Origin of the sequence: Plebeiibacterium sediminum, assembly GCF_026013605.1 — a bacterium.
In the GTDB taxonomy this organism is placed as follows: domain Bacteria; phylum Bacteroidota; class Bacteroidia; order Bacteroidales; family Marinilabiliaceae; genus Saccharicrinis; species Saccharicrinis sediminus.
The window spans coordinates 1-57,671 of the sequence record NZ_JAPDPJ010000038.1 but is presented as its reverse complement, the minus strand read 5'-3'; the positions used below and the strand labels follow the sequence as shown (position 1 = coordinate 57,671).

The 57,671-nt window shown below is 32.0% G+C and carries 48 protein-coding genes (1 of these 48 running past the window's edge); 18 read left to right on the top strand and 30 right to left on the bottom strand.

What is annotated here, in order from left to right; genetic code table 11:
- Together OM075_RS15525 and OM075_RS15520 are read left to right on the top strand one after the other, a co-directional pair.
- Positions 1 to 753 carry the 3' portion of an MFS transporter gene (locus OM075_RS15525; protein ID WP_301191451.1) on the top strand. It extends 432 nt beyond the left edge of the window, so only the last 753 of its 1,185 coding nucleotides appear in the window; the start codon falls outside the window, past its left edge; its stop codon occupies positions 751 to 753.
- A 62-nt stretch (positions 754 to 815) separates the two neighbouring features.
- Positions 816 to 1,040, top strand: a complete 225-nt coding sequence (locus OM075_RS15520; RefSeq protein ID WP_301191450.1) for a hypothetical protein — start codon at positions 816 to 818, stop codon at positions 1,038 to 1,040.
- 281 nt (positions 1,041 to 1,321) lie between these two features.
- Here the strand turns inward: OM075_RS15520 and OM075_RS15515 are convergent, their stop codons facing one another.
- The 3 genes from OM075_RS15515 to OM075_RS15505 form a co-directional block, all read right to left on the bottom strand.
- Positions 1,322 to 3,304: a glycoside hydrolase family 2 protein gene (locus tag OM075_RS15515; protein ID WP_301191449.1), complete on the bottom strand. Its 1,983-nt coding sequence runs from the start codon at positions 3,302 to 3,304 to the stop codon at positions 1,322 to 1,324.
- Between the two features lie 157 nt (positions 3,305 to 3,461).
- Positions 3,462 to 4,670 carry a multidrug effflux MFS transporter gene (locus OM075_RS15510; protein WP_301191448.1) on the bottom strand — a complete coding sequence of 403 codons (1,209 nt, stop codon included), beginning with the start codon at positions 4,668 to 4,670 and terminating at the stop codon, positions 3,462 to 3,464.
- Between the two features lie 152 nt (positions 4,671 to 4,822).
- Complete coding sequence (locus tag OM075_RS15505) at positions 4,823 to 5,956, bottom strand: aldo/keto reductase (RefSeq protein WP_301191447.1); 1,134 nt, start codon at positions 5,954 to 5,956, stop codon at positions 4,823 to 4,825.
- Between the two features lie 579 nt (positions 5,957 to 6,535).
- Between OM075_RS15505 and OM075_RS15500 the strand changes: the two genes are divergently transcribed.
- From OM075_RS15500 to OM075_RS15485, 4 genes are all read left to right on the top strand, one after another.
- Positions 6,536 to 7,645, top strand: coding sequence for an MBL fold metallo-hydrolase (locus OM075_RS15500; RefSeq protein WP_301191446.1), 1,110 nt, complete (start codon positions 6,536 to 6,538; stop codon positions 7,643 to 7,645).
- Positions 7,646 to 7,704: 59 nt separating this feature from the next.
- The gene (locus tag OM075_RS15495; protein ID WP_301191445.1) at positions 7,705 to 10,038 is read left to right on the top strand and encodes a TonB-dependent receptor; all 2,334 of its coding nucleotides are present in this window, start codon (positions 7,705 to 7,707) and stop codon (positions 10,036 to 10,038) included.
- Between the two features lie 84 nt (positions 10,039 to 10,122).
- Positions 10,123 to 10,944 (top strand): DUF4249 domain-containing protein, encoded by an 822-nt coding sequence (locus tag OM075_RS15490; protein ID WP_301191444.1) that lies wholly within the window; start codon positions 10,123 to 10,125, stop codon positions 10,942 to 10,944.
- Between the two features lie 283 nt (positions 10,945 to 11,227).
- Positions 11,228 to 13,177 carry a methyl-accepting chemotaxis protein gene (locus tag OM075_RS15485; protein ID WP_301191443.1) on the top strand — a complete coding sequence of 650 codons (1,950 nt, stop codon included), beginning with the start codon at positions 11,228 to 11,230 and terminating at the stop codon, positions 13,175 to 13,177.
- 90 nt (positions 13,178 to 13,267) lie between these two features.
- Here OM075_RS15485 and OM075_RS15480 read toward each other — a convergent pair whose 3' ends face one another.
- The 4 genes from OM075_RS15480 to padC form a co-directional block, all read right to left on the bottom strand.
- Positions 13,268 to 14,164, bottom strand: a complete 897-nt coding sequence (locus OM075_RS15480; protein ID WP_301191442.1) for a helix-turn-helix domain-containing protein — start codon at positions 14,162 to 14,164, stop codon at positions 13,268 to 13,270.
- A 119-nt stretch (positions 14,165 to 14,283) separates the two neighbouring features.
- Positions 14,284 to 14,640, bottom strand: a complete 357-nt coding sequence (locus OM075_RS15475) for a cyclophilin-like fold protein (RefSeq protein WP_301191441.1) — start codon at positions 14,638 to 14,640, stop codon at positions 14,284 to 14,286.
- A gap of 118 nt (positions 14,641 to 14,758) precedes the next feature.
- Positions 14,759 to 15,931 carry an iron-containing alcohol dehydrogenase gene (locus tag OM075_RS15470; protein ID WP_301191440.1) on the bottom strand — a complete coding sequence of 391 codons (1,173 nt, stop codon included), beginning with the start codon at positions 15,929 to 15,931 and terminating at the stop codon, positions 14,759 to 14,761.
- Between the two features lie 406 nt (positions 15,932 to 16,337).
- A complete protein-coding gene (padC, locus tag OM075_RS15465; protein ID WP_301191439.1) occupies positions 16,338 to 16,853 on the bottom strand; it encodes a phenolic acid decarboxylase in 516 nt (171 codons plus the stop codon).
- Positions 16,854 to 16,961: 108 nt separating this feature from the next.
- Between padC and OM075_RS15460 the strand changes: the two genes are divergently transcribed.
- The 4 genes from OM075_RS15460 (at position 16,962) to OM075_RS15445 (ending at position 21,598) form a co-directional block, all read left to right on the top strand.
- On the top strand, positions 16,962 to 17,735 hold the full coding sequence (locus OM075_RS15460) for a helix-turn-helix transcriptional regulator (RefSeq protein WP_301191438.1): 774 nt from the start codon (positions 16,962 to 16,964) through the stop codon (positions 17,733 to 17,735).
- Between the two features lie 282 nt (positions 17,736 to 18,017).
- A complete protein-coding gene (locus OM075_RS15455) occupies positions 18,018 to 18,875 on the top strand; it encodes a DUF3737 family protein (RefSeq protein WP_301191437.1) in 858 nt (285 codons plus the stop codon).
- Positions 18,876 to 18,944: 69 nt separating this feature from the next.
- Positions 18,945 to 20,126 (top strand): MalY/PatB family protein, encoded by a 1,182-nt coding sequence (locus OM075_RS15450; protein ID WP_301191436.1) that lies wholly within the window; start codon positions 18,945 to 18,947, stop codon positions 20,124 to 20,126.
- A gap of 92 nt (positions 20,127 to 20,218) precedes the next feature.
- The gene (locus tag OM075_RS15445; RefSeq protein ID WP_301191435.1) at positions 20,219 to 21,598 is read left to right on the top strand and encodes an MATE family efflux transporter; all 1,380 of its coding nucleotides are present in this window, start codon (positions 20,219 to 20,221) and stop codon (positions 21,596 to 21,598) included.
- Positions 21,599 to 21,700: 102 nt separating this feature from the next.
- On the opposite strand, the gene OM075_RS15440 is transcribed toward OM075_RS15445, so the two are convergent.
- The 7 genes from OM075_RS15440 to OM075_RS15410 all read right to left on the bottom strand — a co-directional run bounded on the left by OM075_RS15440 (position 21,701) and on the right by OM075_RS15410 (position 30,317).
- The gene (locus tag OM075_RS15440; RefSeq protein WP_301191434.1) at positions 21,701 to 22,159 is read right to left on the bottom strand and encodes a hypothetical protein; all 459 of its coding nucleotides are present in this window, start codon (positions 22,157 to 22,159) and stop codon (positions 21,701 to 21,703) included.
- A gap of 21 nt (positions 22,160 to 22,180) precedes the next feature.
- Positions 22,181 to 23,113, bottom strand: coding sequence for a hypothetical protein (locus OM075_RS15435; protein WP_301191433.1), 933 nt, complete (start codon positions 23,111 to 23,113; stop codon positions 22,181 to 22,183).
- 254 nt (positions 23,114 to 23,367) lie between these two features.
- Positions 23,368 to 24,354, bottom strand: a complete 987-nt coding sequence (locus OM075_RS15430) for a dihydroorotate dehydrogenase-like protein (protein ID WP_301191432.1) — start codon at positions 24,352 to 24,354, stop codon at positions 23,368 to 23,370.
- A gap of 70 nt (positions 24,355 to 24,424) precedes the next feature.
- A complete protein-coding gene (locus tag OM075_RS15425) occupies positions 24,425 to 25,102 on the bottom strand; it encodes a YggS family pyridoxal phosphate-dependent enzyme (protein ID WP_301191431.1) in 678 nt (225 codons plus the stop codon).
- Between the two features lie 113 nt (positions 25,103 to 25,215).
- Positions 25,216 to 26,466, bottom strand: a complete 1,251-nt coding sequence (locus tag OM075_RS15420) for a DUF1015 domain-containing protein (RefSeq protein ID WP_301191430.1) — start codon at positions 26,464 to 26,466, stop codon at positions 25,216 to 25,218.
- 195 nt (positions 26,467 to 26,661) lie between these two features.
- Positions 26,662 to 27,333 carry a head GIN domain-containing protein gene (locus tag OM075_RS15415; protein ID WP_301191429.1) on the bottom strand — a complete coding sequence of 224 codons (672 nt, stop codon included), beginning with the start codon at positions 27,331 to 27,333 and terminating at the stop codon, positions 26,662 to 26,664.
- A 59-nt stretch (positions 27,334 to 27,392) separates the two neighbouring features.
- Positions 27,393 to 30,317: a DEAD/DEAH box helicase gene (locus OM075_RS15410; protein WP_301191428.1), complete on the bottom strand. Its 2,925-nt coding sequence runs from the start codon at positions 30,315 to 30,317 to the stop codon at positions 27,393 to 27,395.
- A gap of 184 nt (positions 30,318 to 30,501) precedes the next feature.
- Between OM075_RS15410 and ffh the strand changes: the two genes are divergently transcribed.
- The 3 genes from ffh to OM075_RS15395 all read left to right on the top strand — a co-directional run bounded on the left by ffh (position 30,502) and on the right by OM075_RS15395 (position 34,533).
- Positions 30,502 to 31,836: a signal recognition particle protein gene (gene ffh / locus OM075_RS15405; RefSeq protein WP_301191427.1), complete on the top strand. Its 1,335-nt coding sequence runs from the start codon at positions 30,502 to 30,504 to the stop codon at positions 31,834 to 31,836.
- A gap of 77 nt (positions 31,837 to 31,913) precedes the next feature.
- On the top strand, positions 31,914 to 32,792 hold the full coding sequence (gene folD, locus OM075_RS15400) for a bifunctional methylenetetrahydrofolate dehydrogenase/methenyltetrahydrofolate cyclohydrolase FolD (RefSeq protein WP_301191426.1): 879 nt from the start codon (positions 31,914 to 31,916) through the stop codon (positions 32,790 to 32,792).
- Positions 32,793 to 32,997: 205 nt separating this feature from the next.
- Positions 32,998 to 34,533, top strand: coding sequence for a glycoside hydrolase family 28 protein (locus OM075_RS15395; RefSeq protein WP_301191425.1), 1,536 nt, complete (start codon positions 32,998 to 33,000; stop codon positions 34,531 to 34,533).
- Positions 34,534 to 34,608: 75 nt separating this feature from the next.
- Here OM075_RS15395 and OM075_RS15390 read toward each other — a convergent pair whose 3' ends face one another.
- The 6 genes from OM075_RS15390 to OM075_RS15365 all read right to left on the bottom strand — a co-directional run bounded on the left by OM075_RS15390 (position 34,609) and on the right by OM075_RS15365 (position 39,656).
- Positions 34,609 to 34,875, bottom strand: coding sequence for a DUF493 family protein (locus OM075_RS15390; RefSeq protein ID WP_301191424.1), 267 nt, complete (start codon positions 34,873 to 34,875; stop codon positions 34,609 to 34,611).
- Positions 34,876 to 34,950: 75 nt separating this feature from the next.
- Positions 34,951 to 35,739: a hypothetical protein gene (locus OM075_RS15385; RefSeq protein ID WP_301191423.1), complete on the bottom strand. Its 789-nt coding sequence runs from the start codon at positions 35,737 to 35,739 to the stop codon at positions 34,951 to 34,953.
- Between the two features lie 241 nt (positions 35,740 to 35,980).
- Positions 35,981 to 36,463, bottom strand: a complete 483-nt coding sequence (locus OM075_RS15380; protein ID WP_301191422.1) for a globin domain-containing protein — start codon at positions 36,461 to 36,463, stop codon at positions 35,981 to 35,983.
- A 118-nt stretch (positions 36,464 to 36,581) separates the two neighbouring features.
- Positions 36,582 to 37,907: a serine hydrolase domain-containing protein gene (locus OM075_RS15375; RefSeq protein WP_301191421.1), complete on the bottom strand. Its 1,326-nt coding sequence runs from the start codon at positions 37,905 to 37,907 to the stop codon at positions 36,582 to 36,584.
- A 135-nt stretch (positions 37,908 to 38,042) separates the two neighbouring features.
- On the bottom strand, positions 38,043 to 39,248 hold the full coding sequence (locus OM075_RS15370; protein ID WP_301191420.1) for a lipoprotein N-acyltransferase Lnb domain-containing protein: 1,206 nt from the start codon (positions 39,246 to 39,248) through the stop codon (positions 38,043 to 38,045).
- Positions 39,249 to 39,287: 39 nt separating this feature from the next.
- Positions 39,288 to 39,656 carry a hypothetical protein gene (locus OM075_RS15365; RefSeq protein ID WP_301191419.1) on the bottom strand — a complete coding sequence of 123 codons (369 nt, stop codon included), beginning with the start codon at positions 39,654 to 39,656 and terminating at the stop codon, positions 39,288 to 39,290.
- Between the two features lie 214 nt (positions 39,657 to 39,870).
- Between OM075_RS15365 and OM075_RS15360 the strand changes: the two genes are divergently transcribed.
- Positions 39,871 to 41,031 carry a hypothetical protein gene (locus OM075_RS15360; protein ID WP_301191418.1) on the top strand — a complete coding sequence of 387 codons (1,161 nt, stop codon included), beginning with the start codon at positions 39,871 to 39,873 and terminating at the stop codon, positions 41,029 to 41,031.
- Positions 41,032 to 41,095: 64 nt separating this feature from the next.
- Here the strand turns inward: OM075_RS15360 and OM075_RS15355 are convergent, their stop codons facing one another.
- The 6 genes from OM075_RS15355 to OM075_RS15330 form a co-directional block, all read right to left on the bottom strand.
- Complete coding sequence (locus OM075_RS15355; protein ID WP_301191417.1) at positions 41,096 to 42,010, bottom strand: dihydroorotate dehydrogenase; 915 nt, start codon at positions 42,008 to 42,010, stop codon at positions 41,096 to 41,098.
- On the bottom strand, positions 42,004 to 42,777 hold the full coding sequence (locus OM075_RS15350) for a dihydroorotate dehydrogenase electron transfer subunit (protein ID WP_301191416.1): 774 nt from the start codon (positions 42,775 to 42,777) through the stop codon (positions 42,004 to 42,006). Before OM075_RS15350 ends, OM075_RS15355 begins: the two co-directional genes overlap by 7 nt.
- Positions 42,778 to 43,015: 238 nt before the next feature.
- Positions 43,016 to 43,498 carry a helix-turn-helix domain-containing protein gene (locus tag OM075_RS15345; RefSeq protein WP_301191415.1) on the bottom strand — a complete coding sequence of 161 codons (483 nt, stop codon included), beginning with the start codon at positions 43,496 to 43,498 and terminating at the stop codon, positions 43,016 to 43,018.
- A 1,078-nt stretch (positions 43,499 to 44,576) separates the two neighbouring features.
- Positions 44,577 to 45,083, bottom strand: a complete 507-nt coding sequence (locus OM075_RS15340; RefSeq protein WP_301191414.1) for a flavodoxin — start codon at positions 45,081 to 45,083, stop codon at positions 44,577 to 44,579.
- An 18-nt stretch (positions 45,084 to 45,101) separates the two neighbouring features.
- Positions 45,102 to 47,150, bottom strand: coding sequence for an alpha-ketoacid dehydrogenase subunit alpha/beta (locus OM075_RS15335; RefSeq protein ID WP_301191413.1), 2,049 nt, complete (start codon positions 47,148 to 47,150; stop codon positions 45,102 to 45,104).
- 31 nt (positions 47,151 to 47,181) lie between these two features.
- The gene (locus OM075_RS15330) at positions 47,182 to 48,504 is read right to left on the bottom strand and encodes a dihydrolipoamide acetyltransferase family protein (RefSeq protein ID WP_301191412.1); all 1,323 of its coding nucleotides are present in this window, start codon (positions 48,502 to 48,504) and stop codon (positions 47,182 to 47,184) included.
- Between the two features lie 270 nt (positions 48,505 to 48,774).
- Between OM075_RS15330 and OM075_RS15325 the strand changes: the two genes are divergently transcribed.
- Positions 48,775 to 50,814 (top strand): M13 family metallopeptidase, encoded by a 2,040-nt coding sequence (locus tag OM075_RS15325; RefSeq protein ID WP_301191411.1) that lies wholly within the window; start codon positions 48,775 to 48,777, stop codon positions 50,812 to 50,814.
- A 124-nt stretch (positions 50,815 to 50,938) separates the two neighbouring features.
- On the opposite strand, the gene OM075_RS15320 is transcribed toward OM075_RS15325, so the two are convergent.
- Both OM075_RS15320 and OM075_RS15315 read right to left on the bottom strand, forming a co-directional pair.
- Positions 50,939 to 52,171, bottom strand: coding sequence for an SGNH/GDSL hydrolase family protein (locus tag OM075_RS15320; protein ID WP_301191410.1), 1,233 nt, complete (start codon positions 52,169 to 52,171; stop codon positions 50,939 to 50,941).
- A 25-nt stretch (positions 52,172 to 52,196) separates the two neighbouring features.
- The gene (locus OM075_RS15315) at positions 52,197 to 53,420 is read right to left on the bottom strand and encodes an OmpP1/FadL family transporter (protein ID WP_301191409.1); all 1,224 of its coding nucleotides are present in this window, start codon (positions 53,418 to 53,420) and stop codon (positions 52,197 to 52,199) included.
- Between the two features lie 281 nt (positions 53,421 to 53,701).
- Here OM075_RS15315 and OM075_RS15310 point away from each other — a divergent pair, with 281 nt between their 5' ends.
- On the top strand, positions 53,702 to 55,174 hold the full coding sequence (locus OM075_RS15310; RefSeq protein WP_301191408.1) for a DUF5687 family protein: 1,473 nt from the start codon (positions 53,702 to 53,704) through the stop codon (positions 55,172 to 55,174).
- Between the two features lie 13 nt (positions 55,175 to 55,187).
- On the top strand, positions 55,188 to 55,883 hold the full coding sequence (locus OM075_RS15305) for an ABC transporter ATP-binding protein (RefSeq protein WP_301191407.1): 696 nt from the start codon (positions 55,188 to 55,190) through the stop codon (positions 55,881 to 55,883).
- A 607-nt stretch (positions 55,884 to 56,490) separates the two neighbouring features.
- Here OM075_RS15305 and OM075_RS15300 read toward each other — a convergent pair.
- Positions 56,491 to 56,730 (bottom strand): hypothetical protein, encoded by a 240-nt coding sequence (locus OM075_RS15300; protein WP_301191406.1) that lies wholly within the window; start codon positions 56,728 to 56,730, stop codon positions 56,491 to 56,493.
- A 35-nt stretch (positions 56,731 to 56,765) separates the two neighbouring features.
- On the bottom strand, positions 56,766 to 57,041 hold the full coding sequence (locus OM075_RS15295; RefSeq protein WP_301191405.1) for a transposase: 276 nt from the start codon (positions 57,039 to 57,041) through the stop codon (positions 56,766 to 56,768).
- A gap of 283 nt (positions 57,042 to 57,324) precedes the next feature.
- On the opposite strand from OM075_RS15295, the gene OM075_RS15290 reads away from it, so the two are divergent.
- Positions 57,325 to 57,671, top strand: a 347-nt coding sequence (locus OM075_RS15290) for an IS3 family transposase (RefSeq protein ID WP_301191404.1), incomplete at its 3' end; no start/stop codon positions are given.

Sequence of the window (57,671 nt, the reverse complement as noted above, 5' to 3'; positions counted from 1 at the left end):
GGTTTACAAGGTGCATTTGTAGCCTTAGGTGGACTAATATTTATTACATCAGCAGGTGTTTTGACCGATATTAACTGGCGATTAACATTTCTGGTATATGGTTTTTCTGCCTTTATACTGATATTATCGCCATTTACATTACACGAACCCAATATTAGCAGAGAAAAAAGTGCTGCAGGATCAAAGGAGTCTGCAAAAGTATCTCCATGGGTGTGGCTTGCATTAATAAGTGCTTTTATAACAACAGTTAGTTTTTACCTTATTCCGGTACAATTACCTTTCTTTTTACAAAAATTAGAAGGAATAAACGGTAACAAAGTAGGTTTAGCAGTGGGATGTTTACCTTTTGCTCAGGCCATTGCTTCATTCTTATACAAAAGAGTAAAAATGAAGCTGAATTACATTGCCATTTATAGTTTAGGATTTGTTCCTATGGCCATTGGTTTTTCAGTAATTGGCTTTAGTGAAACTTATTGGCAGGTAATAACTGGTGTTTTAATCAGCGGTTTAGGATTAGGATTACTTATACCCAATGGTAATTTATGGGTAATGAGTTTAGTGCCAGTACATGTTAGAGGAAAATACATTGGTTTTTTAACTACTGCAACATTTTTAGGAATGTTCTTTTCACCAATGATTATTCAACCTGTACAACAATGGGTAGGTCTTAATTACAGCTTTATTGTAGTTGGAGTCACCTTGGCAGTAGTAGCATTAATTTACTTTTTTATTAAAAGTAAAAAGAATATATAGTTCATAAGGGGATTAGTATCCCCTTCATATCAATCACTTTGCAATAACTAAAAAAATAATCTATGAACACTTTTTTAAAACAAGGAATTATTGGAGCGTTAATGGGGTTTATTATGAGTTTTATTATGAATTATTTTACAACTCCGGTACCCGATACATTAATGGATCATGCAATTGGACATGGTATTACAGGAACAATCAGTGGTTTTATGGGTGGTTTTATGGGCATAATGGGTTACTATGCTCAACAGAGAAAGAATAAAAAAGCCGAAGTAAAGGATGCTTAAGCTCCCTAAAAGGAACGTTTGCTGTGTATAGTAAATAGATACGAGATACAATATCGCACCAGCGAGAGTATAGATGAGAGGAATTAAACACCAGTGAAGAAGTGTCTATTCTGGCTTAATCAAAAACATAATAAAGAGTACAAGATACATTCCCGCAATAGCGAAAGAGTTATAAGTTGTATGTTTTATATGATCTATTTTAAATAGATTCCAAACGAAAAAGAGCGTTGAATAATAATAATCAACACTCTTTTTTTTGCAAATACTTATCAGTAATTAATTCAATATTCAATAACAGAGAAACCTCCCGGTCTCAATATTTTAAATTTGAATTGAGGATTTACATCTATCAAATTAGTTGAAAACAAATCTCCTGGTTTAAGCATTGGAAGCTTAATTTCAACAACTTTATTTTTATTATTGGTATACTTAATTATATATCCTTTAAGATTATATGATGGTATATCATTTTTAACCTGAATTTGAATTAAAGCATCTTTATTACTAATTCTTTCAACTTTTGTAATATTAATTGGCGATGCAATTTGTTTAAATACAGAATAGGATGGTTTTGGATTTAAATTCACATCCGTAATTCCATGACGTCGGATTTTATACTTACCAAAACCTTCTTCTCCCATATGAGTTCGGTAATCGCTTAAACAGAAGTAAATATATCCCATTACAAATGGTTTCTTTTGCCACTCTTTAATATGGAAAAGCATATCATCTATTCTTCGTGCATCACCACCTGTATTAGCAGGTTCACATAGGCCATTTTCAGTAATTAAAAGAGGTCTGTTTTCAAGGGTCATTTTTAGCGTATCCAATTTTCCCGAAAGTTCATTTCTGTCTTTACCATGCCAGGTGCCAATATATTCATTCCAGGTAGGCATATCGAACAAAAGCGTTTCATCATCTTTCTTCTTTTGCCAGATTCTATTTGATACTACTGTTGTAAATCTTGATGAGTCCAGATTCTTTACAAACTTTTTAAGTTCCAGATAAGTTTCTTTATCTGTGTCTCCATTTACCTCATTACTTACGCCCCACGAAAATATACTTGGGTGATTATAATGATCATTTATAAAGCCTTTTAATTGCTTTTTGGCAGATTGAATCAATTCGGGACTCAATTTGGCTGGTCTTTGCCACCAGGGTAACTCTTCCTGAACCAATATTCCGTATTGATCCATCAAGCTTAGCATATATTCATCCTGAGGCCAATGAAAACGTGTAATGCAAACATTTAAATCTTTCATGGTACGAACGATAGAATCCATATAGCTGCGAGGTTCTGTAATGCCATATTTTGTGCTGCTACCAGGCATATATTCAATACCAGGAAGTCGTACAATTTCTCCATTTAAATAAAGATGTTCGTCTTTGATTTTAATATCTCTGAATCCAAACGCAACAGTCTTTTCGTCTGTTGAACTTTCTTTATTAATTACAGTAGTCTGTAGCTCATATAAATTTGGAGCATCAAAATGCCAGGGCTTAATCTTACCAAGCTTAAAAGAGTATTGGAATTTACCATTTATAGCTTTTAATGTTTTTGTTTCAGAAAGTATTACAGCTCCTGTTGATTTATCTTTAATAGCAAAAGAAAATGTAGCATTTGAAATATTCTTTTCCCATAGCTTAATCGATATACTTGTATTTCCTGTACTGTCATTCAGGTTAATCGCAGGTTTTACATGTACATACTGTAACGAAGGTTTACCTGTAAGAATCAAATTAACAGATCGAGTAATACCACCATCGTTTACCCAATCAAAAGCTTTATTATAAGGAAAATTGGTTTTAGAAAAGTCATTATTTACTGCTACTACAATTTTATTTTGCTGATTAAAAGATATGTATTTTGTGATATCAAAGGAAAAAGAGGTATAACCAGCATTTTTGTTTTCACCTAACTTTTTACCATTGATATATACAATAGCATCGTGATAGACAGCATCGAATTTTAATCGGATCACCTTGTTTTTCCAATTTCTGTCTGTATTAAATTCTTTTTCGTACCATGCCCATCCTACATACTCTTCACTTTCTTTATCAAGATTCCATGTATGGGGAACAATTACATTATTAGCGATATCTGTGGGAATACCTTTTTCCCAATTGCTTTCGAAACCAATATTCGCAGAATCAAGTGCAAAAATCCATGCGCCATCTAAGGATTGTACTTCCCTTGTTTGACTATGAGATTTTAGAGTAAAACTTAGAATTAAAAATGAAAGAAATAAAATTTTATTAGTCATATTTTAGATTTTAAGAATAATAAAGCCTGAGATAGCTTTTTCATTTAATGATGACTAATATAAATATGGTCAGGAGCTATAAAAATGGATGATTTAGTCTAAATAATGGATAAATACATTATTCAATCTAAATCACCTCAAAACTTACCACAATGTATTAACGTGTTTGCAACTTCTGCTTAATTTTTGCAGGTTGAACAATTACCATTAAAGCCGATAAAATACCAAATAAACCAATAACCCAGCTCATAGGCCATGGGGTATCATCATTAAATATAGCAAGTAAAACAGAAGAAAGCACACCACTTCCATATTGCAGAGAGCCAATTAAAGCAGATGCTGCTCCCGCCATTTCCGGTACATCATCAAGTGCTGCCGCATTAGCTGAAGCAGATACAATTCCATTCATGGAGAAAAAGAAAAATATAGGCACTGCAATTCCCATGATACCACCTATATTCATTTTTACCATAATGATTAAAGCTATACCTGATAACATGGCAATGGTTGTTGAAGTACGCAACAAACGCTTAAGACTAAACTTACGAACTAATTTGCGATTTATAATGCTTAAAGCCATGATTCCGGCAGTATTTACTGCAAAAAACCATCCGTAATTCTGAGGTTTAACACCAAAATAAGTGATGTAAACATGGGGTGATCCTGTAACAAAAGCATAAATACCTACATAATAAAAAGTAACACATAATGTGTACATCATAAATCTGCGATGGGTCAATAATATTTTATAATTGGCAAATGCTTTACTAATAGAAGCATTAGGACGCTTTTCTTTTGGCAATGTTTCCGGTAATAAAATTATGTAAGCCGGCATGATTACACCAAATGCGGTTAATAACCAAAATATGGTATGCCACGATGATATTTTTAGTATTTGTCCGCCCAATAAGGGACCAATGATTGGCGCAAGAGCCATTATAATCATTAAGGTAGATAACATTTCTGCAGCTTTGGTTCTGTTATGCATATCTCTAACCATCGCTCTTGATAACATAGGTCCGGTACAAGCTCCAACTGCCTGAACCATACGCCAAAATAATATTTCAGTAATATTGTGCGACATAGCACAACCAATACAACCTATTATAAATAATACAATACCAATAGTTAATGGCAATAAGCGACCTAAGCGATCACTAATTGGTCCCCAAATAAGCTGAGCAATTGAAAATCCAATTAAAAAACCTGTAATGGTAAGTTCAACATCACCACGCAGATCTATCTCCATTTGAGGCATTGCGGGTAAATAGATATCTGTAGACAGGGATGTAATACCCATAAAGGCTCCCAGAATACCCAATAAAATAACACTACTATTTTTTAAAGTATAAGAATGTTTAATCATATATTTTATTTTAGTCTGCAAAACTAGCAGCAATAAAACAGATTAATAGGGCATCAATTACTAAATCACTTACCATAATTACGGATAATAAAATATAGCCCTCTGATGTAATGATATAACTTATCTCAGAGGGCTAATATAAATCATCTATCTTATTGTTTTTCAAAAGTATTGCTTACTTCTTTTAACCAGTTTACAATTTCAATATGTTGCGGACAACTTTTTTCACACTTGCCACAGGCAATACATTCAGATGCTTTACCATTGTTTTTAGTATAATTTTCATAATATACTTTTTCAATGTCAAAAACACTTACCGTTTTTTGTTTTACAGTATTATATAGTGAAAAATACTCAGGTATAGCTATATTTTTAGGACATCCATCAACACAATATCTGCATGCCGTACACTGAATTGCAATGGATTCATTAATCATTTCAACAGCTTTATCTATCACAGATTGCTCAGTATCATTTAAAGGCTGAAATTCTTTCATATAGCTCATATTGTCTTCCATTTGGTCAAATGATGACATTCCGCTTAGAACAACAATCACATTATCGAGAGACGCTGCAAAACGAATTCCCCATGATGCTACAGATAAATCAGAATTTGATGATTTAAAATGATCCGCAACAGAATCAGGAACATTAGCCAGACTTCCTCCTTTTAATGGTTCCATTACCACAACTTTTTTTCCATGCTTTTGTGCTACTTCGTAACATTTTCCAGATTGAATACTCTGATTGTCCCAATCTATATAATTGATTTGCAGCTGAACAAATTCAATTTCCGGATGCTTTGTCAAAATCTCATCCAACAGTTTAGCATTATCGTGGTATGAAAATCCAATATGCTTAATCTTGCCTTGTTTTTGTTTTTCCTGAATAAAAGTAAAAGCATCAAATTTTTCTGCCTTCACATAATTATCTACACACAAATTATGGAGTAAATAATAATCAAAATAATCTACACCTACTTTTTCAAGTTGCTCATTAAATATTCGTTCCAAATCCCCTTCTTCTTTTAAAAACATGGTAGGCATCTTGGTTGCAATAGTATAGGCATCTCTTGGATATCTTTTCACCAAACATTCCTGAACCACATTTTCACTAATAAAATCATGATACATATAAGCAGTATCAAAATAGGTAAAACCATTGTTGATAAAAGCGTCAACCATTGTATTTACCTGATCATAATTAATGCTTTTCTGATCTTTTGCATCTAAAAGGGGTAAACGCATACAACCAAATCCGAGTTTCTTTTGCTGAATAAAATTCATTTTGTCTGATATTCTAATATTATTATGGGTATTTTCTATTTCAGTGGTTTAAGGATTAAGTCAATTTATTTTTTTATATCTAAAATGCAAATTTGTCAATAATTCATTTAAGAAAATGATATGTGTTACTGATATAGTTACCATAATTACTGATTATCAAAAAAACAATATAATCAGACGTATTGAGCAGTTGATACTCTGGTTCTGGTTATAAGTAGATTATTGTTTTTTTTATCAGTAAAAGGCTATATCCGTAATTGAGGTAAGTAAATCCGTAAATCAGATAGGGTAGTATACAAAAAACATTACAATTTTTGTATGGTCAAAAACAAATTTGTTTTTGCATCTATAGTAGTAACAAAATAGTATCGATCATTAATGAATAGGCTATTTTATCGTTTCTTGTTCCTAATTACAATTCATTAAATGGTCGATGCTTTTTTACAACTACTGATGCAACTCACATATGAGCATATTATAGTGATATAAAATCACAAAAATATATAACCTCTGCAGTGTCACGAAAGGAGGGAGATTAAAGAAAGTAAACAGGAGTGACCATAAAAGAGTATTGAACACATGCGAAAAACATTTAGAATTTTATTAGCAGTAGTATTATTAATAACAATAAGTGGTATGATGATATTGAAGCAAGCAAAATTTGGACAGTTGCCAAAAGGAGAAAGATTAGAGCGAATAAAAAACTCACCAAATTACAGAGATGGTGAATTTAAAAATATACATAATACACCAGTTGTTACAGCAGATAAAAACAGGTTTCAGTTGATGATGGATTTCATGTTCAGAAAGAAAATAAACCTTTCGCCAAACCATGAATTACCCGTAGTAAAAACAAATTTAAATGATCTAAAACCTGATGAAGATGTATTAATCTGGTTTGGTCACTCGTCATATTTCATGAAAATTAAAGGTAAAACCTTTTTAATTGACCCTGTATTCAGTGATTATGCTTCACCATTTTCGTTTATTAATAAAGCATTTAAAGGAACCAGTACCTATTCTGCAGAGGATTTCCCAGTAATTGATTATTTAGTAATTACTCATGATCATTGGGATCACCTTGACTATCATACCGTTTTGGATTTAAAACATAAAGTAAATCAAGTGATCTGTGGTTTAGGTGTAGGACAGCATTTTGAGTACTGGGGATATGAGAACAATAGAATCACTGAATTGGATTGGTATGAAGGTGTTGACTTAGCCAAAGATTGGCGTATGACGGCAACCCCTGCGAGACATTATTCAGGAAGAGGTTTTACCGGAAATCAAACCTTATGGGTTTCATTTGCACTACAAACACCCGGTTTTAATGTATATATTGGTGGTGATAGTGGTTATGATGCGTTTTACAAGGAAATTGGTGATAAATACGGTCCGTTTAATCTTGCTATTCTTGAACAAGGGCAATATGATCAAAACTGGAATTTAATTCATATTTTACCTGATCAAGTTTTTGATGCTGCTCAAGAGTTACAAGCCCAAAGTATATTACCAGTTCATAATTCAAGATTTGCTTTGGCTAATCATTCCTGGGTTGAACCATTAAACAAGATAACAGAAAACCATAAGGCATATGGAATTAAAACGCTTACACCTAAAATAGGTGAAGTAGTATTTGTTCATGATACAACCCAAACCTTTAAAAAGTGGTGGGAAGATATTGAATAATACTTTATTTTAAATATTACATTAAGAGAATTCATGTCTACATCATAATATAACTGCCTATGCGCATTCTTCTATTTAGTCTATTCTTCATTATTACTGATTTAGTTTCTGCACAAGGTAAAATTACTATTAGCGGTAATGTTCGGGATGCCATGTCTGGCGAGACTTTAATAGGAGCCAATGTGTATATATCTGAATTAAATAAAGGTACTAGTACAAATTCATACGGTTTTTATTCCATTACAATACCAGAAGGTAATTATACCGTTAATTACAGTATGATTGGATATCAGACTCAGTCTTTTAACCAATCCTGCACTAAAGATATGGTTCAAAATATTGATTTAGAAGTACAATCATTTAGTGTTGATGAAGTAATTGTAAGTAGTCAAAGAAACCATAATGTTTATTCAACGGAGATGAGTGTTTCGAGGTTGAATAGTAAGGAAATAAAGAAAATACCGGTTCTATTTGGCGAACAGGATGTACTTAAAACACTGCAATTATTACCGGGTATAAAATCAGCAGGAGAGGGATCAAGTGGTTTTCATGTCAGAGGTGGAGGTGCAGATCAAAACCTGGTATTACTGGATGAAGCTCCTGTTTACAATCCTTCGCACTTATTGGGTTTCTTTTCTATTTTTAATTCCGATGCCATTAAGGATACTAAGGTGTATAAAGGTGGAATTCCTGCAGAGTATGGAGGGAGGTTGTCTTCTGTAGTAGATGTACGAATGAATGATGGAGATTATAAAAAGTATAAGGTTTCCGGAGGAATCGGATTAATATCATCCAGATTAAGTGTTGAAGGTCCTATTGTAAAAGATAAAGGCTCTTTTATCGTTACTGGAAGAAGAACTTATGCTGATGTATTTCTTGGATTATCAAACGATTCTACAGTTGACGGAACTACTTTGTATTTTTATGATTTAAATTTAAAGGCCAATTATAAGTTAAATCCTAACAACCATGTATTTATATCGGGTTATTTTGGCAGAGATGTTTTTAAGTTTGATGATCGATTTGGCTTAAATTGGGGAAACTACACAACAACTTTACGATGGAATCACTTGTTTTCTGATAAATTATTTTCCAATTTATCATTGATATATAGTAATTACGATTACGTTAATTCCCTTGAAGGTTCCTCAAGTGATCAGCATATTGATATCTCTTCAGGAATAAGAGATATGGAGTTGAAATTTAATTTTCAGTATTATTTATCATCAGAAACCTCATTGAAATTTGGATTAAACGCTGTTTTCCATACATTTAAACCAGGAAGTCTGGAATCTCAGGATTCCACAGTCAATAATCGTATTCTTGATGAACGCCGTGCACTTGAAAATGGAATTTACTTCTCAGCAAAACAAAAAATAGGATCAAAACTAACCTTAAATACAGGTTTAAGATTATCTGCATTTTCCACAATTGGTCCCGGAACCTTTTATAGTTATAATTTGAATGGTGACAGGATTGACTCTACTGTTGTAGATGGAGTTTCCATAAATGACACCTATATTAATCTTGAACCGAGAATTTCAGGAACTTATATTTTAACTCCGGAATCCTCTTTAAAATTATCCTATACACGTCTTAGTCAATATGTTCATTTGCTATCCAATACAACTTCAGGAACTCCCAATGATATCTGGTTGCCAACATCAAATAATATAAAACCACAAATATCAAATCAGGTGGCCATGGGATATTTCAGAAACTTTAAAAACAATGCAATTGAAACATCTGTAGAGGTTTACTATAAAGACAAGCAAAACATTATAGATTATAAAAATGGTGCGGATTTAATGTTAAATCCTGATGTGGAATCCCAGATTCTTTTAGGTTCAGGATACTCTTACGGAGCAGAGTTTTTAATTCGAAAAAATAATGGACCCATAACAGGTTGGGTAGGATATACACTTAGCAAAACGGCCCATCAATTTGATGAAATAAATAGCGGAAAGGAATTTCCGGCCAGATATGATCAAAAACATAATATTTCAGTTGTTGGAATTATAAAACTGAATGAAAAATTGGATTTAGGTGCAACATGGGTTTTTAATACAGGTAATGCAGTAACCTTTCCGAGTGGCAGATATACCATTTCGTGGCCCATTACAGATCGTGACCACCAGGTTCCTTATTACACCGAAAGAAATGGTTACAGAATGCCAGACTATCACAGACTGGATTTAAGTTTAACGTATACTAAAAAACTAAAGAAGAACAGAGAGAGCAGTTGGAATTTCTCTATATACAATGCTTATGCAAGAAAAAATGCCTATTCTATTTATTTTAGAGAAGATGATAATAACCCGGAATTAATGCAGGCTGTTCAACTCTCTTTATTTAGAATGGTACCTTCTGTTACATATAATTTTAAATTCTGATGAAATGAGCCATGAGAACGATTTTTACAAATAAGAAAGACTAAATAGAATGTTCCATAGGTTAATGAAAATAAATTAGAGGATATGAAACATAGATGTTTAAACATATTTTACTTTTTGATTGCCGTAATTATAGCTTTTATCGCTCTGCACTCTTGCGAGGAAGTTATAGATATTAACCTTAATGAGTCAAATCCTCAAGTTGTTATTACAGGGAGTTTGAGTAATCAATATGATACTGTAAGAGTGAGAGTTTCGCATACTTCAGATTATTTTAGTCCTACAGCAAGTCCAGCTATTTCAGGTGCTACAGTTACCATAACTGATGATCAGGCAAATGAATATCTCTTAAGTGAAATTGATAACGGTGAATATATCAGTGTTTTTGCAGGAACACCCGGATATACCTATGATCTATCCGTTGAATTTGACAATCAGACTTTTCATGCATCATCCACTATGCCTATTCCGGTTCCAATTGATTCAGTTTGGATTTCAAAAGAAAACTGGCATACCCGTGTCTACAATATGATGAATTGCCAGATAAAAGATCCTGCCGACACTGCTAATTATTATTATGTTAGAGTGTATAGAGGCGAAGAATTACTAAATGGCGGAGGTAGTTATCTTTCGAATTATGCAGACGATTATTTTGACGGTTTATATACTGTTTTTTCCATCTGGACAGATACCGATACTACGACAAATAACCTATACAGAGTAGATTTATTGAGTATTGATCAACCTTTCTACGAATATATCAGTCAGGCACAGCAAATTATTGATCAATCAGATTTGGCTGCGATTATAGCATCAACTCCTGCAAATCCAACCGGTAATATATCTAATAGTGCACTCGGTTACTTTACAGCCTTTTCTATTGAAGAAAAGTATCATTTTGAATAGAAAAGAACAATCCAAAACGTGAGATCTACCAATTCAAAGTTTTTCTCACACAAGTGGATTACTATTTGAGCGAGTTTCATGTGGCCATTAGAAGAAGTAATAAAAACATGAAATTGTTAGGCTATATTAGTTTTGAATTAGACTTATAGTAAATCATTAGACTCTAATATTCAAACAGATGAATCTTTATTGAGATGAAACTAACGTAAAGTAAGATCGTATTTAAACTACTTGTTATAATAACAAAATACCCTTAAAAAAATGGTATTTTAAAGTAGATCAAATGAAAAAAATCTTACAAAAACGTTTGAACATCATTAACCCAAAGCATTTATTACTATCACTTTCCATCGGATTAAGGATAAAACTTTCAGTATCCATATTAGTAAGCATCATCATTATCATTCTCGGTATAGTATTATATAACTATCAAAAAGGAATCATATTCGAACAGGCAAAACAGAATAGCTATGATACCATTGACGATTTGATATTATTTACTCAAAACGAAATTGATGCCAGCAAAGATAAAATAGGTTATTTTGGTCAAGTAACATTGAACCAGTTGAGTTCAATGGGAGATTTTAAAACAAGTAGGAAAGAAACATTTCAATTTCAGGTCACTTTACCTGACCAAACAGATACTATAATAAACGTTCCTGCATGGTACAGAGGTGAAACCAGATTACAAGGTGATTCAACTATTTATCCGATTTTAAAAGGTATGGGGGTTGAGTTTTTTATCTATTTCCAAAAAACCGATGATTACATGGTTGAAATATATAGTAGTCACAACAGAGACGCCCTGCGAAATAATGAAACCTTTGCATTTCCAATTGGGGATGAAGGATTATGGCATATTGCCAGCGAAGAAGACTCGGTGTTTACTTTTAGTCATTGGGAAGGCCGTAAATGGGTGCAAACCATTCGTTTGTTTACCAGAGATGAAAATAATAACATCAATGGAGCCATAGTTGCAGGAATCCAGGAGCGGGATGAAGAAAAGTTAGGGAGTGCTTTTTATCACAAAAAATTCTATGAAACAGGACATTGTTATCAGGTTTCGCAACGTGGTGAAATAACTTTTCATCATACGATTCAGAATTTTACAATTGTTGATAAACCAGCATTTAAAGAAATGATTGCAGAAAAGATGGAAGATAAAGCAAGTTACGTAGTACTTAACGACAGTGTAGGTATTGAAAAATATTTGTTTTATAAGTATTATCCTGTTAATTACAATAATGTGGTGATTGAAATTCCTGCAGATGAAATTTTCACTAGTCTTTATGCATTAAGAAATGGTATAATCATAGCCATATTAGTAATGATTCTGTGTATTTATTTTGTAATAACATGGATTTCTAATACCATTACAAACCGTTTAGATATTGCGGTAAATCATGCAAAAAATATTTCTTCAGGAGATTTAACTTCCACAATACCTATTGATTCTAAAGATGAGCTGGCAGAACTGGGATCTGCTTTAAATCAGATGAGTACGATTTTAAAAGATACAGTGTCCGGAATTACATCAACGGTGGAAACAGTTAATAATACCAGCATTGAATTAACATCAATATCAAAGAATATTGCCAATGGTGCTAATAGCCAGGCTTCCTCTTTAGAGGAGATTTCATCCTCAATGGAAGAAATAACAGGTACAGTAGAGCAAAATACCTTAAATGCTAAGAAAACATCCTCTATATCAGATGAATCAGCTCATAATATTCAGAATAGCAGTGATGTATTGCAGGAAAGTGTTGGGTACTTAAAAGAAATAGCACAAAAAGTTACTGTAATTAATGATATATCATTCCAGACCAATATATTGGCATTAAATGCTGCTGTAGAAGCTGCCAGGGCAGGAGAGCATGGTCGTGGTTTTTCTGTTGTTGCAGGCGAAGTTCGTAAATTAGCTGAGCGTAGTCGATTGGCTGCAGACGAAATAAGTCTGGTATCGAAAAAGGGTATGGATATAGCACAGGAAGCTGGAGTAAAGTTAAGTGAACATGTTCCAATGGTGCATCAAACAGCTGATTTAGTTAAAGAAATTGCAGCTGCAAGTATTGAGCAAAGTTCAGGTATTGAACAAATTAATTCTGCTATTCAGGGATTAAATAATATCACTCAACAAAATGCAAGCGATGCCAATACTATTTCAAATAACATCGATAAGCTTTCTGAGAATTCCAATACCTTAACAAAATTGATTAACTTCTTTAAAATATAAGGATAGAAACATTAGCCTGTTTATTAATGCATAAAAAAACTCGATTTCAAATCAAAGAAGTCGAGTTTTTGTTTTTTTATCAATATTAGCTTAATTCATATTGCGATACTCACTTGGAGACATTCCTACACTCTTTTTAAACATTCTTGTAAAGTGCTGTGGATGTTTAAAACCTAATTCATAAGCTATTTCACTAATAGATTTCTCTGAATCAAAAATCTTTTCTTTCGCCACATCAATTAGTTTCAACTGAATATGCTCCTGAGCAGATTTTCCTGTTTCTTTTTTTAATAAATCACCCAGGTAATTAGATGAGATAAATAACTTTTCTGCACAGTATTTAACCGATGGTAATCCTGATAAAAGAGGTTGCTCTGAGGCAAAATACTCTTTTAAAACTGTCTCAAATCGCGCTAAAATATCTTTGTTAACATGGTTACGAGTTACAAACTGACGCTCGTAAAAACGCTTACAATAGTTTAAGAAAAGCTCTATATACGAAACAATTAATGTTTTACTATGAGTGTCAATGGCATGTTCCAGCTCATAAGTAATATTTTTAAAACACTCATTTATTACTTCTCGTTCTCTGGCAGATAAGTGCAATGCCTCATTTACTTCATACGAAAAGAAAGTATATTCATCAATGTGCTTACCTAATGATGTTCCATGAATCAAATCCGGATGAAAAAGTAACGCTGTTCCGGCTCCTTTTTTGGGTTTACCATCACCTTCCACACCAAAAACCTGTCCTGGAGAAACAAATATCAATGTACCTTCTTCATAGTCATAATTATTGATGCCATAAGTCATGTTGCCACACTTAATATCTTTTAAAAAGATGGCATAAATATTCATGTGAGTTTTAGAATAGTGAAATGGCTCTGCTTTGGAAAAATCTATAACACTTACTAAAGGATGAAGTGTTTCTATTCCCACCATATTGTTGTATTCTGTAATAGAATCTACTTTAGTTATATTACTCATGGCACTATGTTTTTTACAAATTTAATGAACTATTTACTTGAATGTAATTGAAAAAGCCAGTTTTTTCAGCGACTTTATTATTTCAGGTAATTCATTATACTTTTATGAGCTGTTATTTTTTATGCTAATTCTACGGTAAAAGTTACGTTCTGTGGTAAGCTTCTTACCAGATGAAGATGCTCATCATCTATGTGAGCAATAATCATAATGTCAGTGTAACTTTCTGATTGTTCTTCACCATCAAACAATACAGCAAACCAGCCTCCGGCTAAAGTGATATCACCATTTTTCCATCCGGCTTGTTTTTCTTTTGGATCAAATTTTCCGCTATCGGCAGTACAGCAATAGTCAAATGTTGATCTGTATCCTGAAACAACAAACGGTAATCTCTTTTTAAAATCCTGTGCAGCAACGGTTTCGTTTAAAGTTGCTGGTATAATAGTATCGTTTACTTTAAGTACAATTGGAGTTGGCATTGTAATTTATATTAATGCAATTTCAAATTAGTTGAGTTATAACAAAGGAGTTGTTATTTAAGAATTATCAATCAAAAACAACAACTCCACATGCACCTCTAACTATAACATATCTTAATTATTCTGCTACAAAAGCAGCTTTTAATATTTCCAGAATATCATCTGAAGTCAGTTTTTTATACGCTCCTAAAATAACTGTAGATTCTGCAATTGCAGGTAACATCTCTTCAGTTGCTCCTAGCTCTTTTAAATTGATAACTATACCGCATTCTTTAACAAACGCTTCTAATGCATCAATACCAGCAAGAGCTATCTCTTCTTTTGTTTTTCCTTCTGTATCAACACCCCATACCTGAGTAGCAAAACGAACAAATTTATCTAATCCGTTTTTATAAATAAAACGATAATAAGGAAGTGATACTGCAGCTAGTCCCATACCATGAGCACAGTCGGTATAAGCACCAATCTGGTGTTCAATCATGTGAACCTGCCAGTCCTGAGGTTTACTTAAACCCATTAAAGGATTCATAGCAAGTGTTGCACTCCACATCAGGTTACTTCTTGATTCGTAATCTTCAGGATTTTCAATAGCAATTTTAGCACTGTGAATGATAGAACGTAGTACACCTTCTACCACATAATCAGAAGTTACATCGTCCTCACCTGAAAAGTAAGCTTCCATTAAGTGCGACATCATATCAAAAATACCACTTACCATCTGATATTTCGGTAATGAGTATGTATACTCAGGATTTAAGATAGAGAATGTAGGATATACATTAGGAGGGAACACTCGTCCCATCTTTAATTTCATATCATCGTTAGTGATTACAGAACCACCATTCATTTCAGATCCTGTTCCTGCAAGAGTAAGGATAGATGCAACAGGCACAATTTTATTATCTACAGGTTTAAATTGTAACCAATATTTAGTCCATGCATCTTCCTCGCAATATGCTGCAACTGAAATACCTTTTGCACAATCTATAACCGAACCTCCACCAACAGCAAGAATAAGGTCTACATTATTATCTCTAACAATTTTAGCACCTTCTTTTACTTTTTCGTAAGTTGGATTAGCCATGATACCTGTAACTTCCACAATGTTCTTTCCACATTCTTTTAAAATAGAAACCACCTGATCGTAAAGACCTATTTTTTTAATAGAACCTTTACCATAAGCCAACATTATAGTATCTCCATAATTAGCTAACTCTGCTTTTAAATTATTTAAAGCATCTTTCCCAAAATGTATTATTGTTGGGTTGTGATAAGTAAAATCTAAATTCATAATATCTTATATTAATGCCTCATACCAGGCAATATTTTATAATAAAAGTGTTTTTGTTGATTGGATTTAAATATAATTCCGATACAAACATAATAAACTATTCTTTAGGGTGTTAATCTTGGTATTTACATTCCGGAATATAGGTAAGTAATTCAGTAATTCAGGTAAATGGTAGACTCAAATAGGAAGATAAAGTGATGTTTTTTAGCTTATGACAGCTTTCTGTATATCTTTTAGTAAAGAGAAATATGATCTATAATTACCTAGGAAGTAGCATAGTATGCTTGAGCGTATTTTTTAATAAATCAGGTTGATCAAAGCACAAAAAAATAAGTGCTGCAAAATATTCTGCAACACTTATTAATATTGAAATTTTAAACAATGAAAGTATGAAATGAAAAGGATATTATTCCGTAAAACTTAATTCTCCACTTACCATTTTTTCTATCATTCCTTCATATGGAGCTTCTGAAACTACTTTTTCATTATTTGCTCCTTCATTCTTTTTAAAGAAAATTTTACCAAATTCAGGAACAACATATTTAGGGTATGTTTCATATTTTTCACGAGATTCTTCCATCAACGGAATAAAATCATTTTGATAGCGTACTGTGATTTCAGGATGTTCGTGTACCCATTTTGGGAAAAAGATAACACCGTGTAATTTATTTTCATTTGGTATAAAATCTAAACTAACATCAGTTCCTGTTGGCTCAGTCCAGCATACTTTAAATACGCCATCTGTTAATTTTACAATATGTACTTCCTGATCTCTTACCCAACGACCACCAACCATTCCACTGTGAATTCTGTAATCTATTGTATTTTCATTTTTTACATACAATTCATAATTCCATCCATTGTCATATGTATATATAAAATGACCCCCTATAAACTCTTCTAAATCTTTAATATTTTCCATGTCAATTATATTTATGTTTTAAACATTACAAAGATATTTGCCTTTAATATGTTATTTATTGTATAAAAAGACCTATTATTGACAAATAAGGACATTAATAGATATTGGATGGAACAAAAGAAAATATTTTTAAAAACCACAGATATTGAATATCTGACTTTAAAAACGCATAAGCATACCTATCATCATCAATTAATTTATATGATAAAAGGTACTTCGCATGTAAAGGTGGATACTACAGAATTCTTTTTGCCTGAAGGTTTTATTGGTCTGATCCCTAAAGGACATATACATAATATATATAGTAGAAACGAGAAGGTTAAAATGTTTTTAATATACTTTCCTTCTGATATTCATTTTGAGCAATATATTTCTCTCAATTCCAACGATTTTATTATTGAAAACATCAGATATATTAGTAAGCAAAACCACATTGTTGATCCTGCCACAGATGTTATTTTCTACAAATTTATTGATTCATTTTTAGGATTGATCATTAATTCAAAACAACAATATTCGTTACCTGTGAAAGGTCTGATTGAACCAAAAAACGAACGTCTTGCTTTGGTTTTAAATTATCTTAAAAGCAATTTTAAGGAAGATATTACCTTATTAAAGGTTGCAGACGAATTTGGTTTTACTATTAGAAATTTGACTCGTTTGTTTAAGAAAGAAAATATTAGCTTTGTTAATTACCTGAATTACTTACGAATTATCCATGCTATAGAATTATTTTCAGAACACAGAGATAATATAGCCGATGTTGCTTTTGAAGTTGGATATAATTCAGCCAGTAATTTCAGTAGAACGTTTAAAAAATATACAGGATATACACCACGGGACTTCATTAATGAAAATGCTACCAATTCAATATTAAAATAGTTGTAAATAGCATTGAACCTATTCCTATCTGCAACGTTAGAATTCTATTATTAATCGTTGTCCAATACTACTGATTATATACAAGTGAGTAGAACAAGTTTACTTTTAACTACCGAAGAATATACTTTTATATTTATGAATGTAGAGCGTGAATGTGGTGATAATGAGGCTTAAAAACAACGTTCCGTAATAATGGTAAATACTACCGTAATTATGGTCAATTTATTTTATAAGATACCTACATATTTGTATCCTGTAAAATTTAACAAAAACACTAAAGAAATGAATATAGTAGAAAACAAGTCTTTTGAGGGAGAAAGACCATTATTTGCATCAAACAATTTAAAATTACAAAACGTAAAAATTTATACAGGAGAATCAGCTTTAAAGGAGTCAAGTAATATACATGCAGTAAACTGTGTATTTATGGGTAAATATCCATTTTGGCACAATTCTCATTCTGTAATTGATGATTCATTATTTACAGAAGGAGGTAGAGCTGCCATTTGGTATTGTGATGATTTACGTATGGTTAATACGCGTGTTGAAGCGCCTAAAATGTTTCGTGAAATTGATGGTTTATATGTTGAAAATGTAAAATTAACTGATGCACAAGAATGTACATGGTGGTGCAGAAACATTGAGTTTAAGGATGTAGAAGTTCAGAATGGAGATTATATTTTTAAAAATTGCGAAAATATTAAAGTAGACAACCTTACTTTACAAGGAAACTATAGTTTTCAGTACACTAAAAATGTAGAAATTCGCAACTCAAATCTCAAAACAAAAGATGCATTCTGGAATACTGAAAATGTAACGGTTTATGATTCAGTTATTGAGGGTGAGTATTTAGGATGGCACTCAAAAAACTTACGTTTAGTTAATTGTGTTATCAGTGGAACTCAACCATTATGCTATGCACAAAATTTAATAATGGAAAACTGTATTATGAAAGATGATGCTGATTTAGCCTTTGAATATAGTACATTGAAAGCTGAAATTAATAGTCCTATAGTAAGTGTTAAAAATCCACGAAGTGGAGAAATTATTGCAGAAAGTATCGGTGAGATTATTATTGATGAAAACTGTAAAAAACCCGGAGATTGCTTGATTCAAGTAAAAAATGAAGTGAATGCTTAATCACTTCAAATGAAATAATTAAGACTTTCTGGATTCCTAAATACATAAAGTAAATTCGAATAGACATTTATGAAATTTAATTTCGACGAAATAGTAAATCGCAAAGGAAGTAACTCCTACAAATGGGATACAAATAAAAACAGCGAAGTATTGCCCATGTGGGTAGCTGATATGGATTTTAAAACAGCTCCTCCTATTATTGATGCACTAGCCCAAAGAGTGCAACATGGAGTATTTGGCTATGCTAATGTACCTGAACCATATTACAACGCGGTGATTGACTGGTTTAGCAGAAGGCACCACTTCCAAATTGAAAAGGAGTGGATGATTTATACAATTGGAGTTGTACCAGCCGTTTCTGCAATTATTTTAGCCATGACTCAACCTGGCGATAAAGTAATTGTTCAGGAACCTGTTTACAATTGTTTTTTCTCTTCTATCAGGAATAACCAATGCGAAAGTGTTTCGAACGATTTAGTTTATGCTGATGGTACTTATTCTATAAACTTTGATGATTTAGAGATAAAGGCTGCAGATCCAAAAGCCAAGGTTTTATTATTGTGCAATCCCCATAATCCGGCCGGTAGGGCATGGACAAAAGAAGAATTGAAAAGAGTAGGGGAAATATGTATTAAAAATAATGTTTTTGTAATATCAGATGAAATACATTGTGATTTGGTACATAAAGGACATACACATGTTCCTTTTGCATCTTTAGGTCAGGAATTTCTTGAAAATTCTGCTACATGTATTGCACCAAGTAAAACTTTCAATTTAGCAGGTTTGCAAGTCGCAAATATACTTGCCTATAATCCTGAAATCAGACAAAAAATTGATAAAGCCATAAATATTAATGAAGTTTGTGATATTAGCCCATTTGCTATTGAAGCACTTATTGCCGCTTATACACATCCTGATTCAGAAATATGGTTGGATGATTTGAAGGACTATCTTTGGGATAACTACCAGATAGTTAAGAATTTTTTTGCAGAAAAACTTCCTGAATTCCCGGTTTTACCACTTGAGGCCACTTATTTAATGTGGATTGATTGTTCGGTTTTAAATATGACTTCGAAAGAACTTCTAGATAAAATGATTGAAGTTGAGAATATCAGACTAAATGAAGGTATTATCTATGGAAAAGCAGGAGAGGGCTTTATGCGATTAAATATAGCATGTCCTAAAGATACTTTGTTCGAAGGATTAAAAAGAACAGAAAAAGCTTTAAAAAAGATTCTTGCAGAAAAGTAATCGACTCAAAAAAATAAAGTAAAAACACACGGATAAGATAGCCATTGAAAAAAAGTGATTATTTGTTGTCGCTGATTCAAAAGAAGCGACCAATGACATTCAAGCAACAACTGCATTTGGTTGTGCTTTTAAGTATACCTACTATTATAGCACAACTATCATCCATGATCATGCAATATATTGATGCATCAATGGTAGGAAGTTTAGGAGCTCATGCTTCTGCTTCCATTGGTCTTGTCATTACCTCTACCTGGTTGTTCTGGGGAATTTGTACTACTGTGGCAGCAGGTTTTTCTGTACAAGTAGCGCATTTAATAGGTGCCGGTGAACCCAAAAATGCCAGAGCTGTATTACGACAATCGTTAATGGCCTCATTGCTCTTCAGTCTCGTAATGGTAGCAATTGGAGCATCCATAGCACATAAATTACCACTGTGGTTGGGGGGAGATGAATCAATTGTTGAAGATGCTTCTCGGTACTTTCTTATATTTATACTATCACTTCCAGCATTACAACTCAATTTTTTAGCAAGTGGTATGCTCCGAAGTAGCGGAAATGTACATGTTCCCAGTATTCTGAACGTTTTAATGTGCTTTCTGGATGTGATATTTAACTTTTTTCTGATTTTTCCATCACGGGAACTTAATGTTTTGGGATTAGATATCTATGTTCCCGGAGCAAATCTAGGTGTAGTTGGAGCTGCTTTGGGTACAGCCATTGCTTATTTAGTAACTGCAATCATGCTGTTATGGTACCTGTTTACTAAGGATAAGAACTTACGGTTAACCACAGAAAAAGGTAGTTTCAGACCTGAAGCCAGAATATTAAGAAAAGCAGTTAGAATTAGTGTGCCAATGACTCTGGAGCACTCTGTTATTATGGGCGCTCAGATATTATCTACTGTAATTGTTGCCCCACTAGGAGTTGCATCCATAGCAGCAAATTCATTTGCCATTACAGCCGAAAGTTTATGCTACATGCCAGGCTATGGAATTGCGGAAGCAGCCACAACTCTTGTTGGTCAAAGTTTTGGCGCGAGACAAAAACTACTGGCCAAACGTTTTGCTCATATTACAGTTTATCTGGGTATGATTGTTATGACGTTAATGGGAGCCATTATGTACATTGCAGCACCTTTAATTATGGGGTTTATGACTCCGGATGCAGAAATATTATCGCTTGGAGTTATGGCACTTCGAATTGAAGCCTTTGCGGAACCAATGTTTGCAGCTTCTATTGTTGCTTATGGAGTATTTGTAGGAGTAGGAGATACCTTTATACCAAGTATTATGAACTTTGGAAGTATATGGCTCGTTCGCTTAACATTAGCTGCCGTACTAGCACCTATTATGGGTTTGAGGGGTGTTTGGATTGCCATGTGCGTGGAATTATGCTTCAGAGGGTTAATATTCCTCATTAGATTATACCGGGGTCAATGGTTAAACAAGTCCTTTGAAAAGATAAAAGAATAAAAATCCTTCAAGTATAGATCTCAAATTCTGTTTGTTTAATTAATAAAAAAGGCCCCATGTTTATGGAGCCTTTGTATATTTATCCTGCAAAATTCTTTCTAATTATTTATTTTTCTCAATACCAAATAAAACACAGACACATCCATTTGTAGAATTTAATTCATTCGTATTATAATCATCTAATACTTTTATTTTAACTACAAGGGTTTGAGTTGTTTCTACTGAAAAATCCCAAACATCTGTATAATCGTGATCTTTGTTATCAAATAAAGTTTTATTATCCTCATTAACTACTCTAAAGTGTATTTCAGGTAGATTATCAATTTTACTTACTGCAATTCTATATTTCTGACCTTTAAAAAAGGTTTTATATAATTCAGCAGTTTCTCCAGCACCCAAAGTTGTAGCATTATAATTACCATCATGAACAAAGTTTCCTAACTTTGGCTTTCCAACTTTTTTTGCAAAGCTTAAACATTGAGCATTTGCGTCAACTCCTATAATAAAAAGGAATAGAATAATGGAACCAACTATGTTTGCAATAAACTGTTTTCTTATCATAGATTATTCTTTACAAGAATATTAGGAAATAAATTCGGCTCTGATCTCTGCTACTTTTTGTAATAATTTATCAAATACTTCTTTAGACATATGAGTTTCTGAATCAGCTTTGATAGTAGTTATTTTATTTTCAGAATCCGTCTCAGCTTCGACTTTTGATGTATTTACAATTTTAATTTCCTCAAAAATTGATTTTAACTCACCAATCTTTTGTTGTAAATAATCAATATCTTCATTATCACTATATGATTCTAATAAATTTAATACTGTAATTAAAGACAGCTTTTGGTAAATAATTCTATCAACTAAACGTTGGTTATTATCCATAGATCCATTTGTTAACGTTGTTGCTAAATAAAGACCTTCAACCCAACCTCCAACTAATACCATTACCGAAATTGCTGGTCTGTCATTTTCTTTCAGATAGGCATTTGAGTTCATAAATGTTTCAGAGATAATTTCCATAACAGCATCTCTGTTATTCATGTTATCTTCTAATTTTTTTATGGTGCTCTCATCAATGGCATCTAAAATACTTAATCCTTCAGCCATTTTCTTTGCACATGCCATATATTTAATAGCCGATTGTGTTTGATCGAAAAGACTGGTATAACTTAAATCAGCACTATAAATACCCAGATTTAGTGCCATCTTTAAATTAGTATTATAGTTAGTTACATTCTCTGTCGGATTTAAAATTTGCTCGTCATATCTGGCTCCCGATCTTTTAATTAGCATTGCGGTTTCAAGTGGAGAAGGCAAAGAATAAAAAATCAGCTTTGATTTATTAAAGTCTTCAACCATTTTAGGATCAACATCTTGAGCTGATTCAATAATTTTTTCCTCTTCACTTTTAGCTGACTTTTTGCCATCAGAAGCACAAGACGCTGCTAACAAAGAAATTAGAGTAAAAACAAAAAATAATTTAGAAACCTGATTAAAAGTTTTTCTCATTTTGTTAAAGTTTTATTCTGACAGTGTATTTATTTTAAAATTACAGTCAGATGTAATTGCTAGGATTTATATTTTTTTAAGCTATATGAAAAATTATGCAAAATATATTTTTACATAATTAATAATTCCGAAATATAAAAATATCAAATATAATTCACAAACAATGGGTTTTCAAAAGGTTTTGTTGTAAAATGTAAAAAAAAAGCTTCTGAATTACAACTATCCAGAAGCTTTTATGTTTAGTTTTTTTAATCTTAATCCAATGAAGAAAAGTACTTCATAAACTGAGCTCTTTCATATTGTGCTGGATCTGAGATTTTTCTATAACTCATTGACCCTTTGAAATCATCAATTGATTTAAAACCTTTGTCTTCCATCCAATAAGATAACTCATTAATAATAGAAGAAATTGTTTGAGCCCCGTTTTTATATATAGTTGAACACAACTGCACTGTAGAGGCACCTGCCAATAGTTGCTTGATAACAGCTTCTCCATCATGATTACCGGTTGATGCAGATACATCAATCTGATCAACTTTATCTGAAACGATAGCAACCCATCTTAGCGATCTTCTGATATCAGAAGGTGTACTAAATACTGACGCTGATGTTAATGACAATTTATTTATATCGATATCCGGTTGGTAGAAGCGGTTAAATAAAACGACACCCTTAGCTCCCAGAGCATATAATTTGTTTACTACAGCCACCAAATTAGCAAAGTTGTCGCCTAATTTAATTGAAAAAGGAATCTTTATTGCTTTAGCAATATTTTCTGCAATAGTATAGTAGAGTCCTTCAATAACAGCAGCTTCAACATTTTTATCTGTATTTACTATATGAACATTTAATTCTATAGCATCAGCTCCGGCATCTTCAATCTTTTTCGCAAAATCAATCCATTCATTTGCAGAAAAACAATTGATGCTGGCAATTACAGGAATATCGAACTTTTCCTTGGCTTCCTTTATTAATTTGATATACTCACCAACAGAATTATCCTTTGTATAACCAGCTATATAATCCATAGCTTCAGGATAATCATAACCTTCGCCATGTTTTATTTGGTTATTAATTTCGTAATTAATTTGTTCCTCAAATAAAGATTTTAGTACAACAGCTCCAGCTCCAGCTTCTACAAGTTTTGAAATTTTATCGATGCTACTGGTTAATCCAGAACTACTAACAATTATGGGATTTTTTAAATTTAATCCCATGTATGAAGTATTTAAATTTGCCATATCATTATTGTATTTTACAATGAACAAATATAATTTTTTTTGTACACTAATGTCCCAAAAACAATATAATTTACTTTTGAGCGTAATTACGGGCACCAAAAATAGAGCTTCCAACCCTTACCATTGTACTACCTTGTTCAATGGCAATTTTGTAGTCGCCACTCATACCCATTGAAATTTCTTTAAACGCAGTATTAGTAGAAAAATACTGTTCTTTTAATTTTAAAAATATGTTTTTTAAATTGGCAAACTCATTGGCAATTTGATCTGTATCATCAGTATAAGTTGCCATTCCCATAACACCACAAATTTCAATATTGTCCAACTCTTTAAATTCTTCAGAATCTAATGCTTCAGTAACTTCTTCGTAGTCAAAACCAAATTTGGTGCTTTCTTCTGCAATATGAAACTGTAGTAAACAATTAATCTTCCTATTGTTCTTTCTAGCCTCTTTATTAATCGCTTTAAGTAATTTGAATGAATCTACTCCATGTAATAATGAAACAAAAGGAGCAATGTACTTTATTTTATTAGTTTGTAAATGACCAATAAAATGCCATTCAATATCTTTGGGAAGTTCTTCGAATTTGCGACTTAAATCCTGCACCTTATTCTCTCCAAATATCCTTTGTCCTGCCTCATATGCCTCTAGTATATCGCTATTCGGTTTTGTTTTTGATACAGCAACTAATTTTACGTATTCAGGTAATTTGGATGTAATATTTTTTATGTTTTCAGCAATAGTCATAATATTATTCTGCTTTTATTTTACAAAATTACGATTTTAACAAAAAACGGCTCGCATTATTTTTAAATAAAAATGCGAGCCGTTCGTTTTTATCTGGCAATGAGCTATATGTATTAATCTAATTTATGTATCACCATACCCGATCTTAATTTAGGTTCGAACCATGTAGTTTTGGGAGGCATAATATTTCCAGAATCTGCTATATCAATAATCTGTTTCATAGTTACCGGATGAAGTGCAAAAGCCACTTTCATTTCACCGCTATCAACGCGTTGAGATAAAGCTTCAAGTCCTCTGATTCCTCCTACAAAGTCAATCCTTTTATCAGTTCTTAAATCCTTAATACCTAAAATTTCATCTAATATGTAATTCGATAAGATCGTAACATCTAAAACACCAATTGGATCATTATCATCATAGGTACCTTCTTTAGCTACCAGCTTATACCATTTTCCTCCCAAATACATAGAAAACTCATGAAGACAACCTGGTTTTATTATGGTATCAGAAGAAGTTTCTATATGAAATTTATGAGTTATTTTATCTAAAAACTCATTTTCAGTCAATCCATTTAAATCTTTAACCACACGATTGTAGTCAATTATATTAAGTTGATCTTCAGGAAAATGTACGGCAAGGAAAAAGTTATATTCTTCATCACCTTTATGATTTGGATTTTGGTCTCTTTTTTCTTTTCCAACTAAAGCAGCAGCAGCAGTACGATGATGACCATCTGCTACATAAGTGAATGGTACTTTATTGGCAAATAAGTCCTCTATTTGGGTATTAAGTTTTGGATCATTTATTACCCAAAAATGATGGCCAAACCCATCTTCTGCAACAAAATCATATATAGGTTTCTCATTTTCAACAACATCAGCTACAATTTTATCAATTTCTGGTACAGTAGGATATGCAAAGAAAACTGGTTCTATATTTGCATTATTAATTCTTACATGAACCATACGGTCCTCTTCTTTTTCTTTACGAGTAAGTTCATGTTTTTTTATAATTCCATTTAAATAATCATCAACAGAAGCTGCGCCAACAATACCATATTGGGTTCTTCCATTCATTGTTTGAGCATAAATGTAAAATTTGGCAACAGCATCTTGTAACAACCAACCTTTTTCCTGAAATTTCCTAAAATTTTCAACAGAAGTATCATACACAACTGTTGAATGAACATCAATAACATCAGAACAGTCAATTTCGCTTCTGGTTACATGAAGCAGGGAAACATCTTTTCCCTCAGCCATTTGTGCAGCTTCTTCTCTACTCATTACATCGTATGGAAGGCAGCTTAAGTCTTTTACGATTTCTGCAGGAGGGCGAAGTCCTTTAAATGGTTTTACTATTGCCATATCTTAAGTTTTAAATTTGATTTATTAATGATTTTAAGTTATGCAATATATAAATAGGAATAAGATCTAGACGTGATATTTATCAAACAAAAAGGTTATAAAAGATGATTTATTTCAATAAAAATCTGTTTAAAAATAACAGAGGCCACTCAATTAATTTGAATGGCCTCTGTCTTTTAATTATACTTCTGAATCTTATTCGTCTCTTTTAATATTCCCTTTTGAAATTAGTTCTTTAGGGTTTCCGGAATAAGTAATCTTTCCTCCGGTATTCGTTTTAGCTTCTAATTTATCACTGGCATTGACCCATGCAACGCCACCTGTATATGCTTTGATAATAGCTTCTCTACTAGTCAATTTATTAGCAATATAACGTCCACCTGTATTGCTGGTTACATCTTGAAAATCGACTTTCCCAACTACTTCAATTTTTGATGAAGATAAAGATGCAGATAGATTTTTAACATCTAAATCTAAAATAATAGAGGAGCCTGTTCCTGCTTTTAAATCAAGATTTTCGGCATATAAAACATTATCTGAAGTAATGAAAGCACCTGTTCCTGCACTAATAGCTTTTAATGATTTATAAGTTGCATAAACCATTACCGACATATCCTTATAAATCTTAGTCTTTAACTTTATTTCCAGTTTTCGTCCCTTAATTTCAGTTATTACATCGGTCACATCTGCATTTTCAATATCGACTCTGATTTTTTCTTTATCACCTTCAATTAAAGTTACATTTACCCCTTTCCCTGCATAAATTTCATTAAACGATCCCACATTTCTACTTTGGGATTTAGGCTCTTGTGCTATTACATTTATTACTGATATAATAGCTATACATAACAATGCAATCTTTTTCATATATATTAATTAATTAAAATTTTCTTGTAATATAATTTTCAAATACAATTTTCATACCATCACGAAAATAACTCCTTTATTTGAGTTTCATTCATATTTTTAAATGGATTATTTGAATTTATAAATGTATCTGCCAATTTAGATTTGTGTTCTTGTAATTTCATAATCTTTTCTTCAATGGTTTCTGTTGAAATAAAGCGATATACAAATACATTTTGTTTTTGACCAATTCTATGAGCTCTGTTTATTGCTTGCGATTCTGCAGCAGGATTCCACCATGGGTTTAATAAAAATACATAATCTGCACTTACCAGGTTTAAACCTACACCTCCGGCTTTTAGTGATATTAGAAAAACTTTACAATCCTTATGGTTTTCAAATGCACTTACAACTTCTTGCCTGTTTGTTGTACTTCCTGTTAGCTTACTGTATTTGATTTTTCTTTTATTTAGCTCTTTTTCCAGTAAATCTAAATCTTTTACAAAAGATGAAAATATAAGAACCTTATGCTTTTCATTTACAATATTTTCAAGATTATCTACAATCATATTAAATTTACCAGATTCGCCTTTATAATCAGATTTTACAAAAACAGGATGGTTGGCAATTTGCCTTAAACGGGTTAACCCTTGTAAAGCTAAGAAGGTAGATTTTTCAAGGCCATTTATCTCGAATGTTTTTAACAATTCATTTCTGATTCCTGATTTTTCCGATTCATAAATTTTCTTTTGTTCAGGAGTCATGTCGCAATACATTACTTGTTCTGTAACTGGAGGTAATTCTTTGGCAACCTTTTCTTTAGTTCGCCTTAAAACAAAAGGTTCAATTAACTTTTGTAGTTTATCTTCATGCTCCTCACTATTACTTTTTTCAATAGGAGCAATATATTGTCTTTTAAAGAAGGTCAGATTACCTAAAAGTCCTTCGTTTACAAAATTCATTTGAGCCCATAAATCCGATAAAGAATTTTCTATAGGAGTTCCTGTCAACACCATTTTTTTGTTGCAATTTAATTGCATTATGGCATCATAAATTTTTGAGTTAGGATTTTTAATGTATTGACTCTCATCAAGGATTGCATAATGAAAATGAAAGTTTTTTAAATATTCAATATCATTTCTCACCACTCCGTATGACGATAAAACAACATGATAATGACGAATAATTTTACCTAATTCTCTTGATTTCAGTCTTTTTGAACCGGAATAAATGTATATTTTTAGTGAAGGTGCAAACTTTTTAAATTCATTCAACCAATTATGAATTAAGGAAGTCGGCATTACTATTAATGAAGTTGGTATACCACTAATATTAAATCCTTCAAGGTTCGATGTTTCAAAAAGGTTTAATTGCTGAATCTGCTCAATTTCAGTATCTTCTAACTGGCTCTCTTCATAAATTTTTAACAGTAAAGTAATGGTTTGTAGTGTTTTTCCCAAACCCATATCATCAGCTAAAATACCTCCAAAATTGTTATTATGAAGATAGTTCATCCATTTAAAGCCTTGTAGTTGATAGGGGCGAAGACTAGCTTGTAAGCCTTGAGGAACCTTATTATCTTTTCCCTCAAGCGTTGATTTAAAATCAGTATGATTGTATGTTGGAATTTCAGTTTTTAGAAGGTTATAATACATGCTGTTAAGCTTAATACTACCACCTTTTTCTTCGGCAAAAGTTAATATATCTGCGTAATTACTAAACCATTCTTCAGGAATTAAAAATACTTCGCCATTGGGTAAAACATATTCATTTCTGCCAGCTATAATATATTTTCGAATTTTAAGAAAGGGAATTTCAAAATCGCCAACTACCACTCGCATTTGCAGGTCAAACCAATCTTTTGATTTATTTGTGGTAAATTCACAAGAAAAATTTCCCAAAAAGTAGTTATTGTCTAAATTACCCTGTTTTATAGTAATTCCTTCATTGCTAAGAATATCATAGTTTTTATTAATCCAATCAATCAATTCTTTAACAGCATTACTGTCATTTTGATTATTAGGAATAAAATTAGCACCACTCTCTTTTATTAAACCATGATCTTCTATAAAATCAACAATATTATTTTCCCAATCAATATCTCGTTTGTATTTTATAAACGTATATTTTCCTTCATTTTCATTTAGTTGCAACGCTATATTAGAAGCACTGTTGGCCAGATATTCCTTTTGTGCATATTTGAACTTTAGGGCTAAAACTGGAATTTGACTTATGTTTTGTTCCACACTTAAAATAGCCTTAGGCTTGGTTTTATCTTCAATAATATCAAACCCTTCATGCACTACATGGTGGCTTTTTATGGCATTTGAAACAAATGTTTCCAGATAAGTAGGAACACTTCTAGGTTGAATGTTTACTTCTGATTTTTCAAAGAAGGGAATAAATTTTTTACTGTCAGTATCTTTAAACCTATATAAAACATTTTTAACTAGTAATGCACAAGGTTCATGACAAATTACCAGAGGCTTTTTATAAGTTAAAGTAAGATTTTCATCCTTAATTTTAATTTTTAGACTATAGGTAATTCCGTCTTCAGATAGCGTAAAGTAAAATACAGGTTCTGCAATTTCTTTATATATATTTATTCTATCTGATTTATATAAATTGCTATATTTTGCATCTTTAAAATAGACAGGAATATTTGGTGCCCCAGCTAATAAATCAAAGCATAGTGCCATATATTTTTCAATATGAGGCCTGATAATATCCGTTAATTTTTTTTCATCCAGATTATTATAAAAGAGCTTAATAGTTTTATCCTTTGAATATATATTAAATAAGTGCTTGTCGTTAAGCTTATTTAAAACCTTTAAAATGTCAAGTTCTGTTTTTGTAAATGAATAATCATATTTATCCGGGTTTGAGGTATCTACTTTTTCATTTAAAGATAGGGAAGGTGTTTCTTCCATATTTTCAACTAGGTATGGTACAGCTAATAATCCTAAATGTCGGTTTTCTGTAAGAACAACAATAAAATTTTCCATCAACTTCTTAAACAATTTTCTTTCCTGGCATTTTTATAAGAAAGTAAAAGTAATGTACATGTATCTATAAATGCAAGAATTTAGCGTATATTATTTTAAATTAACCTTTGTATAATTAATAGGTAGTTCATATCCAAATATTTTATATTTTTGCAGTCTGAAAAAAATTAAAAAGTAAAATACGATGTTCGAGAATCTGTCGGAAAAACTAGAACGCTCCTTTAAACTTTTAAAAGGTCAAGGTAAAATTACTGAGATTAATATTGCTGAAACCTTAAAAGATGTACGTAGAGCGCTCTTGAATGCTGATGTTAACTATAAAACTGCCAAAACATTTACCGAAGCTGTAAAGCAAAAGGCTTTAGGTGCTGATGTGTTGAATGCTGTTCAGCCAGGGCAAATGATGGTTAAAATTGTGCATGACGAGTTAGCACAGTTGATGGGAGGAGAATCTGTCGATATAAATATAAAAGGAAATCCTGCCGTAATTTTAATGGCTGGTTTACAAGGTTCAGGTAAAACAACCCATACCGGTAAATTAGCAAACTTATTAAAAACTAAAAGAGGTAAAAAACCTTTATTAGTTGCAGGTGACGTTTATCGTCCTGCTGCGATTAATCAGTTACAGGTATTAGGTGAACAAATTGGAGTTCCTGTATACACAGAAGAAGGAAATAATGATCCTGTTCAATTAGCCAAGGATGGTATTAAGCATGCTAAAGCTAATGGTTATGATCTTGTAATTGTGGATACCGCGGGTCGTTTGGCTATTGATGAGCAAATGATGAACGAAATTGCTGCTATCAAGAAAGCCATTAACCCGGAAGAGATTCTTTTTGTTGTTGACTCAATGACTGGTCAGGATGCCGTTAATACAGCAAAAGAATTTAACGACAGATTAAATTTTGACGGTGTTATCCTAACAAAACTTGATGGTGATACCCGTGGTGGTGCTGCGCTTTCAATCAGAAGTGTAGTTGACAAGCCGATTAAGTTTGTAGGTATGGGTGAAAAGATGGATGCACTTGATGTATTTCACCCAAATCGTATGGCAGACCGTATTTTAGGTATGGGTGATATCGTTTCTCTTGTGGAACGTGCTCAGGAACAGTTCGATGCTGAAGAGGCCCGTAAGCTACAAAAGAAAATTGCCAAGAACCAGTTCAGTTTTAATGACTTCTTAAGCCAGATACAGCAAATCAAAAAGATGGGTAATCTTAAGGATTTGGCTGGTATGATTCCTGGAATGGGCAAGGCTATTAAAAATATGGATTTTGATGATGATGCATTCAAAGGAATTGAAGCAATCATTTATTCTATGACTCCTGACGAAAGAGAAAATCCGACCATTTTAAATGGAAGCAGAAGAAAAAGAATTGCAGTTGGTAGTGGAACCAACATTCAGGAAGTGAACAGATTAATTAAGCAATTTGAAGATACTCGTAAGGTAATGCGCATGATGACCAAAGGTAAAAATATGGGTCGCATGATGCAAAATATGCCTTTCGGAAGAAGATAATAATGAAGGATTAAAAGCTGGAAGTATGTTTATTACTTTCAGCTTTTTTTATGATATAACTTTATAAACTAAGCTTTATGCAAATCATTGACGGTAAAACAACTTCGCAAAAAGTAAAAGATGAAATTGCTGCGGAAGTAGCTCAAATAAAAGAAAAAGGAGGGAAGGTTCCACATTTAGCAGCAATTTTAGTTGGACACGATGGAGGTAGTGAAACATATGTGGCAGCCAAAATTAAAGCCTGTGAATATGTAGGTTATAAATCATCATTAATTCGTTTTGAAGATGATGTTACAGAAGCGGAGTTATTGGCAAAAGTTGATGAATTAAATAATGATCCTGATGTTGATGGTTTTATAGTACAATTACCATTACCAAAACATATATCAGAGGAGAAAGTAACTGATGCTGTAGATTATAGAAAAGATGTTGATGGTTTCCATCCTCAAAATGTCGGACGAATGAGCATTGGTTCACCTGCATTTATTTCTGCTACTCCTCAAGGTATTATGGAGTTAATTGAGCGCTATAAAATAGAAACTTCAGGTAAGCATGTAGTGGTTATAGGCCGTAGTAACATTGTTGGTAGACCAATGAGTATTTTATTGTCTCAAAAGGGTTATCCGGGTGATGCTACAGTTACTGTATGTCATAGTAGAACTGCAAACTTAAAAGAAGTATGTTTATCTGCTGATATTATTATAGCTGCTATTGGTTCTCCAGAATTTGTAAAAGAAAATATGGTTAAAGAGGGCGCAGTTGTAATTGATGTTGGTACAACGCGTGTAAAAAGTGATGTAACTAAATCAGGATGGAAATTAAAAGGTGATGTTGCTTATGATGAAGTAGCTCCTAAATGTTCATACATTACACCGGTTCCTGGAGGAGTTGGTCCTATGACAATTGCTTCTTTATTGCTAAATACGCTAAAAGCTGCTAAAAACGAAATATACTAAGGTATAATTATCGTTCTCGAAAATATACAGAAGCCTTTTTAACAATGCGTTAAAAAGGCTTTTCTTGTTTATTATCTCTACCTGATATCCGAATATTTTATAGTGTCACAAATAATTTATATTTTAGTGTGCAATCGATTGTATTTCTATTACAATCATCAGTAACAGATTTAATAATTTCTAAAATATAAACTAAATATTACCTATGAAACGCATTATTATTTCAACTTTATTTTTATTGTTAATAGTCACGAGCTGTAAGCATCAAACACAGAACATAATTACAGAAGTAACTCCCTGGGGAAAACAGATTTTTTATGTTCCTACATTTAACCAGCAGCAATATAATATCACTGCATTTGGAGCAACAACAGATTCAACAATAAATAATCAGCAGGCCATTCAGACTGCTATTGATAAGTGCAATAAAGAAGGTGGTGGAACAGTAATAATACCGGAAGGTGTATGGAGGACAGCATATTTGGAACTAAAATCTAATGTGAATCTTAATTTGGCAAAGGGATCTGTTCTTTCATTTATAGATAGTATTCCTTTATATGCGGTACCTACATTTACACGTTGGGAAGGTTTGGAGTGTATGAATTATCACCCATTTATCTACTCTAAAGATCAGGAAAATGTTGCAATTACAGGAGAAGGTATTGTAAAAGGAAATGCACAGGTTTGGTGGGACTTAGCAAAAACAACACAATTAGAATCTCTAAAAAAACTTTATGATCTTGTTGAAGCTGGGATTGAACCTGTAAAAAGAAATTGTCTCGATTTTGACCCAACCTCATACTTACGACCATCTTTAATTCAGTTTGTAAACTGTAAAAAAGTTTTGGTGGAAGGTATAGAATTACAATCTGGACCAATGTGGACCACACATTTCATTTATTGTGAGAGTGTTATTGCCAGAAACCTTTCTGTAATAACTGTAGGTAGAAATAATGATGGTATTATACCTGATGCTTGTAATGGTGTATTGATTGATAACTGCTATTTTTCTACTGGAGATGATTGTATTGTCATAAAATCAGGTTTAAACGAAGATGGATGGCGTGTTGGTAAAGCTTGTGAAAATTTAGTGATAAAAAACTGTAAAACTAAACATGGACATGGAGGTGTAGTTATTGGAAGCGAAATGTCTGGCGGAGTCAGAAATTTATATGCACACGATTGTGATTTTAGTGAAACAGAGCGGGGATTAAGAATTAAATCAATGAAAGGTAGAGGAGGAGTAATTGAAAACTTATGGTTTGAAAATATTAGAATGGATAATATTAAACGCGAGGCTATTCAAATTAATATGCATTATGGAAGCAGCTCCATTCAACCCAGAACAGATAGCTTGCCAACATTCAGAAATATCCACTACAAAAACATATTCTCAAATAATTCGCAATATGCAGTCCGAGTTAAAGGGATTGATAATCAATTTGTAGATCAAATCTTTTTTGAAAACTTAAAGATGAATAGTAAACGAGGAATCGTTTTAGAAAACACTCAAAATGCCACATTTAAAAACGTAAAATCAGAAACAGTTAAAGAATATCCGGTATCATTGATTAATGTGAATAATATTGATTTTAAAACGATTAAACTAATTTCTGAAAATGATACAATGCTTAATGTAAATAAAGATGTAAAAAACGTAACGTTTGATATAGTTAATAATGCTGATTTTAAAGTGTTAAATAACAATCCATCAACTAATCCGGAGATATCTATCCAATAAATATTACATAAAAAAGCCTTGTGTAAACATTTAATAATGCTTACACAAGGCTTTTTTATTTTCTCGTTATATTAATTAAAGGGATATAAGTCCTTCAATTTTATTTGCTTTAGCAGTAATATCTACAATACCTTCAGCATTTTTCATACTCACTTTACAGGTAATAGATACATATTTTAAGTTTTTAGTATGTTTAAAAGATACATTTCCATGTTTTGGTAGTAGGGCTTTTACCTGATCGACTTTTCCATCTTCATTTGGAACTATAAACTTAAACATGTACAGTAAAGGCCATTTTTTATTTTCCTTCAGCTTTGCTAATAATGATTGATATTCTTGCATTTAATTCCTCTTTGTGAGCTGCAAAAATATACAATTCTATCTTTTTTCTGTAGTTAATTATGATTTTAATAATGATTATTTCTTCATCAAACCATAGAAATAAAGAACTTTATCTGTTTTATTGGGTGCTTCATAGGATACCATTAAACCATTTGGCATGGGGGAAACAACCAGAGTCATTTTAAACTCATCTTGCTTAGAAAATTGAATAGAATAAGGTGAATTTTTACTAAAGTTATTGATAGAATAAAAGCACTTTTGCTGAATACCACCTGTAAAATATATAGTTGCCAATTCTTCTGGCTCAAATTCTATCATAGTAATATTATGCACTGAAATAGAATCATCCACAACTAAGGTGTTATATCCGATGATGCCTGATTCATAAGGATTACCCTGAATCATAACAGGATTCAGAAAAAGCTCCCATTTTCCTATTATATCAGCTTCATTTGAAGGAAATGAAGCTGAATTTAAGGCAGATAGAATAAGATCAGAATACACTTTATTCTTAGCTATAAGTTCTTGATTTAAAGAAATTTCTTTCCGAAGTGAATCAGAAATACTACTGTTGATTTCACCAAGTTTTACAACTTTTTTAATAATATCATTATAGATAGAATCAAATTTATCAGGTGCCTGATTTACAGATATATTAATATCTTCAGCTGGAAAAAAGTTACTTTTTACATGTTCAAAAAACTGATTTTGTTCTTTCCATTGCTGTTGTAAATCCTGGTAATCTAGTAATAAATTTTCATGCGCTTTATTTAAAGTATCAAGAGTAAATTGAACTTCTTTTTTGTTTTGACTGGCAACAGATACTGAAAATAAAATTAATGGTAAAAAATAAAGAAATTTCATTTTGAAGTTTATTAAGAACGTATTATTTATTTAAATACAAATAAACTTAAGAAATTCAATTTTAATTTTCCAGTCAATTATTTAAGAAGCTTATAAACACATGTTATTTGAACATGAATGATGTTAATTATTTGACGAGAGAATATCAACATTCAGATATCTATATATTTTATTTTACATAATAACAACTATAAGACATTTTGTAATGTTCTAAATGGAGGTAAATGATATCTTATTTTTATTATTTACCTAATGAAAAATTTAATTTAAAAGTTGGCGTATCATCCTGATTAACCATCCAGTTTGAAAACTCATCAATCCATTTCCAAAAAGCTAAAACTACTTCTTCAGGAACACCTTCAAGTTTACTTAAAACTTGTCTGTAACAATCTAACCAAACAATTCTACTTTTTGGTGATATTTTAAATGGTAAATGACGATCAGCTAATCTTGGATTACCTCTGGTCATTTTATAGTACTCAGGTCCTCCAAATCTTTGTATAAAGAAATCTGAAGACCTTTTCTTTGCTCCATCAAGTAATTCCTCAGTATCAGGAAAAATATCTTTTATAGAACTTTGAACCAGTAAATCATAATGATCACTCACCATTTTACGAATACCTTCTTCTTTGAGATAAGTATATAATTGTATGTCTGGTTTATAATTGGTTCTTCTTTCACCAAAAGGTAATTCTGTAATATCGAATTTTGAAATATCTATCATGCAATTTAACTTAATATATGCGCTATGAATTCAATATTTATACAAGTTTCAATATGAATTACGGATAGCACAAAATGGTTAGTATTGCAAAAAAACAAACTATATAAGAAATTGTTTGCTAGAAAATAGTTTTTCTGCGTTGTGGTTTATCGTTGTTTTTAAGCTTGAATAAATCATATGACGGCCACTCTTCAATTTTATCAAGCGTATGATCCATCATATATTTAATATCGTTCGCAAATACAGGACCTTTCCATGAGCTGGAATTAAATACAATAGCATACGAAATACCATTCTCTTTTCTCATAACTAAAGCTGATGTTCCGGCAAGTGTTCCTGTACGATACCAGTATTTTCCTTCTCTGACACCACGCCATCCCAGAGGGCTTCCACCTACTAACTCTTTGCTGACCATTTCTTTAATACTCTCTTTCGAAAGAAGATCATTAGGATTATCAAAACCATCAATGGCAACAACCAGACGTAATAAATCTGTTGTTGAGCTAACCCAGCCTCCAGCAGCACCTAATGTGTGAATGTCATTGCCGCCATAGCTTCTTAAAGCTTGTTTATCAGCATTTAAATGATCAGGAACGAAAAAATCATCCTGTGGTTCGTAATATTTAACTTCCAGGTCTAATCGTTCCCAAGGATAGCTTCGTCCAATTTGCATATCAAAAATTTCCAATGGATATAAAACATTTGTTTTAACATACATTTCATAATCCATTCCGGAAGCTTTTTCTATTACTTGTTCCAATACGGTGTAACCAAAATTACTATAGGAAGACATTGTTCCGGGAGCATAATGAAGCCTTTTTTGCAACATAAACCTTATAATATCTTCACTTTCAATTGGATAATCTACACCTAACTTTTTACTGATTACATTTGGCATAAACATTGGATCACCCCATCTGTTGGTCCAACCTGCAGAATGATTAAGTAATTCTCTTACTGTAATTGTTTCTACTTTAGGATCTCTATAATCAAGAAATATTGAATCATTCAATATTCCATCTGGTCCAAAAACCGTACTTTCCAGCGTTAATTTATTTGCTTCAACCAACTTCATTACAGCTACAGCTGTAATAAGTTTTGAAACACTGGCAATTCTAAACAAGTTATATGGCTGAACATTAATAGAACGTTCTTTATCTGCGAATCCGTAACCTTTTGCAAAAACTAATTTACCATCCTTAGCAATGGCAAGTGATGCTCCAGCTAAATTATTTCGTTTTAAAAACCGATTCACATTGTGATCCACTACTTCAAATTCTTCCAGGTCTGAAAAAACATTAGAGATATGATGTGAGGATACAGTTGGTTTTGGAGGTAAAAAATCTCCACCAAAAGAATCACCAGAATCAAATAAGGAAAGACTTAATATTCCGGTAGTTAATAAAATGGATGCAGATAAAGATATCTTATATATAAAGGACATTTAATTCACTTCTTTTATGTTTGGATAAAAATACATAAATCATTCTAATATTATGTGGTACATAATAAAAAAACATGCATTAAACCCAATAAACCACGTATTTTTTTTACTATACGCTCTAAATTCAATAATGTTCTATGATTCCTTGAAAAAAGCTAATTTAGGATGGTAAAAATCTGATTTTAGGTTAAATACAACACGAATTCCAAGAATAATTGCCAAAGGTAACGTAGCTGGTGGAAAAGATTGTGGAATGATATACCAACCTACAATAAAAATAACAAGTAAAAATAAGTTCAAAGTCATTACTAATTTAATAAACTTACTATGAGCTAATTTAATACCAATAATTAAAAAGGTTGGAAAAGACCAAAGTATATTTAAATTATACCTGGTTACCTGATGATCAGTTATTAACCATAGATATAAAAGTAACAAACCTATAAAGCCAACTACCATAAATAGTGTTCGATCAAATACTCTTAAAACTTTGTTTAATTGAGCTTTATTAATTAGCATCATTGAAATAACAATACATAATAACAGCCAGAATGCAATTGATGGTGTGATTAAAGAAGCCTGTTTTATGCTATTTTCATCTCTCTCTAATAACAAGGTATTTGAGATGACTAATTTTTTTATCTCATTTCCATCTTTAACCTTAACCTGATCAAGTAACTGCATTAAAAAGTCCGGTAAAAATGCCGATTGTACATGCGTTGTATTTTTGTCTGTTGGCAGACCCAATAGTATATTCAAACCAGTTTCTATCCATGGCGAATTTTCTAAATAATGATGCAAATACATTCTAAAGGAAGATTGCTCTTTAGTATTGTCATCTATAACTATTTCTCCATCAATATTTTCTGATATAATCTTATATATACGAGTAGCACAGTTATCATAGAAAAAATCGTATTTATAAAATCTGTTTTCTGGTTTATAATTGGTTACTAATGCATCAAAAATCCGTTGCTTTTCATTTGCATTTAGATTTAGTATTTGTTCATTTACGCTTCGATTCTCTCTAAAATATTCAGGTAAAAAACGCTTAAAATACCCATAGCTAATCATGTAGTTTAATTTTCCATTGGCAAATTTTAAATAAAAATTAGGCGTATTGAAGTTAAAGGTTCCATAGTTAAAAACGTAATCTATATTTTTCGGTTTATCACAAACTCTTATTGCAGAATGACCAAATGCAGAATACAATTCTTCGCCTTCAGAACAAGTTAATACAGAAATAGTTGCCTGATCAGAAAGTTTATTAGCTGAATTAATGTTTAAAGTAGTAATACTAAATAATAAAATAAGTACTAATCTGTGAATGAATTTGTCCATACAATAATCAATTTGGTTCAAATATAACCAAATTGATTGTTATTCCATTTTTATAAGCTGTAGCATCTGTTTATGAGGAAGTCTAATTTTAGGCCAATCAATTTGATAAATAATATCAACTAACATATTATGAGTTGATTGAATTAATTTTACACTTCTTTTTAAAGACTTAACCAATAATTTATCAACCACAAATAAACCTGTTAACCGGTGTTTTTTTGATGTTACTTTTTGAGTTGTTTCAACTTCAGATTCAATCTGTAAATTTGTAGTTGGTTTAGGTTTGGAAGGATAATTTTCTTCTACCCAATAATATTCCGGGTCGGCAAAGAAATTCATAAACCAGTCAATACACATTTCAGCCCACTTTATTAGGAAGCTTTCCATACTTAATTTTATAGCACGCATGACTTAATTGTTTAATGTAAATAGATATTTAATAATGTTATCATGAACAAAAATACAATGCTATATTATTGTTATAAAGTTATTTAAGTAATATATTTATATTTTTAAGTAAATCTTAAGTTACTTAATTAGCTTAATTTTAAGCTTAAATTATACTTAATTTTATACTTAAAAAATAGCTTAATTTGTATATTTGTAGATTAAATGCCCATAAATGACCAGCAATAGTCAGCTACATACCATAGAGTTTTATTCTGCTGTCATCAATCATATTACAGAAATGGTTGTTGGAGTTGAAAAAATTGTAGGCATTTATAACATTGAAGATGGTACAAATCAATTATTTGGTACATGTCTATCTCTTCAGAATAACCAACTAGTAGAACAAGAACTAATAATTGATGATGATATTATTAGTTTACAACAACTACAAAGAGAAAGAATTCAATATAAATGGTTAAATAAATCTCAAATTCCATTTGAAGAAAAGCAAATAAATTCTGGTCAATTAAATATATTTAATGAGTATAATAACCTCATACTGTTAGTTTCTATACCACAATTAAACAGTAGTAAAAGAAACCTGGTTTTTGTTTATTTTAAAGATGAACTGGATCAGTTTGGTGTACACCATGAAAAATCAAAATTGAGTACCCAAAATAAAACCATTATCGGGCATCTGGTTTCTAAGTCAGTTATTTCTTTAAGTAAAATTTATTGGACTCAGGATTATAAGATGAAGCGATTTGCCCAAAAAACTCAAGAGGTAATTCAATTTCAAAAGAAATCTAATGAAAATAAAGAAAACAATCAGGGTTTAGAAAATTTAATTATTGGCTGGGCAACTGATTTGATTGAGGAATGCAGTAAATCTGATGGAATTAATTATGTTTATCAGAAAGATGCCATAGAAAAAATCATTCAATTTAAAGGATCATTTAATGATTTAAAAAAATCACTTTATGAAGCTATTGAATATGCTAAGATGTTGAATAGTTACTCAGATACCAATCAAGTAATTATAGAAGCAGATTACATTTCAGAAGTTACTTATGTAAATTCTGAAGAAATTACATATGAAAACATTATATTACCTGAAAGATTACAAAAGACACAACAATTATTAGATAAACTTGAACGATATGCTTTAAAAATTTCTCATGAAGGAATAAAGTTAACCAGTACTAACGTTGGCAGATCTATGGACAATCCCATTACTGCTGCTGCAATTTCTGATTCTATAAGTAAAAATAAGGATAGAATTAATACTTTATTCAAGCAATTTCCTGATAAATGGAGCTTTATCAAAAATAACTTTAAGCCAATAATAAACATTACCTCTAAAGAAAATTATCAGTCAAGGAAATGGGGCTGATTGCATAGTAAATAAAAAGATAGAGAAGTATATAACAACCACTCTATCTTTTTATAATATGCTATTACTCGATGATCATTCCACCGATTAATTCATTTACGTCAGATATATTATGACGAGTCATATAATCTTTTATTCCATCAATAACTTTAATAGTTACAGTTGGATCTATAAAGTTTGCAGTACCAATTTGAACTGCTGTAGCACCGGCTAACATAAACTCAATGGCATCATAGGCATTCATAATACCTCCCATACCTACAATTGGAATTTTAACAGCATTAAATACCTGCCATACCATACGAACAGCAACCGGTTTAACACATGGACCGGATAATCCACCAGTAATGGTAGATAAAGCAGGTTTACGTTTCTCAACATTAATAGCCATTCCCAATAATGTGTTTATTAGGGATACACTATCAGCACCAACACCTTCTACACCTTTGGCAATCTCTGTTACATCTGTAACATTAGGTGATAGTTTAACCATTAGGTGTTTTTTGTAAACTTTACGTACAGCCTCTGTAACTGCTACAGCTGAAGGACAATGCACACCAAAAGCCATTCCACCTTCCTTTACATTAGGACAAGATATATTAAGTTCAATACCTGGTATATGTTCTAATTCATTAATCTTTTCAGCAGTTGCTATATAATCTTCTATGGTAGATCCTGAAACATTTACAAATATTCCGGTTTTATAGTGCTTAATTCTAGGGTAAATATCACTTATAAAATAGTCAACACCTTTATTTTGCAATCCAACAGCATTAAGCATCCCACTGGGAGTTTCTGCCATTCTAGGATAAGGATTTCCTTCTCGGTGATGTAAAGTTGTACCCTTAACAACAATACCACCTAAATCATCTATATTAATAAAATCCTCATATTCTTCTCCAAAACCAAATGTCCCAGAAGCTGTCATCACCGGATTTTTAAGTGACAAACCATTTAAATCTATACCTAAATTTACCATTCTTTCAATTCTTTAGTGTCAAATACCGGTCCTTCAGTACAAGTACATTTATGTCCGTCTTTGGTGTCTACAACGCAACATAAACATGCACCAATACCACACGCCATTAAATTTTCCAAAGAAACCTCACATTTAATATCCTTTTCTTTAGCTTTTTTAGCTACCGCTCTCATCATTGGATCTGGTCCACATGTGTAAACAATTTCCATTTCGCCTAATTTTTCATTCATTAAAGGATGATCAGTTACAAAACCTTTAATGCCTAAGGAACCGTCTTCAGTGGTAACACCTACCTCTGCAATCTTTTCATAGTTATCCAGTTCCATTAAAATTTCTTTAGAACGTGCTCCTAATAGAAAGTGTGGCTCAACACCATTTTCCTTAAGTACTCTGCCTAAAATTAGCATTGGAGCAACTCCAACTCCGCCGCCAACCAATAAGGCTTTACTACCCTTGGATGGAATAGAAAAGGCATTACCTAAGGGATAAATAAGGTCAATTGTATCACCTTCTCTTAACTTAGCTAACAAGCGGCTACCTTCTCCAATTTCTTGGATTAATAAGATGATTTCATTCTTAGATTCATCCACTTCATGTATAGAAATAGGTCGTCTAAGAAATGTATTCGGTCCATTTTCAACCTTGATTTCTACGAATTGGCCAGGAAATATTTCCGGTAATTTTTCATTGCTGGCAGCATGTATAATGACATACTCCTTGTTAATCCGTCTATTTTTAGTTACGGTTAATAATTCTACTTTCTTCATAAAAAGCTTTGATATTGAAAGTTTACTTATGTAAACATAAGGATATTTATCATGCAAATATAGATAATTTGTATAGAAAGGCAATGTAGTAAATGATCTACATGCATATTAATACCTTTATCAAGCCAGAATAGTTGTTTAAGTATCGATTGCTACTTATATGCAACATTGATTTATGAGGATTTATAACTATTTTATAATAGAAATAAAAATAATTTTCAAATAGTTACATATGTAATTAAGGATGAAACACTTCAAATGACTTGTCAGAGTAAAAGAATACAATCTTTTCAAGTTTTTTCTCCGTAACAGCCTTATCAACATCAATAATAGCAGGCTTTGAAAGCTCCTCAACAGGCTTTTCTTCGATCTTTTCAGGTTGTTTAGGTAATTCCTCCTTAAATATCTTTTTTGGCTCTGTTTTGGGCTCTATATTACTATTCGTTCTAACCGTCTTATTCTCAAATAACGTAGAAAAAGGTTGTTTAAGTGTTTGCTTCTCCTCAGTCTTATTTCTAAGCATATTTCCCTGGCCTAATAATAACCAATCCGGATTAATATGTGGAAATTTGGTTAATACCTTTTGAAGTATATCTAAACTGGGATTATTTCTTCCTGATAATATATGAGATATACTGGAACGATTTACTCCTATAATATCAGCAAAGCGTGAGGAAGTAATTTTCTCAGAAGTTAATAATGTCTGTAACCTTGATTTCATTGCCTATTTGTATAATGCTAACAATTGTAATTTGTATGAATACATATGTAAATTCAATGCCATATTACATTTGTTACATAAGTAATTTGCTATCTTATCTCTGAATGATACAAATGTAATCAATAAAATGTATTTTACAAATGTTTATTTGATTTTACTATTAACATCTGTAAAAATCAGTACTAACTTTCTCTCTAACAACACTATCTAAATAATTATTATAAATATCAATTCGTTTAATAGTTAATGTAAATCATATAAATTACTATATATCTGTACTTTATAATTAAATAAATGTTATTTAATATTTTACAAATACTTGATAAAATATTCGTTTTTTTTTATTTCTATTATTGTAATGTTTTGATATTGTGATATTTGACATTATAATTATTAAAACTTAATTCTTACTTCATATAAAATCTTTAAAAAGCTGGTATACAAGCATATAATAAATTTTTACCATTGATATCTACGCATTATATTGTAAATAATGGTTATTTTTTCCATTATGTTTAAATTATATATAAATATAATACCTATATACAACTGATATATAGGTATTTAAGGTATTTGTATAAAAATATTTAATTAGGAATGTTCGAGATAAGTTAATGATTGTATATATGTAGCAAAACAAGCATCCCTCTCTCCTATTTAGAAGTTATAAATATAAAAGTAATTGACATATGTAATATTACTGCCTAGCTAACCGCATTTACTTATGTAACATATATATAAATAGAGCATATTACATATGTAACCTATACAATTTACTTTAATTGTTACTTTGTAAACACTACAAATAAAATTTCCAATACTTTTAGAATTATATTGGATAATGATCACTTTGTTTTGCTTGTTTTATAATATCATGGTGTTAATCCTATAATGTGAAGTTAATTTTTGCTTTGTATAGAGTAAATCTGCTTTTTTAATATTCCTAATTAGGAATCAGAATAGATAATTATAACAAAATCTGAGTGCATTAATTATGTTATATAGTGTAGTGGAAATTATCGCACAAAAAAAAGGGACACTTTAACAATGTCCCTTTTCTATAATTTAAAATTTGTTTCTATTTAAATTCTTTTTTTAGTTGCTCAACCCATTTTGAAACTCTCTCTTCAGTTAGGGCTGCTTGATTTTCTATATCTAATGCCAATCCTACAAATTTATCACCTCGTTGCGCCTTTGATGATTCAAACTGGTAACCTTCAGTTGAAGTTAAGCCTACGATTTTGCCACCGCGTTTTTCAATAAAATCAGCCATTAGGCCTAATCCATCCACGAAGTTTTCAGGATAACCTTTTTGATCACCACCTCCAAAAAGAGCAAATGTTTTTCCCTTAAAAGAATCGTCTTCTATTGCTGGTAAAAACTCATCCCAATAATTTGGTAACTCACCATCGAACCAGGTAGGAATTGCCAGAATGTAATTTTTATATTTATTAAATTCCTCCTGAGTAATTTCTTCAACATTTTTTTCTTCAATGTTATCTTCACCAAGAGATTTCTTTATCTTATTAACCTGTTGTTTTGTTTTTACAGTATTAAAGCTGTAAAATAAACCTATTTTATTCATGATATCATCTTTTTTAGATTAAAATGCCAATAGTTCTCTTGCTGCTTTAGCAATCTTTTCTGTATCCGGTAAAATAGCTTTTTCAAGAATTCTATTAAAGCCTACAGGCGTAAATTCTGAACCAACTCTTTTTATCGGTGCATCAAGATATTTAAATGCTATATCAGATATTGTTGCAGCAACTTCACCACCAAATCCTCCAAATACTTTATCTTCATGTACAACAAGAACTCTGGAAGTCTTTTTAATAGATTCTATAATAGTCTCCTGATCCAATGGAACCAATGTACGTAAGTCAATTACTTCTATTTCAGCCAGGCCTTCTTTTGAGATCTCTTCTGCAACATCAACACACATATGTGTTGTATTTCCGTATGTTACGATAGTTAAATCAGCACCTTCTCTACGAATACGAGCCTTACCAAACGGCACTTCAAATTCTTCAGGAATTGGAGTTGCTGCTTTAGGAGAATTATACAAAGCTTTCGGTTCTAAGAATAAAGTCATACCCTCTGATCTAAGCGAAGTACGCAATAAACCTGCAGCATCATCAGCATAAGAAGGATAAACAATTCTAACACCAGGTAAAGTAGATAAAGCGCCCTCAATATTTTGAGAGTGGTATAATCCACCGCCTATGTATCCTCCTGAAGCAAGGCGTACTGTAATATTTGGTGAGAACTGACCTTTTGTTCTCCAATATTCATGGGTGGTTTCAACAAACTGTTCCATTGCTGGCCAGAAATAATCAGCAAATTCAGCTCCTTCAACTACAATTCGAATGTCTTTATTAAATCTAGACATACCGTTAGCGGTACCCATAATATAATCTTCGGCAATTGGTCCATTAAATACACGCTTATGGCCAAACTCCTGTTGCATTCCTTTTGACACATTAAAGATTCCACCTTTATCTTTATTTGCCATATCCTGACCCCAGATATAAGTATCTGGATTTCTGCGAAATTCTTCTTTTAAAGTACCATTTAGCCCTTCGATTAACTTTTTAGGTTCAGATGTTTCAGAATGTAAACCATCCGGAAACTTTTGAGGCTGATAAGCTGGTGCATATACAAAATCATGTACACTTTCCGGTTTTGGATCCGGAGCTTTCATACCTGCTTTGTGGGCAGCTTTAACTTCTGCTTTTACTTGTTCATCAATAGCTGTCAACTCATCTTCAGTTGCTCTGTCGTAACGAACTAAAAGTCTGCGATACTTTGCAATAGGATCGTATTCCTGTACATAATTCAGCTCCGCATTATCTCTGTATAGTTCATGTCTGTCGGAATTTGAATGCGAGTGTATGCGCACACAATTTGCATGAACAATAACTGGTTTTTGGTTTTCTTCAGCCCATTTTACAGCTTCAGTCATGGTATTCATAGAATCAAATACATCCTTACCATTACAATATAAAATGCGTAAATTTTTAAGGCCTTCAAAGTTCTTAGCTACCTTGCGGTTTGCCTGCTGATCTTTCTTTGGTACAGAAATACCGTATCCATTATCCTGAAATACAAATACAACAGGAAGTTGTTCTTTTGATGCCCCGTTAATAGCCTCGTAAACATATCCTTCTGATACTGAAGATTCTCCTTGTGAACTAATTGCAACACCTTTGGATTCGTATGTTTTAATGGCTCGAGCAATACCGGCTGCATGTAATGTATGGTTTCCTGTACACGATGAAACATTGTGAATATTCCATTCAGGCTTTGCAAAGTGATTTGACATATGTCGACCACCACCAGCAACATCCGTATCTTTTGAAATACCATTATAAATGATTTCTTCAGGAGTCAAACCTGCAGAAACACATGTTTGTAGATCTCTGTAGTATGGAAATAAATGATCTTTAGTCCTATCAAAAACCTGACCTATAGCCAATTGAATAGCATCGTGACCAGCAGCTGGTGCGTGATATGACCAACCAATTGCCTGTTTAAGATAATTAGGAGCTCTGTCATCTAAACTTCTTCCTAACCTAAGCAGATGATACCATTTTAACAGCGTTTCCTTATCTGTTGTTTTTATTTTATATATCTGTTGAACGTCTGAATTCATAACTACTATATTTTTATTCAAAAGACTTATGTTAAATTGTTCTATTGATGTCGAATTCCTCAAGATAATCTCCTACACGTCGAACAAAGTTTCCACCTAAAGCACCATCAACAATTCTGTGATCGTAAGAAATAGATAAGAACATTTTATGACGTATAGCAATTACATCTCCTGTAGGTGTTTCAATTACAGCTGGTTTCTTTTCAATAGAACCTGTTGCCAAAATAGCTACCTGTGGTTGATTTATAATAGGTGTTCCTATAATATTTTTGAAAGAACCAAAGTTTGTAATCGTAAAAGTACCACCTTGAATATCATCCGGAGATAATTTATTATTACGGGCTAAACCAGCCAAACGATTTACATCTGCAGCTAAACCTGGTAAATTTTTATGATCGGCTTGTTTAACAACCGGTACAATAAGGTTACCACTAGGAAGAGCCACGGCCATACCGATGTTTACATTTTTACGATAAATAATTTTATCACCATCAACGGAAGCATTAATACCTGGAAAATCTCTTAAAGCCTTAGCAACAGCTTCGAAGAAAATTGGAGTAAATGTAATTTTCTCACCATATTTTTCCTGGAATGCCACTTTGTTTTTATTTCTCCATAAAACAATATTGGTCATATCTACTTCCACAACTGCAGTAACGTGAGGAGAAACTTGTTTTGACATTACCATATGATCGGCAATTATCTTTCTCATTCGATCCATTTCTACAATGTCATCTTCTGCACCAATAGAAACAGGTGGTCTTTGAGGAGTAGCAACCTGAGCAGCTGCTGGTGCTGATTTTGGCTGTTCAGCTTTAACTGGTTGAGCAGCTTTTTCAACTTTAGCTTCAGACTTTCCTCTGTTATTTACATAATTCAGGATGTCTTCCTTAGTTACTCTGTTATCTTTACCTGTACCTTTAATAGAATCAAGTTCGCTAAGACTGATACCTTCTTCCTTAGCAATACTTTTAACCAATGGAGAATAAAAGCGATCGGACTTTGAAAAATCAGGAGCTTCTGAAGAAGTATTTTCTTCAATTACCTTGTTTACTGACTCTTCAATGTTTTCTTCTGCTGAAACTTCATTATCAGAATCATCAGAATCTTCTCCTTCAAGAGCAATAATAGCCACAGGTTTTCCAACTGCAACCAAAGCATCGGTTTCATATAAAATTTCTTTTACCGTACCAGCTACAGGAGAAGGTATTTCAGAATCAACTTTATCAGTTGCAATTTCCAATAAAACATCATCTTCTTCAATTTTATCACCTACTGATACAAACCACTTTGTGATAGTAGCCTCTTCAACGCTTTCGCCCATTTTAGGCATAAGGATTTCAAATGTTGACATATTTGTAATGTTTACCGCTAATTATATTTTATAGCAATTACTAATTAATTATTGTTATTATCTATAGAAACATAGTAATCATAATAAGCTTATTATAAGATCTTAACATGAATCTTAATTTATAAAAAAGCCTCTAAAAAAACTATGATTTCAATTAGAGTTTCGTTTAATAAACAACATTAATTGAAAATGGTTCTAAATAATATTTTAGTTTTACAAAATCATTACTATTATCTTCGTAAAAAATTTGAAATTAAACAATCAATATTAATGAAACACTTAAATTTTAAACATGCTGTTGGAGGTGCATTAATGTTATTGGTGGCTTGTTCCCCTTCACCAAAAACAGACTCTAAACAGGTTCCCGATTTAACTGAAGAACAGTTAAATAAAGAGGTTAAACCAGGTGATAATTTTTATGCTTATGCCAATACTACCTGGATGAAAAATAATCCATTACCGGACGATAAAAGTAGGTATGGAAGTTTTGATGAGCTATCTGAAAGTAATAAAGAAAAATTAAAAATTATTTTTGAAGAGGCTCAAAAAAATAGCACACCAAATAGTATTGCTAAAAAAATCGGAGATTTCTATAACTCTGGTATGGATAGTTTAGCTGTTGAAAAAGAAGGCTTAACTAATTTAAATCCTATCCTGAATCAAATTAAAGAAGTTAAAAACACCGATGATTTAGCTTATACTATTGGATTTTTACATACTTACCAAATGTATCCATTCTTTTATTTGTATGTAGGTGCTGATGACAAAAACAGTTCTATGAATATTGCCCATATGGGACATAATGGAATCGGCTTACCAGACAGAGATTATTATTTACAAAAGGATGAAGAATCAGTAAAAGTACAAGAAGCTTATCGTACATTTCTGAATAAAATCTTATCATTTGAAGGAAATGATGAAGCTACAGCTTCTGAATATTCTAAAAAGATCTATGATTTAGAGTATTTAATGGCTGAAACTTTTTATACAAGATTACAAAACAGAGATCCTCACCTTACTTATAATAAAATAAAAGGAAGCGAACTTGCTACTGAATATCCTGATTTTAACTGGAATAAATACTTTGAAGCGCTTCCTATTAGTACTCCTGAAGAAGTGAATATTAGTCAGGTTCCATATTTTAAGGATTTGGGTAATATCTTAGGGAGTCAGGATATTGAGGTGGTAAAAAAATATCTTGAGGCATTTGTAATTCGTAACATGAGTTCTTATTTAGGTTCTGCCTATGTAAATGCAAGCTTTGAATTATACGGAAAAACAATTCAGGGAACTGAAACAATGCAACCTAGATGGAAAAGAGTTCAGGGAACTACTAATGCTGCTTTAGGTGAACCAATTGGTCAATTATTTGTAGAGAAATATTTTCCTGCAAGAGCCAAAGAAAGAATGGTAAAATTGGTTGAAAACCTTAGACTTGGATTTAAACAAAGAATTGAGAATCTTGAGTGGATGGGAGAAGAAACTAAAGCTGCTGCTGAAGAAAAATTAGCTGCAATTACTGTTAAAATTGGTTATCCTAACAAATGGAGAGACTACTCTAAATTAGAAGTTGTTTCTGATTCATATGTTAAGAATGTATTGGCCTCTAACCAATTTGATTTCAATTTTAATATTGAGAAAATTGGAAAACCAGTTGATAAAGAAGAGTGGCACATGAGTCCGCAGACAGTAAACGCTTACTACAATCCTTCTGTAAATGAGATCGTTTTCCCTGCTGCAATTCTTCAACCTCCTTTCTTTTATTTAGATGGTGATGATGCAGTAAACTATGGTGCTATTGGTGTTGTAATCGGCCATGAAATGACACACGGCTTCGATGATCAGGGGGCTAAATACGATAAAGAAGGTAATTTAAGAACCTGGTGGACAGAAGATGATACAGAGAAATTTAATGCTCGCACAAAAGTATTAGCTGAAGAATTTAACAACTTTACTGTTATTGATACACTTAAAGCAAATGGAGAATTTACATTAGGTGAGAATATTGCTGATTTAGGAGGTTTAAATATTGCATATACAGCTTATTTAAATGCAACTAATGGTAAAGATATTCCTGAAATTGGTGGTTTAACAGATAAGGAAAGATTTTATTTATCTTACGCAGGAATCTGGGCTCAAAATATTAGAGATAAGGAAATTATAAGAAGAACAAAAACAGATCCACACTCTTTAGGTAAGTTCAGAGTAAACGGACCACTTCCTAACATTCAGGAGTTTTACGATACATTTGGTATTGATGAAACTGCAGCAATGTATATTAAACCGGAAGAAAGAGCCATTATTTGGTAGTTCAACTATTATCAAACAATATAACGAAAGCTGTTCCTTAGTTGGAGCAGCTTTTTTTTATGTATAAAAAAAGCAGGTCATTATAGATAAAGACCTGCTTTTATAAAATATTTAAATTCTTTAATTACGGATAAACTACAGCACTATATTCATTAACCGTTGCATAAGGAATACTGCAATTATAAGTATGATTTATTGCTTTAATAAACTCATTGGCAATAATAGCAGATCCTCTTCCTGTAGCATGAATTCCATCTAAAGAAAAAACACCTCCTGAAACAAATGTTGAATTATATACATTACCATCAATAATATAACCTTGTGTATGCGCTTTATTCATCACTGCATTTAAATCAACCAAAGCTAAGTTATATTGAGATGCAATAGTTGCTATTGTTTGATTATAAGCAATTGTTGCTGTTTTAATATTCTGAATTTCTTCCAGATCTAAAACATACTCGGCTGGTAAAGGCATTTCAGCACTTTGACCATATCCCGCCTGTAACAATGTACTTGCTGGAAGTAGCACCTTCTCTCCTTCAACCAATTGACGAATTCCTCCCGGAACCTGATCATCCTCAATGACCAAAGGAAGAAATCCATTTGATAAAATATAGTTGATATAAGGTATTGTTTCAATATCAGGAATAGTAGCAATTACACCTTTAGTTCCGTTTGCAAATAATGTTGAAGCAATAACTGATAAGTACTGTGCATATTGCTCTGCAGGTGTAACTGCATCTGCTTCACCTCCAGCTAAGGCATATGTTAACACATCATTATTTCCAATCCATAAAGAAATAAAGGTAGGATTTTGAGCTACAGCATCAGCTATAATACTTGTTTCTGTGCTACTTGCGAATCTTCCGAAAAACGGATTTGCCTGAGAATAATACATCAAAGGCTCAGCACTAACTGCTGTTGCTAAAAGATGAAATGACTTTGCTCCAGGAACACCTAAGTTCTGAACAGGATTACTGGCATCATAAACACGCTCCGCAAAAATAGCCTGATCACCAATACCAGGAACCGGACTTAATGAGCTGTTTGCAGCTTTAAGCTGATAATAGCTATTTCCTGCACTTCCGATACTACTTGATGATTGTACCAAAGGTTGAACATATCCTTCGCTACCTACATACTCTAACTGTTTGGCTAATATATAACTAAAACCATTTTCCTGACCTGATCGACCTAATGCGCCATCGGTATATCCTGCTGTATAAGAATCTCCTAAAGCAACAAAATGTGAAAAATCTACATCCGCACTTGAAGCCTGAAAATCATCATGATCTAATTCGCACTGCGTAAATAAAACGATACTTAAAACAAGTGCTAAATATTTAATTTTTTGCATAATCTTTTTGTTTTCAATAAGTCAATTAAAATGAATATGAAAATCCAATTCCTGGTAAGAAAGCCTGACTATTATAAGTTCCATAGAAATTTGCTGGCTCGTATCCTGCTTCTCTTTCAATTCCATAGATATATAATAGTGAAGCATCAACGCTTAATTTATCATTGATATTAAACGATCCACCAATAGATAAACCTACTTTATTCATACCCGGAGTTTCAGGATTCAGATAGTTATCTGAAATAGGTGTTTCATCGTAATAAACACCTGCTCTTACAGTTAATTTATCAGTAAAGGTATATTGAGCACCTAATCTATAAATTAATGTATTTTCATATTCTCTTGGATTTCTTGAATCTGCAAGCTGAGGCGTATTCATTTCAAAATCAAATACTAACTCATCATAGGCATTCCAGAATACATACTGTAAATCACAAGCCAGTGTTAATTTATCATTTACTTTAAATCCTGCCCCTAAAGTTAAGTTAGCTGGCAATGGTAATTCTGCATCAAACTTATTACCCGCTGGAAAACTAGCTGATAAAGAAGCCGGAACATTAAAATCAGCATCTCCATCCTCCATTTTCATGGCTACTTTTGATCGATAGTTTAAGCCCAGAGAAAAAGCATCACTTACTTTATAATACAGACCAGTATTGAACCCTAAAGAAACTGTTGATCCGGATAGGTTAACACTTCCTTCTTCATTACCATTCTGAACAGGAAGAGCTCTGTTTAAATCTACAGCACCATAAACAATCATAGCTCCGATACCAAATCCTAATTTATCTGATATTTTATAAGATAATGTTGGTTGAGCAACAATGGCTTTTAATGAGATATCCTGAATTAAATATCTTCCATCCCATTCTTTATTCCATGCTAACGAGTTACCATATGGAGTTGTAACTCCTAAACTGGCTACAAACTTATCATTTAGTTTTGCAGCACCATAAAAATAAAAAGGTGTTCCTGTTGGACTTTCAGTATTGGCTTGATAAGTAGAATTCTGTTTTGAAAAGGCTACATCAGACAATACCAATATTCCTCCTAATGAAAAATCGTATTTTTTTTCCATTAACCCTAACGCCCCTGGGTTAAAATGAACAGATGAAGCACCAAGACTTAATCCCGTTCCGGTATGCCCCATTGCTATATTTTTATGACTTTGAGCATTTACCTGATAGCCTTCTGCTTTTGAATTTAAGCATAAAGCAAGAAAAGCCACCACAATAATGATTTTTTGCATTCTATTATTTTTTAATTTTAAAAATGGGATGCAACGTACAAACAATATTCTTTTAAAAACATATATTAATATCAATTTTAATGAGTCAAATCAATAAATTCAATAAACGAACAAATACGTCAAATAGACTAATTGATTTATCGTATTGATATATAGCAAAATATAATGCAAGATTGAATATTTGAATATATTAGTTCTGCAGTAGAATTTATTGGTCGAATACCTTCTTATTTTCCTTTGATTTAGTTATATTTGTTTGATTAATTAATATTTAACTATCAATGAAACCTATTTTACTTACTCTAAACAGGAAATCCTTTGCGCGATCAGCTTATTGGAAAAAAAGCAAAGGCATTAAGTTTGTCATTATTTTTTTCGGCATTTATTTCTCCATCGCTTTTTTATCTGTAGGATTTACGTTACCTACCATTTTTGATCGCTTTTTTCCCGGTGAAAATTATGTTGATCTATTTAATCAGCTATTTTGGATGTATCTATTAATTAGTGCATTATTACGTCAATTGATTCAGGAAATTCCGGTTGTTGATGTTATTCCACTTTTAACTATGCCTATTAAAAAGAAAAAGATCTCGCAATTTGTAGTCAACAAATCATTTCTCAATTTCTTTAATTTGCTTCCCTGGTATATTGTAATTCCTTTTATGTTTAAAGAACTACCCGGCCAATATGATTCCATTAACATTGGTGGTTGGTTTATCTGTATTTTAGGATTGGTTTGTATGGATCATTTAGTTGCCATTTTGGTAAAACGATCTGCTCCTTCAAGACAACAAATAATCATGCTATTGTATGTGGTAGGCATTTCACTTTTTGTTCTTTCAATTTATTCCATATTACCTATTGCCCAATGGTTTGGATATTATTTATCGCTTGTATTAGCTTATCCAATTTTAGGAATCTTACCTGTATTAGCCTGTATTCCAATTTATTTATTTAATATCAAAAGTATTAACGAGAACCTATATTTGGATTCAGGAATTCTTCCTACCGAAAAAAAGCAAAACACATATGATTTTGCATGGACTACTAAACTCGGAAACATAGGAACCTACTTAGCTCTTGAATTAAAGCTCATAACACGTAATAAAAGAGCAAAAACGGCTTTGTTTAGTGTTATTATTTTGCTTTTTTATGGTTTTGTTATTTACAGAAATAATAATATTAATGAGCAAGACTTTTTATTGGTTATTGCAGGTTTAATGATTACCGGTGGATTTAGTATTAGCTATGGCCAATTTACTCCTGCCTGGCACTCGCAGTACTACCCATTTTTAATGACAAGAAATGTTGGTATAAAAGAAATGTTGAATACCCAATATTTCTTATTTATGATTTCAACCATTGGTGCCTATATTATTTCAACCATCTACATGATTTATGGTACCAAAATATTAATGGTTAATGCCGTAATGGCCTTATTTAATATAGGATTTACAAGTCATTTGGTACTATGGATGGGATCATTTAGTTCCAAACCTATTGATTTATCGCAAAGTTCGTTTATGAACTATCAGGGAACAGGAGCTTCGCAGTGGATTATGGGTTTTGTGATTATCCTGGGGCCATTATTATTATTCTTTTTACTAAAATATTTATTTAGTGCATTGATTGCATATGCATGCTTTTCGGCAATAGGTGCTTTAGGTATTGTATTTCATAATTCAATAATGACATACATTTTGAAGAAATACAGTGAAAATAAACACCGAATGCTATTTGATTACAAACAATAAAACAACTTAAACTATGATAACGCTTAATAATATTGTAAAAAAATATGGTGGTACCACCGTATTAAATGTAGAAGAATTACAAATTAATAATGGTGAAATATTTGGACTTGTTGGAAATAATGGAGCTGGTAAAACTACTATGTTTAGTGCCCTGTTAGATTTAGTAAGGCTTTCGGAAGGTACCATTGAAATTGACCAGATACCGGTACATCAATCCGAAGATTGGAAAGCATTTACATCTGCCTATTTGGATGAGAAGTTTTTAATCAGCTATTTAACTCCCAAAGAATATTTTGAAATGATTGGTCAGCTGAAAAATATTTCGAAGGAAGAAATTCAGGAATTTATTACTAAATATGCTGAATTCTTTAACGGAGAACTGGATGGCAAACAAAAGTACATTAGAAGCTACTCCAAAGGAAATCAGCAAAAGATAGGTGTTATTGGAACTTTAATTGGTAATCCACAAACTGTTGTTTTAGATGAGCCATTTAGCAACCTGGATCCTACTTCTCAATACCGATTAAGAGATATTTTAAAAGAGTTTGCAGCACAAAACAACAGTACAGTACTAATTTCCAGTCACGACTTAAATCATGTGGCTGAATTGTGTACGCGCATTGTCATCCTGGAAAAAGGGCAGATTGTTGATGATGTTAAAACATCAAGTGAAACCATGGCAAAACTGGAAAATTATTTTTCTGTTTGATAGAAATATGTCATATCAGATCATAAATTGAGCTGCAAGTTTTTACATTGCAGCTCTTTTTGTTTTGTATTCTTTACAACAATATATAATACTTACTGGAGCAGTGGAGATGGTCGCCATAGACCTTAAACCTACAAATATTATTGCTTGTGTTATAATAATTTACAGCTTGAGAACGCGATGAAATCGCGCACTAGCTGGGGGAGGAAGACCGCAAATGTGTTAAATCATTCTTAAAAGCCTTTCTATTTCAAAAGGATATGCAACAACAATTAGCACAAAAAAGCCCCAAACGGGGCTTTTATTTTATTACATAAATATCAATATTCCTACAAAAACAACTATTCCAACGACTAAGGAGATTGTTAATGACTTTTTCCATGAAACTTCATGAAATAAATGAAAGCGCAATAAACTTATTACAAAAAACACTAAAAATCCTATAATTGCATACACAAACTTCATAGTTATTCATTTTCTATATGATTATTTACCACCTCTTCATAATTGCTCCAGTTTGAATATTTTGCAAAATCACTTTCTCCAATAACTTTGGTATCAGTAAAGATTTCCCTATGCTATCGTACGATTTCATCGTGTGAATCTATCACTTTACAACAACACCCCCTAATAAACCTAATTCTCCAGCATAATCTTTTGCACTACTATAAACATATTCTTCAAGTTTATAAACAAAACCTCCTTCTACAGGATTGTTATGTATATAATTGATCTTATCATCAATCGCTTTATTACTCCATAACTCAATCGGTTTATTATCATGTCTCCAAAACTGATATTTATTTACATTGGATAATTTTTTACCTGCTTCTTCAAATTGCTCCAATAACCACCCCTTTCTGCTTTCTCTTGGATTAGCTTTTATTGCATTAACAATAGCCTTACTGGTAATCGCTTAAAATCTCCTAAAAGTAATTCAGGTTTTTGACCATTTATAATTCTAAAAATTAAATGAACATGATTGGTCATAATGCACCATGCAAATATTTCCATACCCTTTTCTTTTTGACAATATCGTAAGCTATCGATAATTATATCTTTGTATTCGTTTCTGGTAAATACATCTAACCATTCAACTACTGCAAAGCTTACAAAGTAAACACCTTCTGGATTATGAAATTTATAGTTACGGCTCATATATTAAAGTTTGGTTAGCTTAATTTCAAAACCTAAATGTAAAATAAATTCTCAAATTTAAACAAGTAGCATAGCATTCACTGAATAAACTAATGCTACTGCACGATTGATTCGTGTTATTATTAACATAAAATTACCAAGATAACATGCTTATTAATTAAAATTAAATGTGTGTGATTTGCTTATTTACAGCTTGAGAACGCGATAAAATCGCGCACTTGCGGGGGGACAGCAAAAATTCAAGTTTATAAAGTTATATAACAACGTATTTAGTGTTGAGAAGATGTGTCAAGTATTAGGTGTTTGTAGAAGCAGTTATTATAATTGGTTAAATAGAGCACCTTCAAAACAAGCATTAGAAACCGCTCGAATAAAAAAAGAAATTAGATCTATATATCAGGAAAGTAAAGGGCGTTATGGAAGTCCAAGAATAACCATTGAATTACACACCAGAGGCATTAAAGCTTCTCGACCCAGAGTTGCCAGAATAATGCAAGCAGAAGGACTTAAAAGCATTGTGCAAAAGAAATATAAAGTGACTACAACAGACTCAAAACATTCGTATCTGATATCTGAAAATCATTTGAAAAGAAATTTTAAAGCTCAGGAATCAGGACAAGTTTGGGTATC

What these genes read in the sequence shown, in the direction of transcription:
- OM075_RS15520 (WP_301191450.1), top strand. Translation starts at nt 816, where the DNA reads ATGAACACTTTTTTAAAACAAGGAATTATTGGAGCGTTAATGGGGTTT.
- OM075_RS15515 (WP_301191449.1), bottom strand. Translation starts at nt 3,304, where the DNA reads ATGACTAATAAAATTTTATTTCTTTCATTTTTAATTCTAAGTTTTACT.
- OM075_RS15510 (WP_301191448.1), bottom strand. Translation starts at nt 4,670, where the DNA reads ATGATTAAACATTCTTATACTTTAAAAAATAGTAGTGTTATTTTATTG.
- OM075_RS15505 (WP_301191447.1), bottom strand. Translation starts at nt 5,956, where the DNA reads ATGAATTTTATTCAGCAAAAGAAACTCGGATTTGGTTGTATGCGTTTA.
- OM075_RS15500 (WP_301191446.1), top strand. Translation starts at nt 6,536, where the DNA reads ATGCGAAAAACATTTAGAATTTTATTAGCAGTAGTATTATTAATAACA.
- OM075_RS15495 (WP_301191445.1), top strand. Translation starts at nt 7,705, where the DNA reads ATGCGCATTCTTCTATTTAGTCTATTCTTCATTATTACTGATTTAGTT.
- OM075_RS15490 (WP_301191444.1), top strand. Translation starts at nt 10,123, where the DNA reads ATGAAACATAGATGTTTAAACATATTTTACTTTTTGATTGCCGTAATT.
- OM075_RS15485 (WP_301191443.1), top strand. Translation starts at nt 11,228, where the DNA reads ATGAAAAAAATCTTACAAAAACGTTTGAACATCATTAACCCAAAGCAT.
- OM075_RS15480 (WP_301191442.1), bottom strand. Translation starts at nt 14,164, where the DNA reads ATGAGTAATATAACTAAAGTAGATTCTATTACAGAATACAACAATATG.
- OM075_RS15475 (WP_301191441.1), bottom strand. Translation starts at nt 14,640, where the DNA reads ATGCCAACTCCAATTGTACTTAAAGTAAACGATACTATTATACCAGCA.
- OM075_RS15470 (WP_301191440.1), bottom strand. Translation starts at nt 15,931, where the DNA reads ATGAATTTAGATTTTACTTATCACAACCCAACAATAATACATTTTGGG.
- padC (WP_301191439.1), bottom strand. Translation starts at nt 16,853, where the DNA reads ATGGAAAATATTAAAGATTTAGAAGAGTTTATAGGGGGTCATTTTATA.
- OM075_RS15460 (WP_301191438.1), top strand. Translation starts at nt 16,962, where the DNA reads ATGGAACAAAAGAAAATATTTTTAAAAACCACAGATATTGAATATCTG.
- OM075_RS15455 (WP_301191437.1), top strand. Translation starts at nt 18,018, where the DNA reads ATGAATATAGTAGAAAACAAGTCTTTTGAGGGAGAAAGACCATTATTT.
- OM075_RS15450 (WP_301191436.1), top strand. Translation starts at nt 18,945, where the DNA reads ATGAAATTTAATTTCGACGAAATAGTAAATCGCAAAGGAAGTAACTCC.
- OM075_RS15445 (WP_301191435.1), top strand. Translation starts at nt 20,219, where the DNA reads ATGACATTCAAGCAACAACTGCATTTGGTTGTGCTTTTAAGTATACCT.
- OM075_RS15440 (WP_301191434.1), bottom strand. Translation starts at nt 22,159, where the DNA reads ATGATAAGAAAACAGTTTATTGCAAACATAGTTGGTTCCATTATTCTA.
- OM075_RS15435 (WP_301191433.1), bottom strand. Translation starts at nt 23,113, where the DNA reads ATGAGAAAAACTTTTAATCAGGTTTCTAAATTATTTTTTGTTTTTACT.
- OM075_RS15430 (WP_301191432.1), bottom strand. Translation starts at nt 24,354, where the DNA reads ATGGCAAATTTAAATACTTCATACATGGGATTAAATTTAAAAAATCCC.
- OM075_RS15425 (WP_301191431.1), bottom strand. Translation starts at nt 25,102, where the DNA reads ATGACTATTGCTGAAAACATAAAAAATATTACATCCAAATTACCTGAA.
- OM075_RS15420 (WP_301191430.1), bottom strand. Translation starts at nt 26,466, where the DNA reads ATGGCAATAGTAAAACCATTTAAAGGACTTCGCCCTCCTGCAGAAATC.
- OM075_RS15415 (WP_301191429.1), bottom strand. Translation starts at nt 27,333, where the DNA reads ATGAAAAAGATTGCATTGTTATGTATAGCTATTATATCAGTAATAAAT.
- OM075_RS15410 (WP_301191428.1), bottom strand. Translation starts at nt 30,317, where the DNA reads ATGGAAAATTTTATTGTTGTTCTTACAGAAAACCGACATTTAGGATTA.
- ffh (WP_301191427.1), top strand. Translation starts at nt 30,502, where the DNA reads ATGTTCGAGAATCTGTCGGAAAAACTAGAACGCTCCTTTAAACTTTTA.
- folD (WP_301191426.1), top strand. Translation starts at nt 31,914, where the DNA reads ATGCAAATCATTGACGGTAAAACAACTTCGCAAAAAGTAAAAGATGAA.
- OM075_RS15395 (WP_301191425.1), top strand. Translation starts at nt 32,998, where the DNA reads ATGAAACGCATTATTATTTCAACTTTATTTTTATTGTTAATAGTCACG.
- OM075_RS15390 (WP_301191424.1), bottom strand. Translation starts at nt 34,875, where the DNA reads ATGCAAGAATATCAATCATTATTAGCAAAGCTGAAGGAAAATAAAAAA.
- OM075_RS15385 (WP_301191423.1), bottom strand. Translation starts at nt 35,739, where the DNA reads ATGAAATTTCTTTATTTTTTACCATTAATTTTATTTTCAGTATCTGTT.
- OM075_RS15380 (WP_301191422.1), bottom strand. Translation starts at nt 36,463, where the DNA reads ATGATAGATATTTCAAAATTCGATATTACAGAATTACCTTTTGGTGAA.
- OM075_RS15375 (WP_301191421.1), bottom strand. Translation starts at nt 37,907, where the DNA reads ATGTCCTTTATATATAAGATATCTTTATCTGCATCCATTTTATTAACT.
- OM075_RS15370 (WP_301191420.1), bottom strand. Translation starts at nt 39,248, where the DNA reads ATGGACAAATTCATTCACAGATTAGTACTTATTTTATTATTTAGTATT.
- OM075_RS15365 (WP_301191419.1), bottom strand. Translation starts at nt 39,656, where the DNA reads ATGCGTGCTATAAAATTAAGTATGGAAAGCTTCCTAATAAAGTGGGCT.
- OM075_RS15360 (WP_301191418.1), top strand. Translation starts at nt 39,871, where the DNA reads ATGACCAGCAATAGTCAGCTACATACCATAGAGTTTTATTCTGCTGTC.
- OM075_RS15355 (WP_301191417.1), bottom strand. Translation starts at nt 42,010, where the DNA reads ATGGTAAATTTAGGTATAGATTTAAATGGTTTGTCACTTAAAAATCCG.
- OM075_RS15350 (WP_301191416.1), bottom strand. Translation starts at nt 42,777, where the DNA reads ATGAAGAAAGTAGAATTATTAACCGTAACTAAAAATAGACGGATTAAC.
- OM075_RS15345 (WP_301191415.1), bottom strand. Translation starts at nt 43,498, where the DNA reads ATGAAATCAAGGTTACAGACATTATTAACTTCTGAGAAAATTACTTCC.
- OM075_RS15340 (WP_301191414.1), bottom strand. Translation starts at nt 45,083, where the DNA reads ATGAATAAAATAGGTTTATTTTACAGCTTTAATACTGTAAAAACAAAA.
- OM075_RS15335 (WP_301191413.1), bottom strand. Translation starts at nt 47,150, where the DNA reads ATGAATTCAGACGTTCAACAGATATATAAAATAAAAACAACAGATAAG.
- OM075_RS15330 (WP_301191412.1), bottom strand. Translation starts at nt 48,504, where the DNA reads ATGTCAACATTTGAAATCCTTATGCCTAAAATGGGCGAAAGCGTTGAA.
- OM075_RS15325 (WP_301191411.1), top strand. Translation starts at nt 48,775, where the DNA reads ATGAAACACTTAAATTTTAAACATGCTGTTGGAGGTGCATTAATGTTA.
- OM075_RS15320 (WP_301191410.1), bottom strand. Translation starts at nt 52,171, where the DNA reads ATGCAAAAAATTAAATATTTAGCACTTGTTTTAAGTATCGTTTTATTT.
- OM075_RS15315 (WP_301191409.1), bottom strand. Translation starts at nt 53,420, where the DNA reads ATGCAAAAAATCATTATTGTGGTGGCTTTTCTTGCTTTATGCTTAAAT.
- OM075_RS15310 (WP_301191408.1), top strand. Translation starts at nt 53,702, where the DNA reads ATGAAACCTATTTTACTTACTCTAAACAGGAAATCCTTTGCGCGATCA.
- OM075_RS15305 (WP_301191407.1), top strand. Translation starts at nt 55,188, where the DNA reads ATGATAACGCTTAATAATATTGTAAAAAAATATGGTGGTACCACCGTA.
- OM075_RS15295 (WP_301191405.1), bottom strand. Translation starts at nt 57,041, where the DNA reads ATGAGCCGTAACTATAAATTTCATAATCCAGAAGGTGTTTACTTTGTA.